64 protein-coding genes, 1 tRNA gene and 1 pseudogene (1 of these 66 cut by a window edge) are annotated in these 45,762 nt (G+C 55.8%); 57 read left to right on the top strand and 9 right to left on the bottom strand.

What is annotated here, in order from left to right:
- A partial coding sequence (locus tag B2X55_RS06140) for an RNA-guided endonuclease InsQ/TnpB family protein (RefSeq protein WP_286821337.1) occupies nt 1-757 on the bottom strand: 757 nt, incomplete at its 3' end.
- Nucleotides 696-971 (bottom strand): annotated as a pseudogene (locus B2X55_RS06135) (IS607 family transposase); the annotation flags it as partial. The gene B2X55_RS06140 and the pseudogene B2X55_RS06135, both read right to left, overlap by 62 nt.
- A gap of 148 nt (nt 972-1,119) precedes the next feature.
- On the opposite strand from B2X55_RS06135, the gene B2X55_RS06130 reads away from it, so the two are divergent.
- The 5 genes from B2X55_RS06130 to udk all read left to right on the top strand — a co-directional run bounded on the left by B2X55_RS06130 (nt 1,120) and on the right by udk (nt 5,081).
- On the top strand, nt 1,120-1,893 hold the full coding sequence (locus B2X55_RS06130) for an ABC transporter ATP-binding protein (RefSeq protein ID WP_286821336.1): 774 nt from the start codon (nt 1,120-1,122) through the stop codon (nt 1,891-1,893).
- Nucleotides 1,890-2,642: an ABC transporter permease gene (locus B2X55_RS06125; RefSeq protein ID WP_286821334.1), complete on the top strand. Its 753-nt coding sequence runs from the start codon at nt 1,890-1,892 to the stop codon at nt 2,640-2,642. The genes B2X55_RS06130 and B2X55_RS06125 overlap by 4 nt, the downstream gene beginning before the upstream one ends.
- A gap of 21 nt (nt 2,643-2,663) precedes the next feature.
- Nucleotides 2,664-3,521, top strand: a complete 858-nt coding sequence (locus B2X55_RS06120) for a metal ABC transporter ATP-binding protein (protein ID WP_286821333.1) — start codon at nt 2,664-2,666, stop codon at nt 3,519-3,521.
- Complete coding sequence (locus tag B2X55_RS06115; RefSeq protein ID WP_286821345.1) at nt 3,521-4,363, top strand: metal ABC transporter permease; 843 nt, start codon at nt 3,521-3,523, stop codon at nt 4,361-4,363. The genes B2X55_RS06120 and B2X55_RS06115 overlap by 1 nt, the downstream gene beginning before the upstream one ends.
- A 97-nt stretch (nt 4,364-4,460) precedes the next feature.
- Nucleotides 4,461-5,081 carry a uridine kinase gene (udk, locus tag B2X55_RS06110; protein ID WP_036373614.1) on the top strand — a complete coding sequence of 207 codons (621 nt, stop codon included), beginning with the start codon at nt 4,461-4,463 and terminating at the stop codon, nt 5,079-5,081.
- 75 nt (nt 5,082-5,156) lie between these two features.
- On the opposite strand, the gene B2X55_RS06105 is transcribed toward udk, so the two are convergent.
- The 3 genes from B2X55_RS06105 to B2X55_RS06095 all read right to left on the bottom strand — a co-directional run bounded on the left by B2X55_RS06105 (nt 5,157) and on the right by B2X55_RS06095 (nt 8,010).
- Nucleotides 5,157-6,668 carry a recombinase family protein gene (locus B2X55_RS06105; RefSeq protein WP_286821332.1) on the bottom strand — a complete coding sequence of 504 codons (1,512 nt, stop codon included), beginning with the start codon at nt 6,666-6,668 and terminating at the stop codon, nt 5,157-5,159.
- A 171-nt stretch (nt 6,669-6,839) separates the two neighbouring features.
- The gene (locus B2X55_RS06100) at nt 6,840-7,331 is read right to left on the bottom strand and encodes a helix-turn-helix domain-containing protein (protein WP_286821330.1); all 492 of its coding nucleotides are present in this window, start codon (nt 7,329-7,331) and stop codon (nt 6,840-6,842) included.
- 304 nt (nt 7,332-7,635) lie between these two features.
- Nucleotides 7,636-8,010 (bottom strand): hypothetical protein, encoded by a 375-nt coding sequence (locus B2X55_RS06095; protein ID WP_286821329.1) that lies wholly within the window; start codon nt 8,008-8,010, stop codon nt 7,636-7,638.
- Between the two features lie 89 nt (nt 8,011-8,099).
- On the opposite strand from B2X55_RS06095, the gene B2X55_RS06090 reads away from it, so the two are divergent.
- The 51 genes from B2X55_RS06090 to B2X55_RS05845 all read left to right on the top strand — a co-directional run bounded on the left by B2X55_RS06090 (nt 8,100) and on the right by B2X55_RS05845 (nt 41,987).
- The gene (locus tag B2X55_RS06090) at nt 8,100-8,570 is read left to right on the top strand and encodes a hypothetical protein (protein ID WP_286821328.1); all 471 of its coding nucleotides are present in this window, start codon (nt 8,100-8,102) and stop codon (nt 8,568-8,570) included.
- A gap of 26 nt (nt 8,571-8,596) precedes the next feature.
- A complete protein-coding gene (locus tag B2X55_RS06085) occupies nt 8,597-8,947 on the top strand; it encodes a hypothetical protein (protein WP_286821327.1) in 351 nt (116 codons plus the stop codon).
- Nucleotides 8,948-9,130: 183 nt separating this feature from the next.
- Nucleotides 9,131-9,382 carry a hypothetical protein gene (locus B2X55_RS06080; protein WP_286821326.1) on the top strand — a complete coding sequence of 84 codons (252 nt, stop codon included), beginning with the start codon at nt 9,131-9,133 and terminating at the stop codon, nt 9,380-9,382.
- Complete coding sequence (locus B2X55_RS06075; protein WP_286821324.1) at nt 9,379-9,672, top strand: hypothetical protein; 294 nt, start codon at nt 9,379-9,381, stop codon at nt 9,670-9,672. Before B2X55_RS06080 ends, B2X55_RS06075 begins: the two co-directional genes overlap by 4 nt.
- Nucleotides 9,669-9,995: a hypothetical protein gene (locus B2X55_RS06070; protein WP_286821323.1), complete on the top strand. Its 327-nt coding sequence runs from the start codon at nt 9,669-9,671 to the stop codon at nt 9,993-9,995. The genes B2X55_RS06075 and B2X55_RS06070 overlap by 4 nt, the downstream gene beginning before the upstream one ends.
- 94 nt (nt 9,996-10,089) lie before the next feature.
- A complete protein-coding gene (locus B2X55_RS06065; protein WP_286821322.1) occupies nt 10,090-10,404 on the top strand; it encodes a hypothetical protein in 315 nt (104 codons plus the stop codon).
- A complete protein-coding gene (locus B2X55_RS06060; RefSeq protein WP_226867757.1) occupies nt 10,397-10,561 on the top strand; it encodes a hypothetical protein in 165 nt (54 codons plus the stop codon). Before B2X55_RS06065 ends, B2X55_RS06060 begins: the two co-directional genes overlap by 8 nt.
- Nucleotides 10,558-10,704, top strand: coding sequence for a hypothetical protein (locus B2X55_RS06055; RefSeq protein ID WP_286821320.1), 147 nt, complete (start codon nt 10,558-10,560; stop codon nt 10,702-10,704). The genes B2X55_RS06060 and B2X55_RS06055 overlap by 4 nt, the downstream gene beginning before the upstream one ends.
- Before the next feature lie 231 nt (nt 10,705-10,935).
- Nucleotides 10,936-11,685 carry a rolling circle replication-associated protein gene (locus tag B2X55_RS06050; protein ID WP_286821319.1) on the top strand — a complete coding sequence of 250 codons (750 nt, stop codon included), beginning with the start codon at nt 10,936-10,938 and terminating at the stop codon, nt 11,683-11,685.
- Nucleotides 11,686-11,689: 4 nt separating this feature from the next.
- Nucleotides 11,690-11,827, top strand: a complete 138-nt coding sequence (locus B2X55_RS06045) for a hypothetical protein (RefSeq protein ID WP_286821318.1) — start codon at nt 11,690-11,692, stop codon at nt 11,825-11,827.
- Complete coding sequence (locus B2X55_RS06040) at nt 11,824-12,345, top strand: hypothetical protein (protein WP_286821317.1); 522 nt, start codon at nt 11,824-11,826, stop codon at nt 12,343-12,345. Before B2X55_RS06045 ends, B2X55_RS06040 begins: the two co-directional genes overlap by 4 nt.
- Nucleotides 12,342-13,127 (top strand): ParA family protein, encoded by a 786-nt coding sequence (locus B2X55_RS06035; RefSeq protein ID WP_286821316.1) that lies wholly within the window; start codon nt 12,342-12,344, stop codon nt 13,125-13,127. The genes B2X55_RS06040 and B2X55_RS06035 overlap by 4 nt, the downstream gene beginning before the upstream one ends.
- A complete protein-coding gene (locus tag B2X55_RS06030) occupies nt 13,124-14,290 on the top strand; it encodes a ParB/RepB/Spo0J family partition protein (protein ID WP_286821314.1) in 1,167 nt (388 codons plus the stop codon). The genes B2X55_RS06035 and B2X55_RS06030 overlap by 4 nt, the downstream gene beginning before the upstream one ends.
- Before the next feature lie 15 nt (nt 14,291-14,305).
- Complete coding sequence (locus B2X55_RS06025; RefSeq protein ID WP_286821313.1) at nt 14,306-14,569, top strand: hypothetical protein; 264 nt, start codon at nt 14,306-14,308, stop codon at nt 14,567-14,569.
- Nucleotides 14,570-14,580: 11 nt separating this feature from the next.
- Nucleotides 14,581-14,775 carry a hypothetical protein gene (locus tag B2X55_RS06020; RefSeq protein WP_226867765.1) on the top strand — a complete coding sequence of 65 codons (195 nt, stop codon included), beginning with the start codon at nt 14,581-14,583 and terminating at the stop codon, nt 14,773-14,775.
- Complete coding sequence (locus B2X55_RS06015; protein ID WP_286821312.1) at nt 14,772-15,047, top strand: hypothetical protein; 276 nt, start codon at nt 14,772-14,774, stop codon at nt 15,045-15,047. The genes B2X55_RS06020 and B2X55_RS06015 overlap by 4 nt, the downstream gene beginning before the upstream one ends.
- Nucleotides 15,047-15,220: a hypothetical protein gene (locus tag B2X55_RS06010; RefSeq protein ID WP_286821310.1), complete on the top strand. Its 174-nt coding sequence runs from the start codon at nt 15,047-15,049 to the stop codon at nt 15,218-15,220. Before B2X55_RS06015 ends, B2X55_RS06010 begins: the two co-directional genes overlap by 1 nt.
- 246 nt (nt 15,221-15,466) lie before the next feature.
- Nucleotides 15,467-15,931 carry a hypothetical protein gene (locus B2X55_RS06005; protein ID WP_286821309.1) on the top strand — a complete coding sequence of 155 codons (465 nt, stop codon included), beginning with the start codon at nt 15,467-15,469 and terminating at the stop codon, nt 15,929-15,931.
- 111 nt (nt 15,932-16,042) lie between these two features.
- On the top strand, nt 16,043-16,345 hold the full coding sequence (locus tag B2X55_RS06000) for an HNH endonuclease signature motif containing protein (protein WP_286821308.1): 303 nt from the start codon (nt 16,043-16,045) through the stop codon (nt 16,343-16,345).
- A gap of 176 nt (nt 16,346-16,521) precedes the next feature.
- Nucleotides 16,522-17,040, top strand: coding sequence for a hypothetical protein (locus B2X55_RS05995; RefSeq protein ID WP_226867770.1), 519 nt, complete (start codon nt 16,522-16,524; stop codon nt 17,038-17,040).
- Between the two features lie 22 nt (nt 17,041-17,062).
- Nucleotides 17,063-18,826 (top strand): phage terminase large subunit family protein, encoded by a 1,764-nt coding sequence (locus tag B2X55_RS05990; protein WP_286821306.1) that lies wholly within the window; start codon nt 17,063-17,065, stop codon nt 18,824-18,826.
- A gap of 18 nt (nt 18,827-18,844) precedes the next feature.
- Complete coding sequence (locus B2X55_RS05985; protein ID WP_286821305.1) at nt 18,845-19,048, top strand: hypothetical protein; 204 nt, start codon at nt 18,845-18,847, stop codon at nt 19,046-19,048.
- A complete protein-coding gene (locus B2X55_RS05980; RefSeq protein WP_286821303.1) occupies nt 19,045-20,577 on the top strand; it encodes a phage portal protein in 1,533 nt (510 codons plus the stop codon). The genes B2X55_RS05985 and B2X55_RS05980 overlap by 4 nt, the downstream gene beginning before the upstream one ends.
- Nucleotides 20,561-22,411 carry a prohead protease/major capsid protein fusion protein gene (locus tag B2X55_RS05975; protein WP_286821302.1) on the top strand — a complete coding sequence of 617 codons (1,851 nt, stop codon included), beginning with the start codon at nt 20,561-20,563 and terminating at the stop codon, nt 22,409-22,411. Before B2X55_RS05980 ends, B2X55_RS05975 begins: the two co-directional genes overlap by 17 nt.
- A 14-nt stretch (nt 22,412-22,425) precedes the next feature.
- A complete protein-coding gene (locus tag B2X55_RS05970; protein ID WP_286821301.1) occupies nt 22,426-22,752 on the top strand; it encodes a DUF2190 family protein in 327 nt (108 codons plus the stop codon).
- Nucleotides 22,753-22,754: 2 nt separating this feature from the next.
- A complete protein-coding gene (locus B2X55_RS05965; RefSeq protein WP_286821300.1) occupies nt 22,755-23,099 on the top strand; it encodes a hypothetical protein in 345 nt (114 codons plus the stop codon).
- Entirely contained in the window at nt 23,096-23,722 is a 627-nt protein-coding gene (locus tag B2X55_RS05960; RefSeq protein ID WP_286821299.1) for a hypothetical protein, read from the top strand. The genes B2X55_RS05965 and B2X55_RS05960 overlap by 4 nt, the downstream gene beginning before the upstream one ends.
- Nucleotides 23,719-24,198, top strand: coding sequence for a hypothetical protein (locus tag B2X55_RS05955; RefSeq protein WP_286821298.1), 480 nt, complete (start codon nt 23,719-23,721; stop codon nt 24,196-24,198). Before B2X55_RS05960 ends, B2X55_RS05955 begins: the two co-directional genes overlap by 4 nt.
- Nucleotides 24,195-24,503 carry a hypothetical protein gene (locus B2X55_RS05950; protein ID WP_226867778.1) on the top strand — a complete coding sequence of 103 codons (309 nt, stop codon included), beginning with the start codon at nt 24,195-24,197 and terminating at the stop codon, nt 24,501-24,503. The genes B2X55_RS05955 and B2X55_RS05950 overlap by 4 nt, the downstream gene beginning before the upstream one ends.
- A gap of 53 nt (nt 24,504-24,556) precedes the next feature.
- On the top strand, nt 24,557-25,948 hold the full coding sequence (locus B2X55_RS05945) for a phage tail sheath family protein (RefSeq protein WP_286821296.1): 1,392 nt from the start codon (nt 24,557-24,559) through the stop codon (nt 25,946-25,948).
- 39 nt (nt 25,949-25,987) lie between these two features.
- Nucleotides 25,988-26,515 carry a phage major tail tube protein gene (locus B2X55_RS05940; protein WP_286821295.1) on the top strand — a complete coding sequence of 176 codons (528 nt, stop codon included), beginning with the start codon at nt 25,988-25,990 and terminating at the stop codon, nt 26,513-26,515.
- 17 nt (nt 26,516-26,532) lie between these two features.
- Entirely contained in the window at nt 26,533-26,841 is a 309-nt protein-coding gene (locus tag B2X55_RS05935) for a hypothetical protein (RefSeq protein ID WP_226867781.1), read from the top strand.
- Between the two features lie 324 nt (nt 26,842-27,165).
- Nucleotides 27,166-30,441, top strand: coding sequence for a phage tail tape measure protein (locus tag B2X55_RS05930; RefSeq protein ID WP_286821292.1), 3,276 nt, complete (start codon nt 27,166-27,168; stop codon nt 30,439-30,441).
- Nucleotides 30,386-30,637, top strand: coding sequence for a tail protein X (locus B2X55_RS05925; RefSeq protein WP_349678236.1), 252 nt, complete (start codon nt 30,386-30,388; stop codon nt 30,635-30,637). Before B2X55_RS05930 ends, B2X55_RS05925 begins: the two co-directional genes overlap by 56 nt.
- Before the next feature lie 31 nt (nt 30,638-30,668).
- Nucleotides 30,669-31,646, top strand: a complete 978-nt coding sequence (locus B2X55_RS05920) for a phage late control D family protein (RefSeq protein ID WP_286821290.1) — start codon at nt 30,669-30,671, stop codon at nt 31,644-31,646.
- Nucleotides 31,636-32,049 carry a phage baseplate assembly protein V gene (locus B2X55_RS05915; protein ID WP_226867785.1) on the top strand — a complete coding sequence of 138 codons (414 nt, stop codon included), beginning with the start codon at nt 31,636-31,638 and terminating at the stop codon, nt 32,047-32,049. Before B2X55_RS05920 ends, B2X55_RS05915 begins: the two co-directional genes overlap by 11 nt.
- Nucleotides 32,050-32,082: 33 nt before the next feature.
- Nucleotides 32,083-32,403, top strand: a complete 321-nt coding sequence (locus tag B2X55_RS10870) for a PAAR domain-containing protein (RefSeq protein WP_226867786.1) — start codon at nt 32,083-32,085, stop codon at nt 32,401-32,403.
- A gap of 2 nt (nt 32,404-32,405) precedes the next feature.
- On the top strand, nt 32,406-32,945 hold the full coding sequence (locus tag B2X55_RS05910) for a phage tail protein (protein ID WP_226867787.1): 540 nt from the start codon (nt 32,406-32,408) through the stop codon (nt 32,943-32,945).
- Complete coding sequence (locus tag B2X55_RS05905) at nt 32,945-33,259, top strand: GPW/gp25 family protein (RefSeq protein WP_286821288.1); 315 nt, start codon at nt 32,945-32,947, stop codon at nt 33,257-33,259. Before B2X55_RS05910 ends, B2X55_RS05905 begins: the two co-directional genes overlap by 1 nt.
- Nucleotides 33,249-34,367, top strand: a complete 1,119-nt coding sequence (locus tag B2X55_RS05900) for a baseplate assembly protein (RefSeq protein WP_286821287.1) — start codon at nt 33,249-33,251, stop codon at nt 34,365-34,367. The genes B2X55_RS05905 and B2X55_RS05900 overlap by 11 nt, the downstream gene beginning before the upstream one ends.
- Nucleotides 34,360-35,088, top strand: a complete 729-nt coding sequence (locus B2X55_RS05895; RefSeq protein ID WP_286821286.1) for a phage tail protein I — start codon at nt 34,360-34,362, stop codon at nt 35,086-35,088. The genes B2X55_RS05900 and B2X55_RS05895 overlap by 8 nt, the downstream gene beginning before the upstream one ends.
- 14 nt (nt 35,089-35,102) lie before the next feature.
- Nucleotides 35,103-35,885, top strand: coding sequence for a phage tail protein (locus B2X55_RS05890; protein WP_286821285.1), 783 nt, complete (start codon nt 35,103-35,105; stop codon nt 35,883-35,885).
- Nucleotides 35,886-35,900: 15 nt separating this feature from the next.
- Nucleotides 35,901-37,121: a hypothetical protein gene (locus B2X55_RS05885; protein ID WP_286821284.1), complete on the top strand. Its 1,221-nt coding sequence runs from the start codon at nt 35,901-35,903 to the stop codon at nt 37,119-37,121.
- 373 nt (nt 37,122-37,494) lie between these two features.
- The gene (locus tag B2X55_RS05880) at nt 37,495-38,517 is read left to right on the top strand and encodes an RNA-directed DNA polymerase (RefSeq protein ID WP_286821283.1); all 1,023 of its coding nucleotides are present in this window, start codon (nt 37,495-37,497) and stop codon (nt 38,515-38,517) included.
- 283 nt (nt 38,518-38,800) lie between these two features.
- Entirely contained in the window at nt 38,801-39,391 is a 591-nt protein-coding gene (locus B2X55_RS05875; protein WP_286821281.1) for a hypothetical protein, read from the top strand.
- 311 nt (nt 39,392-39,702) lie between these two features.
- Complete coding sequence (locus B2X55_RS05870; protein WP_226867796.1) at nt 39,703-39,858, top strand: hypothetical protein; 156 nt, start codon at nt 39,703-39,705, stop codon at nt 39,856-39,858.
- Nucleotides 39,859-39,862: 4 nt separating this feature from the next.
- Entirely contained in the window at nt 39,863-40,201 is a 339-nt protein-coding gene (locus B2X55_RS05865) for a hypothetical protein (RefSeq protein WP_286821279.1), read from the top strand.
- Nucleotides 40,194-40,550: a YcbK family protein gene (locus B2X55_RS05860; RefSeq protein WP_286821278.1), complete on the top strand. Its 357-nt coding sequence runs from the start codon at nt 40,194-40,196 to the stop codon at nt 40,548-40,550. The genes B2X55_RS05865 and B2X55_RS05860 overlap by 8 nt, the downstream gene beginning before the upstream one ends.
- Before the next feature lie 2 nt (nt 40,551-40,552).
- Nucleotides 40,553-41,251, top strand: coding sequence for a hypothetical protein (locus B2X55_RS05855; RefSeq protein ID WP_286821276.1), 699 nt, complete (start codon nt 40,553-40,555; stop codon nt 41,249-41,251).
- A complete protein-coding gene (locus tag B2X55_RS05850) occupies nt 41,248-41,403 on the top strand; it encodes a hypothetical protein (protein ID WP_286821273.1) in 156 nt (51 codons plus the stop codon). The genes B2X55_RS05855 and B2X55_RS05850 overlap by 4 nt, the downstream gene beginning before the upstream one ends.
- 17 nt (nt 41,404-41,420) lie before the next feature.
- Complete coding sequence (locus B2X55_RS05845; RefSeq protein ID WP_286821272.1) at nt 41,421-41,987, top strand: hypothetical protein; 567 nt, start codon at nt 41,421-41,423, stop codon at nt 41,985-41,987.
- Between the two features lie 99 nt (nt 41,988-42,086).
- Here B2X55_RS05845 and B2X55_RS05840 read toward each other — a convergent pair.
- The 4 genes from B2X55_RS05840 to B2X55_RS05825 all read right to left on the bottom strand — a co-directional run bounded on the left by B2X55_RS05840 (nt 42,087) and on the right by B2X55_RS05825 (nt 44,345).
- Nucleotides 42,087-42,161, bottom strand: a tRNA-Arg gene (locus B2X55_RS05840).
- 71 nt (nt 42,162-42,232) lie between these two features.
- Nucleotides 42,233-42,469, bottom strand: coding sequence for a hypothetical protein (locus B2X55_RS05835; RefSeq protein WP_226867801.1), 237 nt, complete (start codon nt 42,467-42,469; stop codon nt 42,233-42,235).
- 212 nt (nt 42,470-42,681) lie between these two features.
- Nucleotides 42,682-43,869, bottom strand: a complete 1,188-nt coding sequence (locus tag B2X55_RS05830) for a pyridoxal phosphate-dependent aminotransferase (RefSeq protein ID WP_286821271.1) — start codon at nt 43,867-43,869, stop codon at nt 42,682-42,684.
- Complete coding sequence (locus B2X55_RS05825) at nt 43,866-44,345, bottom strand: Lrp/AsnC family transcriptional regulator (RefSeq protein WP_286821270.1); 480 nt, start codon at nt 44,343-44,345, stop codon at nt 43,866-43,868. The genes B2X55_RS05830 and B2X55_RS05825 overlap by 4 nt, the downstream gene beginning before the upstream one ends.
- Nucleotides 44,346-44,659: 314 nt before the next feature.
- On the opposite strand from B2X55_RS05825, the gene B2X55_RS05820 reads away from it, so the two are divergent.
- A protein-coding gene (locus B2X55_RS05820; RefSeq protein ID WP_286821269.1) for a phosphoribosylformylglycinamidine synthase crosses the window boundary here: on the top strand, nt 44,660-45,762 show its 5' portion. The gene runs 2,674 nt beyond the window's last position; 1,103 of the gene's 3,777 nt are visible here — the first part of the coding sequence; it begins with the start codon at nt 44,660-44,662; the stop codon falls past the right edge of the window.

Here is a 45,762-nt window from a genome sequence, read left to right as displayed (position 1 = left end):
TCTTCTTTCGCATCTCGTACTTGCGGCTGAGACGCCTCTGCTCTCTTCTCAGCCGTTTCTCGAGCCGTCTGGCTCGGGAAGACATATTGATATTCTCAAAAATCCTGCCATCGCTGACGATAGCAAGCGATTTGACACCAAGGTCCACACCGATGCCATCCGTCTGCGGATGGTACGATGCTTCCAAGTCGTTGTTATAGCGGCTCGTCTCCTCAATCTCAGCTGTGACCGAGACGTAGTAACGGCCCGCTTCATAGGAGACATGCCCATTCTTGATGGTCACGCCCTGCGGCAGGTAGCCCAATTCTTTCAGGCGTACCTTGCCGATGGTCGGGACCTGAATCTTGTGCCGCCAGATGGTCCAGTCGCCCTTATTGTTCTTCGGGAAGTAGAGCTTCACGTTCTGCTGGTTTTTCCGCTTGAAGCGCGGGAAGTGCGCCTGTCCTTTGAAGAAACGCCTGAACGCCTGCTCCGCATTGACGAGGACCTTCTTGCGCGCCTTGGACCCGCACTGGTCAATCCAAGGGAATTTCTTCTTCAGTACATGGTTGACGTACTTGTCGAAGTCATTGGCGGTGACGAAATGGCGCTGCTTCTCATCGAGGACGCCGCGCTGATACAGGCGGTACAGCCAGATGTTGCGGGCGATGTACTGATTTGCGAGGAAGCGGCAGATGCCGAGCGACCGCCGGACCTTATCCTTTTGCCGTTCGGTGAGACGGAGCTCTGTCTTGAATGCCTTCAGCAAGTTCCTCATCTCCTTCAATCTGCTTCTTGTACTTACGCAACCCATAAAGCCGACAAGAAAATACATGAAGTATACTGACGATATCCTGTACCAGCTCTTCCTGCGGAGACAGCTTCTCGTTCTTCACGACCACAATCTCCACGTTGAACTTCTTGCAGAATCGCTCAAACCAGTCGAAACCGAACCGGACAAAACGATCTCGATGCGATACGAGGATTATCCTCCTTGGCCGGGGGGGATTCCCAGTATATGAGAATGATTCGCCATAAAATAGCGAAATCCTCTCAGAATACCTTTTCATCTGCAAAAAAGTGTGAGAGAATAGGGAAGTATCATTGAGATTTGATTTAGTAGGAAGGATTTTCAGGGATATGATAGAAGTGCAGCATCTCGTGAAGAGATTCCCGCACAAGGACAAGGCGGGGCGGGCGGCCTTCAAGACGGCCGTCGCCGACCTGACGCTGCAGGTCGGCAGGGGAGAGATCTTCGGCCTGCTCGGCCCCAATGGCGCGGGCAAGACGACGACGATCCGCATGATGACCATGCAGACGCAGCCGACTTCTGGCACCATCCTCTACGATGGGCTCGACACGCGCCGTCAGGCGCGGCGCATCAAATCGCTTATCGGCGTCGTGCCACAGCACGTCAACTTCGACCAGGACCTCACGGTCGGCGAGAATCTGGAGCTGCACGCGCGGCTGCATCACATGGGAAAAGAAGAACGCCGCGCGCGCATCGAGGAGCTCCTGCGCTATGTCGAGCTTGCCGATGTCATAAACGACGGCGTCAGGCGCCTATCGGGCGGCATGAAGCGTCGCCTGCTCATCGTGCGGGCGCTCCTGCACCGGCCGCGCATCCTGTTCCTCGACGAGCCGACGGTGGCACTCGACCCGCAGGTACGCCGCCGCATCTGGGCGCTCGTCAAGGATATGGCCAAGGGTGGTGTGACGGTCTTTTTGACGACGCACTACATCGAGGAGGCAGAAGCGCTCTGCGACCGTGTTGCCATCCTCTCGAAGGGCCATCTCATCGACCTCGACACGCCGGCGAACCTGCGCCAGAAGACGAACTTGCCGAACCTCGAGGAAGTCTTCCTCGCGCTGACGGCGGAGGACGGTGCCGCTGGGAAGGGAGGGCGCGTATGAACATCAAGGAGAATCTCTTTGACATTGCGACGGTGTTCTGGCGCGACTGGGTCGTGCTCAAGCGGCGCATGGCGAAGTTCATCCTCTCGCGCATGGTCGCGCCGATGCTCTACCTCGTCGCGTTCGGCTGGGGCCTCGGGCGCAGCATCGAGGTCAGCTCTGGCACCTACCTCGATTTCCTCGTGCCGGGCATCCTCGCGCTCAATTCCATGAACATCAGCTTCAACAGCATCACACCGGTGCACGCGGAGCGCATCTACCACAAGAGCCTCGAGGAGTACATGATCGCGCCAATCTGGCCCGACGCCTTCCTAATCGGTAAGGTGGCGGCCGCTGTCGTGCGCGCACTCATATCGTCGGCCATCATCGTCATCCTCGCGCTGCTCTTCGGTGCGCATTTCCAGATGACACCGCTCTTCCTGCTCGTACTCGTGCTCAACTGCATCGTCTTTGCGGAGATCGGCTTCCTCGCGGCGATGAAGATCCGCACATATGAGGAGATGGCGCAGGTCAATACCTACATCCTGCTGCCGATGTCCTTCCTCTGCGGCACATTCTTTACGACGCAGTCGCTGCCGACGGCCGTGCGCTATTTCATCGAGCTGTTGCCGCTCACGCATACGAGCTACCTCCTGCGCGGCATCGGCAGCGGCGCGGAGGTATCGTATCTCTCCATCCTCGTACTGATCGCCTATGCGGCGGGCGGCTGGCTCTGGGGCAGCCGTGCCTTCCGCAGGCTGACCGAATAGATAAAAGAAAGGAACTGCATCTTGTTCAAGACCATACTCCATCATCACGCCTCGTCGTGCAGCGATTGTATGAAGCTCTGCTGCACGAAGATCGAGGATTTCTCGGTCAAGATCGGCCGCCTGACCATCTTCGACCATGTCAACATCCACATCCATTGCGGCCAGCTCACGGCACTCATCGGGCCGAATGGCGCGGGCAAGAGTACGCTGCTCAAAGCCATCCTCGGCGAGGTGCCGCATGGAGGGAGTCTCCATTACGTCGACGCGAAGGGCAAGCACACGGGCCATCCCGTCATCGGCTATGTGCCGCAGTACCTGCGCTTCGATGTGAGCTCGCCGACGAGCGTCATGGACATCTTCATGGCCTGCCTGACGCGGCGGCCCGTCTGGCTCTGCTCGGCCAAATCCCTGCGCCCGCGCGTCCTGAGGAGCCTCGAGCGCGTGCGCGCCGCGCACCTCATCGACCGCCGCCTCGGCGCGCTGTCGGGCGGCGAGCTGCAGCGCGTGCTCCTGGCGCTCGCGCTCGACCCGATGCCTGACCTCCTGCTTCTCGACGAGCCTGTCTCAGGCGTCGACCAGAACGGCCTCGAACTCTTCTATGAGATTGTTGCAGATTTGCGCGAGAAGGAGGACATGGCCATCATCTTGATCTCGCACGACCTCAACATGGTGGCCAAGCACGCCGACCAGGTCGTCCTGATGAATAAGGGCGTCGTCATGAGCGGCACGCCGGAAGAGGTCTTTGCCGACCAGCGCACCAAGAAGATCTTTGGCATGCTGGCTGGTGAATCCGCACAGGAAGCGGCGGCGGATATCCCTGCGGGCACGCAGGACACGGCTGGGGATACAGCAGATGAAGCGAGGGGGGCGGATGCATGATGGATGCGATTTACAGCTTGATGGATGCGGTCCTGCCGTTTGCATGGCTCGGCAGCAACTTCATGAAGAATGCCTTCCTGGCCGTGCTGCTCGTCACGCCGCTCTTCGGCCTGATCAGCACGATGGTCGTCTCGAACCGCATGGCGTTCTTCTCGGATTCACTCGGCCACGGCGCGTTTACCGGCATCGCCATCGGCGTGCTCCTGGGCTCCGTTTCGCCGCTCTTGTCGCTCGTCGTCTTCTCGGTCGTCTTCGCGCTCTTCATCACCTACATCAAGAACAAGAGCACGGCTTCGACGGACACGATCATCGGCGTGTTCTCAGCAACGGCCATCGCGCTCGGCCTCATGATCATGAGCCACGGCGGCGGCTTCAACAAGTTCTCCTCGTTCCTCATTGGCGACATCCTGTCGATCACGCCGGACGATCTCTCGGCGCTGGCCGTCGTCTTCGTGCTCGGCCTCATCGCCTGGGGGCTGCTCTTCAACCAGCTGCTCGTGCTCTCCATCAATTCGTCATTCGCGCGCAGCCGCGGCATTCCCGCCTTCTGGATCGAGAGCGCCTTTGCCTCGCTGCTCGCCGTCGTCGTCTCCATCAGCATCCAGTGGGTCGGCATCCTGATCATCAACGCGATGCTCGTTCTGCCGGCGGCCGGCGCGCGCAATATCGCCAACAACGTCAAGCAGTACCACCTCTTCTCGGTGCTCATCGCGATGTTCTCGGGCTTTCTCGGCCTGATGCTCGCCTACTACTTCGACATGGCCGCCGGTGCGACGATCGTCGTGATCTCCTCGGTGCTGTTCTTCCTGACGCTCCTGTTGAAGCCGTACTTCAGCTGCTGAAGGTGGATATTATCGGTCCGCTGGGGGCAGACAGGGAGCGGAATCTGTGATAGGATAATAGGTAATGTTCATACGATACAGGAAGGGGCTTTCAGAATTGAAGACGACGATTATCGGCATTGCGGGCGGCACGGGCTCGGGCAAGTCCACATTCACGAACCGGCTCAAGGCGCATTTCGGGGACCGCGTCACGGTCATCTATCACGATGATTACTACAGGGCACATGACGAGATTCCGTTTGAGCAGCGCCAGTACATCAACTACGACCACCCGGACTCTCTCGAGACGGACCTGCTCGTCGCGCATCTCAAGGCGCTGCGCGAGGGAAAGAGCATCGAGTGTCCCGTCTACGACTTCACACGCCACACGCGCTCTAAGGAGACGAAGGTCATCGAGCCGAGCCAGGTCATCATCGTCGAGGGCATCCTGATCTTCCAGGATGAGCGCCTGCGTAATCTCTTCGACATCAAGATCTTCGTCGAGGCCGATGCCGATGAGCGCATCCTGCGCCGCGTGCTGCGCGATATGAACGAGCGCGGCCGTGACCTCGAGAACATCATCAGCCAGTACTTGACGACGGTCAAGCCGATGCACTATCTCTACGTCGAGCCGACGAAGAATCTCGCCGACATCGTCATCAACAGCGGCCTCAACGATGTGGCCTTCGACATCATGAAGACGAAGATACAGGACATCCTCGAGAACGGGGAGTCTTGATACAAAAAGGCAGCCTGCCCGCGAGGGAGGCTGCTTTTTGCATCAAAAAGCCCGCTCGAACGAGCGGGCATGATTTCAAGTGGTGCGCTCGGATGAGTACCGGCAGGCCGCGAACCAATACTCCACGCGGATTTTGTCGCGGAAGACCGTGACGGTGTGGACGAAATACTGCAGGAGTTCGGTAAGGCCGGAGGCGGTGCGCTGGCGGATGGCGGGAAGGAAGCGGTCGCGGATGTAGTGGACGATCTCAGCGGAGGAGATGGTTTTGCCGGGCTGCTGTTCGAGCTTTTCACGCTGGGCGCGGATGTCGAGGATCTTTTGCTTGAGGTGCTTCATCTGTGCACGGTCGAAGTCGTCGAAGGTGTCGCCGTCTGCGATGACTTCATAGAGGCGTTCAAGGGACTTGCTGGCCTTCGCCTCCTGCTCCTGCAGGGCGGCAATCTGCACCCGTGCGTTACCGACAAGGGCGTCGTACTTCTCCTGGACTTTCTGGGCGAGCCGGAAGAGCAGGTTTTCGTTGTCGATGACTGCGGCAAGGCGCTCGATGATGAAGTTTTCGAGGGCGGGCGCGTAGATGTAGCGGTTCGGACATTTCGCGTCGCCGTGGTTGGACTTCTGACAGCAGCGGTAGTATTCACGGATCTCCTTCTTGCGCGTGCGGGTGCGCGTGCCGGACATGCTGGCACCGCATTCGCCGCAGTAGACGAGGCCGGAGAGCAGGTACGGATATTTCGCCGTGCGCCTGCCGCCACGCCGCCGGTTTTCCTGCATGCGCTCATGCACAGCCTGGAAGAGTTCGGGGCTGATGATGGCCGGGCAGCCGTTCGGCACGATGATCATGCCGTCATGGTCCGGGCGGTGGCTGTTGCGCCTGCCGTCAAGATACGGCTGATTCTTGCCGAGGATGCAGGTGCCGATGTAGCGCCGGTTGTTGAGCATGTCATGGAGCGTGGCCTTGCCGAACTCAGCCCCGCGCCGCGTGCGGTAGCCGCGGGCGTTGACCTCCCGCAGGATGTCGATGTAGGACGCCCCGGCGGCGTAGCGCTCGAAGATGTAGCGGACGGCCACGGCCTCCTCCTCATTGATGACGTACTTCTTGTTCTTGTCCACGCTGTACCCGAAGAGCGGGCGGCCGCCGGTGATCTTGCCCGCCAGCACGTTCTCCTTCAAGCCCTTCTTGACCTCACGCGAGAGGTTGCGCGAGTAGTACGCGGCGAGGCCGACGAGTTGGTTTTCCATCAATGCACCTTCGGGGCTCGTGCTGTCGAAGGCCTGCCCCGAGTATTCGACGCGGACGTTGTGCCGGGCAAGCTCCTGCTTGTTCTTGTAGTAGTCGAATTCATTGCGGCCGTTGCGGTCTACCTTATGGAAGATCACGACTTCAAAGAGCCCCGCCGCGGCATCGCGCAGCATCTCCCGATAGGCCGGGCGGTTGTCGTTCGTACCGGTATACGCTTCGTCGGCGTACTCTTTGATGATGTGGTAGCCTTTGCGGCGGCAGTATTCGCGGCCCGCGCGGATCTGCGCCACGATGCTTTCGGCCCGCTGGCTGTCGGACGAGTAGCGGGCGTAGAGTGCAGCAATCATAGAATAACCTCCTATATGGCTTGCAAGCCCTCCCCGCATGTTGTATCATGTAAATGGATTTCTTCACAGGGAAGGCCGCAAGGCTTTCAGCAAAGCTCCATCGGACAGGATGGGGCTTATTTTATTGTTGCCGCCAGTAGCGGCGGGGCGTCGCCTACGGGCGGCGCTTTTTTATTTTGCGGTAGTAGTAATAGTGGAAGGGGTAGACGTTGGAGAATCCCTTTTATCCCGAAACTCCTGCCGCACGGCGTCGAGCGTCGCCTGTTCGCGTTGACGGTCGCGCTCCTCTGGGCTTTTCTCGGCGGCCAGGCGGGCGGCAAACTTCTGCGCCATCGCGAGAAACGTCTGCCGTTCTTCGGCCGGAAAGCTGAAGTAAGTCTGCAGCAGGCGCATTTCAAGGTCCGTCAGGTCCATCTCCTCCTGCAGGCGCGCGAGCATCGTGCTGACATCATCACTCTCCATCGGCCCCGCACCCGTGCGCAGCCACTTCTCAGACACGTGGAACGTCTGGCAGATCAGCCGGATGTTTTGATCAATGACAGTATTGCCGTCTTGCTCGATTTTACTTATGCCAGCTTGTCCCATGCCAATCTTCTGCCCGAACTCACCTTGATTCATACCTAGAGACTTTCGTAATTTTTTTATACGCTGATTGATAGTCATATTTTCACCTCCTTAAACTCTATAATACAACTAAAGTTGTAAAAATGGCAATAAGTATATTGACAAATGCAATAGAGTAATATATTATGAGTATAGAAAACAACGCAGGAATATTTGAAGCAGATTTACCAATACTGGCCTTAACAGGCCGGTATTGCACACTCCATATGGAGTGTCGAAGGGAGGTGAAAGAATGATCATGGTAATAAAAAACGAGCCCTTCAGCAAAAGAAAGGCTCGCCGTCTGAAACACGACATTCAGACATGGAAGGTATTTAACTGGTTTTTGGTGCGCTGGAAGCACTCAAACAAACCGAACACCAAGGGAAGGAAGATACGTTTCCAAGCGCTGATAAAGGCTAGAGCGCTTGTCCTGCTGGCAGAGCGCGGGCGGAAGAAGATCCTCTAATAAGTCGCCGTGTTCCTGCTCTTCCTGTATGTGCTGCAATGCATAGAAGACGGCGACGAGTTCTAAGCGCGTCAGCGGCAGCTCGTTATCATCGGATTTAGGAAGATCAAGAGCACCTAACTTCGCATTTGCCGAAGATAGAGCGGAACGCACTCGGCCGGACGGACAAGGCGCGTCAAACTCAAAGACATCTTCTGCATAGTAGTCCAATGCGGCTGCAATCATTTCGCATTCGGACGCAGAAAACTTGATAATGGATTTTGCTTGCATATAAACACCCCCATATAAGAGTAATTCGACAAAAGATGCGAGTAAACCTGCCAACAGTCAGGTACTCAGAAGGGAAAGGAGGTGAAAGGATGATAAGAGATTACCAGCCTGGCACAATCACGCCAGAGGAAGAAAGGGAAGGCGATAGCTTCAAGGTCAATCATCGTGGAGATGATAAATGGTTGATCCCCTTGGCTGGATTCGTCAACAAATTCTGCCGCTGGGTGGCCAGCAAAAAAAGATTCCGGGTCATCATCGACTACGACCCGGAGTGGAGTATGAAAGTGACGTTTCGGCGCATGACGCAGGCCGAAGCAGAGCTAATGAAAGCTCACCGGCCTACAAAAGACGAACTGGACAAGATTCAGGAACGAATTGCTTCACACCGAAGCGACGAGGCCTACACATTTTCCAGCCATCGAAATCAAGACGGCATAAAAATGGACATAACCATAAGCACCGAAAAGCATATGGCTATGTCCGAACTGCTGACACGCTATGCGGCCCTGTCTCATGGCGTATACTTAGAGCTCGCCAAAGACATCAGCGCACATAAGTAGAGTGTAACCCGAAGGGAGGTGAGCAGATGGAGAAGCATGAGCCACTGGCACAGGTCAGGATTCGGACAGACGGCCCCATTGCGGAAGTCTTTATTGACGGGCACAAGGTACCGCGCGTCATGGCCTTCAAGGCAGAAATGAACGCCATGGAAAAAAGAATAGCCCAAGTTACACTGCGGGTACAGTGCAACTTGGACTTAGAAACAGGGATTATCCCCGAACTGCCAGCACCATGGTGCTGGTACTACAAACCGAAATACGAAAACTTCTGCGATCCTAGAGAGCAGACCGCATCAGGAAGTCCTGAACGACAGGGTTCTTCGACAATTTGCACTTGTCAAAGAACGGACACTTCAGGAAAAGGCAGTCTACAGTAAGGGAGCCGTCCGCATGGCAGGTAAGTACCAAAGGACGATTCGGGTTGCTGGTCTTGAGGCAATACACAATATCGCCGGACTGAACAGCCGCCATAGCAATCACCTCCTTTCGGCTCCATTGTACCAAAGGGAGGCAGGACATGAAAGTACACTCCATATAGAGTGTCGAAGGGAGGTGAGCAGATGATATATGAAGGTATGATAAACTACTACGATACCGACAAGATTACGAGGACGACCGGCAACGGAACACGGCAGGAGTGGTTTGGCGCCAAGGAAAAAGAAAAACACCTTGTATGTGCTGGATGCGACGGCACACGCAAGGCGAAGAGAGTCATGGCCATCCACGGAGCCAACTGCACAGAGATAGTGCGGCGCTGCGGATGCGGAAGATATATCGTTTCGATTACATACAGAGGGGAGGTGAGCAGATGATAAGTGATTACAACCCCGGTACGATTACGCCGGAGGAAGAGCGAAATGGCGACGGCTTCAAGATTAACCACAGAGGAGATAATAAATGGTTGATTCCCTTGGCTGGATTCGTCAACAAATTCTGCCGCTGGGCGGCCGGCAAAAAAAGATTCCGGGTCATCATCGACTACGACCCGGAATGGAGTATGAAGGTGACGTTTCGACGCATGACGCAGGCCGAAGCAGAGCTAATGAAAGCTCACCGGCCTACAAAAGACGAACTGGACAAGATTAAGGAGGTAGGGAAATGAGTAAGACCGGAGTCGAGAAATTTATGGAGGACTTGGAGAAAGACAAGCTGACACCGCCGGAACGGCGTCAGGTGCTGGCAAAGTGCATGCAGGTTGCCGCACAGGAAAGCAAGATTGTACACGGTAGCATCATCGCGCTGACAGACGGGGATAACGACAAGGGTCACATCCACCTAGACGGCGTGGCTCTCGCGGCAGAGGGAAAGACCGGAGTCCTCTTCGGATTGCTGGCCAACATTATCAGCGTTATAGCCTATCGCAGTGATATGAGCATAGATGACGCGCTGGACAAGATCCAGTTCTATCTGGATCAGAATCGATGAAAGGAGGGGCGGACATGGAACAGGCAAAGGAGGCCATCGGCCTGACGCTCATGGGGCTGTACATCGCGCACTTGCTTGCGGAAGTGTTCACGGGGTGAGCAAGATCCTGCGGGCGGTGAATTTCTACCGCGACGAGAAAGACCGGCTGAACGCCTATACCCTGCAGCTGATACAGGTCGACATCATCATCGAGAAGCAGACGAGCTTCTTCATCCAGATCATCACGCCGGAGCGCGGCAGGATGTTTGACAATCAGATTGCGTTCAAGGTCAGCAAGGCGGCCGCCGAGGAGAATTTCCACAAGGTACACATGGCCATGCGCTCCATGATACAGCCCGAGCGCGAGGTGTGGACATGCGGGAGGACAGCAGAATTTCCTACTATAGAGAAAGGAGCAAATCATGACTGAGAAAGAAAAGCAGGCACGTGAAGTGCTGGAAGTCATCCGTCAGGGCGACGTGAGTGACCGGGAGAGAATCAGCGTCTACATGCAGGGCGTGATGGCAGGCTACAATCTGGCCAAGCCAGACCGCGCCCCTGAGCCAAAGAAAGAAGGCGCAGCATGATGGACGCACAGGTGGAAGGGCGCCGCGTCATCGAAGAGGATGCGCGGGACCCAGAGAGGGCCGAGCGGTTCCTTGACGCGTTGGCGTCGATGATCGCCGAGGCCATACTTGACTCTCAGCCGGAACGGAACGTAGCACCATGATAACAAACGTTAGTTCGATAGAAGGGAAAAGAAAAGCGCCCGGCGGCAACCGGGCGCATGCTGGCTAAAAGCACAGCAATGTGGATTCATTGTATGCGTTCATTATACCACATTGCGAGCCAGAAAACACCCCACGCGCTGGGGATTGCAGGGCTTGTTAAACATATTGTTTGGAGAACCATTCATAGGATGGCAAGCCTTGAAAGAGAAAGGAAAGCGGGAGGGGATGAGATGGCTTACCAAGAGAAAGTGATTGACCTGGGCGATGTGGTAGAAGTGCAGAAATACACCAATGGGAGACTGGGGACGAAGGAGCAGCGGAAGAAGGCAGAAGCTCAGAGGGCGACGCCGGAGGAGCAGATTCGCTGGCAGAGCAAGGAAGCAACACGGAAAGTGTGGAGACTGCTGCGGGATCCGAAGAATTTTCATCCAGGGGATTTGTGGACGACGCTGACCTACCCGGCAAGGACAACACCGGACAGCGAGACGGTGAAGAAAGACATCAAGGAGTTTCTGAAGCGCATGCGCCGAGAGTACAAGAAAGCAGGCAAGGACTTCAAGTACATCTTTTCCGTCGGGCGCGGGCGGCGTGGAGCGATCCATCTGCACATGGTCATGACGAAGATTGACACGGAGATCATCGCGCGGCACTGGCAGAACATCGTCAACCGCGGCGAGTGGGTACACGTCCATACCGAGCATCTGGATAAGTCGCAGAATTGGCACAAATTGGCGGCCTACATCATCAAGAACGGGGAAGAAACCTTCCTGTCCGACGACCCCATCATCAAGAAGCGGTATTCGTCGTCCCGCAACCTGCATGTCAAGAAAGTTCGCGCCCGCACGGTAAAGGCCAAAGAATGGCGACGCCAGCCGCCGCCACGGAAAGGGTACTACATCGACAAGAATCTTTCGTATGCTGGCGTGAACCAGTTTGGCTACCCCGTCCAATACACCGTATACGTGAGACTTCGGAGGTAAGACCATGAACAAGAAGAAAGCCGGGAAGCTGCTGCAGAGATTCTGCATCGGGAAAACCCCGGAGAAATGCAAGCGCTGCCAGGTGAAGACCTGTGCGCAGAAAGTGAGGGACCCATGGAAGACGAAGAACTTGAGCCGGTGAATTGCGCGGTAGCCGTCCGCGCCATCAAAGACGCCGGCATCTTCATGCTGCTCGATCGTGACGGGTGTCATTACCTGGTCACGGAAGAATTCATCCTGCAGCTCAGGAAGAAGGACGCGTGGAAGATCCAGTGCAAGACGGAAACCGAGCGCCGGAACGTCTACTACGTCAAGAAGAAAGGGGGATGGGAAGAGTCACCGAAGATTGCAAACCCGGATGCTGTCCTAGTGCGGTACGAGTCTTATATCAGCCAGGCGGCAAACCGTGGCGAGCCATTGGCGGCGACGGGCATCACCATCACGAGCCACGAGGGAATCCAGATGGCTGGCGTCCTGTATGCTGGCGAAACGGGGTATGCGCTGGTGAACGGTGAACACTTGGCCATGCTGCTGGGGAAGATCTACCTGCAGCGCGTCGGCGATGCTGTAGTGGCCAACGGCACACAGGTCTTGTCGTTGATGCAGGATACCGCCTGGAAAGAGAACAGCTTCATCGTGCAAGAGGAGGGCAAGGAATGAGAACATTCGCGATCGTCAACATGAAGGGCGGCGTGGCCAAGACAACGACCGCCTGCAATATGGCTTATTTGCTGGCTCAGAACGGGAAACGCGTCCTGCTGATCGACAATGACATCCAAGGCAATGCGTCGGCGTTCTACGAGCAGAGAAAGATGGCGGGCACGGCAACCGTGGCGGATGTATTCCGTGGCGCGTCCATCCGCGACGCCATTCGCCCAACGCGCTACAAGAACCTGTCTGTCGTGATGGGGGATATGGACCTTGCGACGGTCAACATGGAGCTGATGGCAAGGCGCGACCCGCGGGTGGCTACGATCTTGCAGGAGGCCATGGAAGACATCCAGGAGGATTATGATTTTGTCATTATCGACTGCGCGCCAAACATGACGCCGAACGTCATCAACGCCTTTCTGGCGGCGACGGACATCATCGTGCCGCTAGAGATTGATGGATTCAGCATCGACGGACTGCGCGAAGTAGAGAGCCGCGTGCTGGAAGCGCGGGCAGCTGGCCATGATGTCCGGCTGACGGGCGTCCTGGTCACGAAGTTCAACAGCCGGACGAAGATGGACCGCGAGGGCCTGCAGTTCCTCCGGACAAAAACCAATTTCCCCGTTTTCCACAACGTTATCCACATGAGCATCAAGGTCAAGGAATCGGTATTCCAGCATAGACCTGTCGTAGAGTACGCCAGGAAGTGCCGCCCGGCACAGGATTACCGGGCTTTTGTTGCGGAACTTGTGCCCAACTTGGGCACGGAGCAGGAAGGAGCATTGGTATGAGCTTTTCCATGATGAACGCCATGGGGGACTACATGGCAGAGAAGCCGCGCGAGATCGTGAAAATCGACCTTGCAGATATCCTGGACGATGAAAACAACGACTTCGAAGTGGAGGGCAGTACTGACATCGAGATTAAGAACGCCCTCTTGAAAGACAGCATTGAGCAGTTCGGCCTTCTGGATCCGTTGACAGTACGCCCGGCGGGCGGCGGGAAATACAAGCTGATTTCTGGGCACCGCCGCAAGCTCGCACATGAACGCCTTGTTGCAGAGGGCAAGACCGAGTTCCAGAAAGTCGACTGCATCATCCGCGAAAGCGACGAGGTGGATGCAGAGCAGATGCTGATCGAAGCCAACATCCCGAACCGTGTTGTGTCGGACTGGGAAAAGATGCAGGCCGTGAAGCGCATGAACGACATTTTCGAGAAACGCCAGCAGGAAGGGCAGAAGATACCGGGACGCCGCCGTGAACATATCGCCGCGGCGCTCGGTATGAGCGTGTCGGCTGTCGGACGTTTGGAGAAAATCGAGAAGAACCTGACTCAGGAATACAAGGATGAACTCAAAGCGGGGAACATCGGCGTCAGCGTGGCCGACAAGATTGCCAGCCGCCCGCAGGAAGAGCAGAAAGACCTCCACGCAGAAAAGGGCGCGAAGGTGAAGCTCGTTGACCTGCAACAGGAAAAACAGTTGCCAGTAGAGACTCGTTCCCGCGTGCCGGGCATCCCGATGGACCGCGGCGAAATCATCCTGATCATCGGCGAGTATGGTGGCCAGTATTATGCTGGCGTGTGCGGGCGGGTTTACTTCCCTGATACACCGCCGCATGCGTTTGAGTATATCGACAAGCAGCAGAAATACATCTCGCGCGAAGCAGCTATGGACGGTGCCATGGAGATGATCAGTCGGGATGCTTTCGCGGCCGACCTGCTGAAGCTCAGAGCCGAAGAGACAAAGAAACCGCCGAAGCCCAAGAAAGAGCCAACAGAAGAGGCAGGAGAGAGTCAGGTCGCGGCAGGGAGAGGGACGCTGCTGCTGGTTGGCAGCTTGAACGAGGCATGGCGTAGACTTGCGGCCATGAAGGGCGAAGAGGATGAAGCCGCTCGCCAGTACGCAATGAACCGGCTGAACCAGATCATCCGGGAGGTTCAAGCCAAAGACTGAGGAGGGGGCGAGAAGATGGACCATCGTGTAGAATACCTCCACCGCGCGCATCGTGGACGCAAGGAAATCAGCGTGGCCCTGTGCGCTGTGTACGAAGGGCAGGACCACATGAAGCCGCCAGTTTTCTTGAAGCAGAAAGTTGCCACGCGTTGGCGGGCGGGAACCTGCAGGTTGTGCGGCGAGTGGTCAACGTATATCTCACAGGAACACGCCCGGCGGCATGGCTTTCACGACGCTGACGAGATGGCGAAAGCCGGTGTGATGGATTGGACAGAATAGGAGCAGGAGAAATGCTGATCTTGAAGACGAATATGACGAAGCAGGAAATCAACATGGCGGTGCTGGAGAACAGCCGCCGCCGTCGGGCGGCCGTAAAGGAGTACCGGGAAAAGAAGCGCAGCGCCAAGGACACAGTTGCCGTTCTGCGCGCCTGTGACCGTCTGGCTGTCGAGCTGGACCGGATGAGGAAGAAGGCGAAGGGATGAACGAACAGTATGAGCAGTATAGAAAGGCCACCATGCAGTTTGTGGATAAAATACGGGCTGTCCTAGCGAACATGACAAAAGAGATATTCAGACGGGTCTATGATACCTTGAAACAGATGCAGTGGACACTGGCCGAGCCTCAGTCTGACTACCACGGCACTGGAAGGGCATCGAGATACTGGCGACGTTATTGGGCGGTGGCGCTTGGGCTTTGCAAAGAGCGGGCGTGCAAGAAGAAGCGGCGTTTGCGTCGGGGAAGGAGAAAACCGTGATGATTGTGGCATTTGCGGCGGGCGCGTGCTTCGGCATGATCATCGCGTCCGTCTTTGCCGCCGCCGGGCGGTGCAGCTACGAGGAAGAAGTAAGAGCGTACTACGAGAGGAGGATGCAGCAGGATGGGCATCGCGATGTTGCTGGCGGCAGCCGTACTGATTTACGCAGCTGACCAGAAGAGGAAAAGCAAGGTCGAGAGGATACCGAACTGGAGGAGAAGGAAGCGTGAAGATCGTGGAATACATCAAAGCCCGGAGGATGTGGCAGAAGCGCCGCGCCACTACATGTGGTAAGAGAAAGCGGAAGGGGCGGAAGAAATGAACACCTATCGGGATCCGACGGCGTGGCTGGCCATCTGGAAGATAGAGGCCGGGGACAGGAGACAGCGCGCTAGAAGGCGAGAAGGGAGACGATGCAGATGGACAAGGCGAGGACGTGGTTCTGCCAGGAGTGTCAGACGATGATGGAGCACAGGGAGGGCTTCGACAAGTGCCCGGTGTGCGGGGCTGAGGCATGGCCATCAGGTGAGGCAAGCTACCAGCGCGAGCGACCGAAAGCAGCAGCCCTGGCGCAGAAGATACACGGCGTCTGGTACTGCCAGCGCTGCCGGGTGCCGATGCTTCCAGTCGACGGGGATTACTGCAAGTGCCCGGAATGCACAGCAGAAGTCTGGTATGGGACAGAGAAGAAACAGGAGAACATGAAGGAACTCATGGAGACAACGGAAGAGTTCCCCGTGTTCCATCGCGCCGGGGAATCTTGCCCCGCCGCGGGCGGCCGCCCCACCAAGGGGGGAGGATCACACAATGGACGAGGCAGGCGCAAGGTGGACATGCAGAAGCCAACAACAGAGGAACTGTACAGGAGATTGTGCAGCAGTTGACAGACATGTCAGACTGCGATACAATAGGAGTCGTAGAAGACTACATGGAAACATGGCCGTCCGCATTCCGCGGGCGGCCTTTTCTAGTGCCTGAAAACGGGAGGCGAGGCCGTGGAGTGCATCAAGCATAAGCGCGTGAAAGACCGCAAGATGATCAAGGCCATGCGCAAGGATTACTGTGAACGCTGCGGAGCGTATGCGAACATCGAACCACATCATGTGTTCACGGTCGGCAGCGGCGGCGGAGACATCGAGATGAACCTTGTCCAGCTCTGCACGTCGTGCCACATTGGCGCTCACGATGGCAGCATCAAGCGTGATGAATTGCTTGCGATTGTTGCGTGTCGCGAAGGCGTAACATACGAAGACGCATACCGGGTCAACCGCAGGGCAATGGGCTACATGGTCGATTGAGATTGTACCCAATTTGGGCACGCCGCGGCGCAGCGGCGTGGAGCAGCAGCACCCCCGGTGTGTGTGGGTCCTTCTGGAGCCAGGCGGCTGCTCGGGTCTGCGAGTCGCGGCGGTTCTGTCCGTGAAAAACGAAAAAATCGGTTGACAATCTGACAAAACGAGAGGAGGGAGCCCGGATGCCTGGGAAGTCGGGCGCGGGCGCGCGCGAAACAGAAGAAAGAAAATTCATTTTCTCTACGGCTGACGCCTGCCTGTTCTTCGGGATTTCGCGAGAAACGTTGTCACGATGGGAGAAGAAGGGCGCGCCGAAGGAAGCTAGAGGGAAATGGGACATCAAAGCCGTCATGGAGTGGCGATATGCAGGCCGCCACGCAGAAAGCCCCGAGACGCGAAAGCTCAAGGCAGAAGCGGACTTGAAAGAAGCCAAGGCGGCACAGGAAAAGATAAAACTGGGGCTCACAAAAGACGAGTTCATCCCAGCCGCCGCCATGCGGAGCGAGCTGACCCGCCTTTTCGCGAACATGAAGAAGTCCTTGCTGGCAATCAGCCACGATGTGGCGGCAGACATGGCCACTTTAGATGCAGAGGCGGCGGAAATTGCCAAAAGCAAGGTTGACAAGCGGGTGCATGACGCACTGCAGGAGCTGACGGAGGGGAGGAACTACCGTGCCAGGGCGAAGAAAAAAGCGAAATGAGCTGGGCTATCCGTGGTGGATCATGGACGCACTGGCCGTGCTGAAGCCGCCGGAGAAACTAACGGTATCCGAGTGGGCGGACAAATACCGGATCCTTTCCGAGCTGGACAGCGCCGCACCGGGGCGCTGGCGGACGAGCCGAACGCCGTATCTGAAAGCCGTCATGGACGCGTTTAACGAGGATTTCGTCCACGACATCACGTTTTGCGCCGGAACGCAGCTCGGCAAGACAAGCGCGGAGCAGAACATGATTGGCTACGCCGTCGCACAGGACCCGGGACCTATGCTGGTCGTCTACCCGTCTGAGAAACTGGCAAAATTCACGTCCGAAAAGCGCCTACAGCCGCTTATCATGCTGTCGCCTGCTCTGCGGGACAAGTTTGACGAGCGCGGCAGCAAGGACCTTGAACTGACCTTCGACACCATGTATATCGCTCTGGTGGGGGCAAATAGCCCGTCGGACCTTTCAAGCCGTCCTGCACGATATGTGTTCTTCGATGAGATCGATAAATTCCCGAAGTGGACCGGCTCGGAAGCGGGCCCACTGGAACTCGCGGCAGAGCGAACCAAGACGTTCTACAACCGCAAGATCGTGAAAGTGTCCACGCCGACGCTCAAGACCGGGAATATCTGGCAGGGGTGGTTGAACGCTGATGTCCAGTACCGCTTTTTCGTGCCGTGCCCGCATTGCGGTGCAATGCAGACGCTGGAATTCGGTCAAATCAAGTGGCCTCCAGGTGCGGACGAGACAGAAGCACGGGCGGCGGCCCATTATGAATGCAAATACTGTCATGAGATCATCGACGACCGGCAGAAACCGGCCATGCTGCGGGCGGGAGAGTGGCGTGGCGAGCGCAAGAAGAAGGGACGCGCGCACAAGGTGGCGTATCACCTGAACTCCATCTATTCGCCCTGGCTGACGTTCGGTGATGTGGCCGCGAAGTTCATGGCGAGTAAGGATGACCCGCCGTTGCTCATGAACTTCGTCAATTCGTGGCTCGCCGAGCCGTGGGAAGACAAGTCGAGCCGCATGAAATCCGACGTTGTGATGGAAAAGGCACTGCCGTATGAGCGCGGGCGCATGCCGGCCGCTGCCCAGCTCGTCACCTGCGGCATTGATGTACAGATTGATCACTTTTGGTATGCCGTGCGGGCGTGGGGCGCGCACATGACGAGCTGGCTGGTGGACTGGGGACGCGCCGAGACATGGGCAGACTTGGAAACCGTCGTAGAGCGCAACTATGCCGACGTGAATGGAGAAATCCACAACGTCAACTTGGCATGCATGGACTCCGGATACAACACGGATGACGTTTACAGCTTCTGCGCCCAGCACATGGGCATCATCGTGCCAACAAAAGGCGCAAGCAGAGCCCTGAAATCACGATATACCGTGTCTGTCCTGGACAAGCAGGCGGCAGGGTTTGGCTTGAGGCTTTACGAGATGGACACCAACCAGCTCAAGAACTATATCGCGTCACGCATGAGCATCGACCCGGGAGCCCGTGGCAGCTGGAACGTGTACGAAGGCATCGAGCGCGAGTACGCGGATCAGATTTGCTCGGAACAGCGCGTGGAGAAGAAAGACCGCAAGGGGCGCGTGTCCATTGTCTGGGACAAGATCAGCAGCCATGCAGCAAACCACCTGCTTGACTGTGAGACGAACAACGTTCTGGCGGCGGAAATCATGGGCGTGCGCTTCCTGACGGATCCAGAGCCGCCGGGCAAGAAGGAAGACGAGCCGGAGCAGGATGACTGGCTGGGAGTCAATGATGACTGGCTTTGACGAAAGGAGGTGAGACAGTTGGAAACACTAGAGATGCAGCTGGAACGTGTGCAGTCGGCCATTGCGGCCATCGAGAGCGGCGCGCAGTCGTACCAGATCGCGAATCGGCGCTTGACAAAGGCCGACCTGGCCACGCTGTACGCGCGTGAAACATCGCTCAAGGCGCAGATTGCCCGGGCGGAAGGCGGCGACCTCTATTTTGCCGAACTGGGGCGCTTATGATCAAGATCCTAGAGAAGGCCATCGCCGCAATATCGCCGCAGTGGGCCTGCAATCGCGCTTTTTATGCGGAGAATCTTCGGGCATATGAAGCAGGAGAGGTTACGCGCTTCAACGACGGATGGGTGCCGATTGACGGGGATACAGAGAACGAGGACAAGACACAGCGTGATTTGGTCAAGGCGCGTGCAAGGTATCTCGAAAACAACAGCGACATCGCAGGCGCTGCCGTGGGCGGCATTGTCCGCAACGTCGTCGGCACAGGCATCAAGCCGCAAGCCAGGACGGGGGACGAGCGACTGAACAAGGAAATCGAATCCCTGTGGAAGGAGTGGACGCGCCCGGAGAACTGCGACATCACCGGTCAGCAGACCTTTGAAGAGATGCAGGCGATGTTACTGCGACGGAAAATCGTGGACGGAGAAATCCTGGTCAAGAAAGTCATCGACAAGCGCGGGCGGTTCCCCCTGAAACTGCAGGTCATCAAGTCGGACTTGCTGAGTCAATACCTGCTGCGCGCACCGAAAACAAACAACGTCATCCGTTCTGGCATCGAGTTGGACGACCATCTGCGCCCCTTGGCGTACTGGATTGACAAGAAGACCCCTGACGGCTATACAGAGTATGACCCTACCCGTGTCCGGGCGGACGAGATTATACACTTGTGGACGCGCAGCCAGCCGGATCAGATACGCGGCATGTCAGACCTTACCCCCATCATCAAGCGCCTGAAGGACACGCAGGACTATCTGGATGCGGAAACCGTCGCTGCGAAAATTGCAGCGTGTTTCTCGGTTTTCATCACGACGCAGACCGGAGCGCCGGGAATGGTGGGGCGCATTGGCAGCACGAAAGACCCGGAGAAAAAGAAAATTCAGTCCATTCGGCCGGGCATGATTAAGTACCTGGCACCAGGCGAGAGCGTCACGACTGCCAACCCGTCGCGAGGTATCGCCAGTGCCAAAGACTACGTGTCAATCCAGGAGCGCTTGGCCGGAGCGGGGCTCGGACTCAGCTACGAGCTAATGAGCCGGGACTTCAACAGCTCGTCATTCTCGGCGGCGCGTCAGGGCATGCTCGAAGATCGCAAGACATTTGAGCCAATCCAGCAGTTTCTCTCTGCACACCTGTGTACGCCAATCTATCGGGAATGGCTGGATACATGCGTGTTGGCAGGAACCCTGGATATCCCGGATTATTTTGCCAACAGAGAAGCATACCAGGCCGTTGAGTGGGTAACGCCAGGCTGGTCGTGGATTGACCCGCAGAAGGAAGTAAACGCAGATATTTCGGCCATCCAGAACGGTGGTAAAACCTTGTCACAATGGTGCGCAGAGCGCGGCTATGACTGGCGGGAGCAGCTGGAACAAATGGCCTTGGAGAAGGAAACGGCCGAGTCGCTGGGGCTGAAACTTGCCGTACACACGCCGATATCCGTACAGGCGGCCATGAGCAACCATGTCGGCGGTGATAGCGCGCAGGACGATGATAAGACAGAAGGAGAGAAAGAGGACGATGAAAAAGAGGAGTAAGAACGAGCCGATGCGCCGCGACTTTTTTGTTGGCGCTATTCGGGCAGAAGGTGAAGGGTCTGCAGCGGAAGGCGAAGATTCGCGCAGAGTCGCCCTGTCGCTTTCGAGCGAAGAGCCGTGCCGCAGATGGTTTGGCAACGAGATTCTTTGCCACGATCCTGACGCGGTAGACCTTTCACGCTTGCAGGACATCGGTGTCGTGCTTTTCAACCACGACCGGGATGCAGTCATCGGCAGGGTCGACAGCGTAGAGCTGGATGAGCAGGAACACAAGCTCAGAGCCGAGGTTGTGTTCGATGACGACGAAGAGAGCGAGCGCGTCTACCAGAAGGTCAAGAGCGGAACCTTGAAAGGCGTATCGGTTGGCTACATGGTAGACGTGTGGGAAGAGGTAGAAGCGGGGGCCATGAGCAGCAACGGACGCTTTGCGGGGCCGTGTGACGTAGCCACGCGCTGGACGCCGTATGAATTATCAATCGTGTCTGTACCGGCTGACCCGACAGTCGGCGTAGGCAGAAGTTATGACGAGATGGGAGAGGACAACATGGGAAACGAGCAGACGAAGAAACCGCCGGTTGCAGATATTGGGCGATCGGGCGGCATTGAGCAGGAGCGCCAGCGCTGCCGCGATATCAACACAATTTGCCGCCAGTTCGGCATGGACGCAACGCCGTACATCGACGGCGGCCAGACCGTAGAGCAGACGCGGGCGGCAGTGCTTGACCATCTGGCACAGCAGCGCCGCCCGCAGAACGTCATGGTCAAGGTGGACGAGATGGACAAGTTTCGCGCGGCGGCGACGGATGGCCTGGCATTGCGTGCGGGTATCCGGGTGGAGCGCCCTGCAGATGGAGCGGGCGATTTCCGTGGCAAACGCATGCTGAGATTGGCGGCAGAGTGCTTGGAGCGCGAGACGGGAAGGAATACCCGCGGCATGTCGGACGAAGACCTTGTTCGCGATGCTCTGACGGGCACGGGAGCATTCCCAGGCATCCTGTCCAATGTTGCCAACAAGTCCATGGCACAGGCATACCAGACGGCACCGACGACTTACCAGCTCTGGACGGCGGCCGGCAGCAACTCGGACTTCAAACAGGCAACGCGCTACCGCCTGGGTGAGGCCGATGAACTGGTCAAGGTCAATGAAAACGGCGAGCTGAAAGAGGGCAGCGTAGTGGAAAGCGCGGTAACGACGAGCGTGGCTACGTATGGACGCACCTTCTCGCTTACGCGCCAGGCTATCATCAACGACGACATGGGGGCACTGAAGACGCTGCCGTCCATCTACGGCGCAGCAGCGCGACGCATGATCAACAAAATGGTCTATAAGATCATGCAAGACAACACGAAGATTGAAGGCACACCGCTTTTTGACGCAAAACACAATAACCTGCAGAGCGTAGCTCTTGATGTCTTGGGACTTGGCGAGATGAAGGCCGCCATGGCCAAGCAGAAGAACATTGGCGGCGAGGAAGTGCTGAACATCCAGCCAGCGTTCCTGATCGTACCGGCAGAGCTGGAAGTAAAGGCCGCGCAGCTGATTAATTCGGTTGTCGATCCGTCGAAAGCGAACGCCGCAGTCAACCCGTTCGCGAATAAGCTCACGGTGGTGTCGGAGCCGGAACTTGACGATGCGAATGCGTTCTACCTGGCAGCAGCGGCCGGTTATGCGCCGACAATCGAGGTGACGAGCCTGAACGGAAATATGATGCCGGTCATGGAGAGAGCCGAGCAGTTCAATACGCTGGGCATCAAATGGCGTATCTATCAGGATGTCGGCGTCAATCTGCTTGATTTCCGCGGTATCCAGAAGAGTACCGGCACGGGCAAGTAAGGGAGGATTAAGAAATGGCAACAGCAACGTTCGTCCAGAGGGGCGAGAATATTGACTACGTAGCAGCGGCCGACACGGCCTATATGGAAGTTGTACCGCTCGCCGCTAGAATTGGCGTGGCGCTGGAAGCTATCGCAAAGGGCGCAACCGGCACGGTGACGCTCACGGGCGTCTTCCGGCTCCCGGCAGCCACAGGAGCCCTTGCTGTAGGCGCAGAGGTATATTGGGACACGAAAGCTGGCAACGTTGTCGGCACAAAGGGAGATACCACGGTGTTCGCAGGCTACACGACGGAAGCAAAGACCGAATCGGGGGCCGCGGTCAACGTGCGTATTGGCTGATCATGAGCTTCAAGGATATGGCGGCAGCAGATGCGGGCGTATTCCTGAACCTGGACGAGTTCGCAGAGACGCATGAGCTGAACGGCGTGCCGTGCGTGTGTGTCTTGTCGAGAGATGAAACGGACGAGAAAGCAGCGGCGATGCCGGGCGGCCGCCGTACACCGGACGGGCTGCATGGCGATTTCTTGACCGTATGCGTCCGCAAGTCGGACTTGACCAGGATACCGAAGCAGGGAGAGAACTTCAAGGTCGACAAGAAGCGCTACACCGTTGACAGCTGTGCGGACGATATGGGAATCCTGACCATCACGCTCGGCGCGTATCGCATGGGAGGTGGCTTGCTGTGATTGAGATTGATGACAAAGACCTTGATCGGGCAGCGAAGATGCTGGAAGCCTTTCCGGGGGCTATCGACAAAGTGAGCAAGAAGGCCGTGCGGGCGGCAGTGAAAGGCGTAAAGCGGGAAGCCATCGACAAGATAACCGAACGCTACACCATCCAGAAAAGCCGCGTGGGCGGCACCATGCGCGTCAGTTATCAGGGCGCGGGAGCCGTTTTTTCATCGCGCGGCCCGGTCAACGACCTATCGTATTTCAAGCATAACCCGCGCAGTGTGCCGAAACACAGACCGCCGAAGGGGAAATACCTCTACAGTCAGGTCGTGAAAGGGCAGGGCGGCACCATCGCCCATGCCTTCCTCGCGCGTATGCGCAGCGGTCATGTGGGCGTCTTTGAGCGAACAGGGAAAAACGCGGATTCTGTGCCGTCGTACTGGAGACCGACATGGGGATGGGGAGCAAACAAAGGTAAAGGCGTAAAAGAGGGAATCAAGAAACTTTCTGGCCCCTCAACGCCGCAGATGTTGGGGAACCCAACCATCCAGAGCTACATGGAGAGGCGGTTGACAGAGCGTTTCGGCGAAGCACTGGATAAGGAAGTCACGACATTCCTGGGAGGGCTTAGACTATGACACCGGCGCTACTAGTAGAGGCTGTAGCAAAAGAAATCGAGGTCGCAACATCTACCTACAAGCTACAGGCAGAAAATCAGGCAGATAAGAAAATATCCGTCTATCGGCAGCATTTCCCGAACGAGGATTTCGAGGACGACTCTTACTATCCGCTCGTCATTGTCAGCTGGCAGGGTTGCGAGGACAAGGAGGACGGCTCGGAGGCGATGATAGGGCTCACCGTGGGCGTCTATGGACACGACAAGGCGGCATGGATGGACTTGCTTTCTGTGATGGAGCGCATTCGCCAGCGACTCTTGATCTTCAGGATATTGGCAAGGCGTTTCCGGCTGATTTTGCCGACGAAGTTCGAGACGATTGAGAGCCAGCCATACCCGTATTGGTTTGGATATGCGACACTCAAATACCAGATTGGCCAGCCGAATGAGCAGATGGCCGCAAACTGGGACAAGATCATGGAGGAGGATAACATATGACGGAGAAAGGCTCGTCTGTTGGCACTGCACCGACAGAGAAAAAGTCTACTGCCAAAATGGCGGCAGAGAGAAAGCAGGAAAATGTAGTGTATATCGGCCCGAACAGCCTGGCTGACGGCTTGAAGCGCTTTACTGTATATCGCGGCGAGCCAACGGCTTTGATTGAGCAGGCAAGCGCGAAATATAAGAACATCGCGCGCCTTTTTGTGCCGGTTGGCACGCTGAACGAAGCCATGGCGGCCGTTGAGAAGAAGGGAACGCCGGTACACCTGGCCTATACCGAAGTGATGGGGGCGAGAAAGTAATGGCATACAAGCACGGAGTTTATACAAGCGAACAGGCGACGAGCCTTGTACCAATGACGCAGACGGACAGCGGCCTGATCGTAGCCGTGGGTACCGCGCCGGTGCATCTGGCGACGGCACCGGTAGAAAGCAACACGCCGGTACTCTGCTACACTTACAGCGAGGCTGTGGCCGCGCTGGGATACTCGGATGACTTTGAGAAGTACACGCTTTGCGAAGCCATGAAAGTTCATTTTGCCCTATTCAACATGGCACCGATCGTCTTGATCAACGTCTTGGACAAGAAAAAGCATGTCGCCCAGCAGAAAAAGACGGTCGACATTGAGAACGGTGTAGCGACTCTGACAGACCCGGCATTACTGGACACGCTGACGGTAGCGCTGTCGGAGCAGGGCGAAGCACTGGCGAAAGACAAGGATTACACGGCGGCGTTTGATGATGATGGTCATGTTGTGGTCACGCCAGTGAGCGGCGGCAAGATCTCAGCCGAAGCGAGCAACTTGCACATGACTTACACGATGCTGGCACCAGAAGAAGTCGGGGCGGCCGATGTCATCGGCGGTGTGAATACATCGACAGGCAAATCCGAAGGCCTTGAACTTATCGACGAAGTATATCCGCGCTTTGGCATCGTGCCGGGCATCATCGTTGCGCCGAAGTGGTCGACGGACAGCAGCGTAGCAGCCGTCATGAGAGCGAAAGAGCATAATATCTGTGGCCATTTCAACGCCATTTCGCTCAGTGACATCCCGACCACAGAAGTCAAGACGTACACGCAGGCGTCGGAATGGAAGAACAAAAACAACTACGTCGATAAAGACGGATTCCTTGGCTGGCCACTCCTCAAGCTCGGGACGAGCAAGTACCATCTTTCGATGCAGCTGGCAAGCCTCATGAACTACGTAGACAGCCAGCACGATGATATCCCGTACTATTCGCCATCCAACAAGTCCCTGCAGGCCGACGGCGCCTGCCTTGCTGATGGCACGGAGGTCTTCCTAAACAACGCGCAGGCCGCATACCTGAACGGCCAGGGCATCATCACGGCCATCAACTTCATTGGCGGTTGGAAAGCATGGGGCAATCGTTCGACGGCCTACCCATCTAATACCGACGTGAAGGACACTTTCATTACGAACAGGAGGATGTTCAACTGGGTCGGGAATACGCTGATCACGACATTCTGGTCAAAAATTGACGACCCGACAAACAAGCGACTCATTGAGACTATCGTTGACAGCGCGAATATCTGGCTGAACGGTTTGACGGCGAAGGGTGCTTTGCTGGGCGGACGTGTCGAATACCGTGAGGATGAGAACACGACGACGGACGTTATGGATGGGAAGATTCGTTTCCATGTGTACATTACACCACCGGCTCCCGCGCGTGATATTGAATTCATTCAGGAATATGATCCGGATTACATTTCGACGTTATTTGCATGATTGTGTCCAACTTGGGCACGGTAGAAAGGCGGTATAGCAATGCCAACTGTGAACACGGTGCGCGACAAGCTCATTAACTTTGAGGTATTCAAGTCGGGCGCCCGCAAACTGGGAATGGCTGACGTCACACTCCCAAAAATCAAGAATAAGACGTCCACAATGTCCGGCGCGGGCATTGACGGCGAAATCGATATGCCGACGCCAGGTCAGACGGAGAGCATGGAGCTGGAGATCAACTGGCGCACACTGAATGAAGATGTGTCGGAGCTGTCTGAGATGAAAGCGCAGGATCTTGAAATCCGCGGCGCGTTCGAGAACTATGATGCTGGCACTGGTTTGATTACCACGCAGGCCGTCAAGGTCAACGCGAGGGGCCTGCCAAAAGAAACGGACATGGGCAGCTTGAAGCCAGCGGATCACACAGACTCGAAGAACACATTGGAACTTGTGTATTACAAAGTGACGATTGACGGCGTGCGCAAAATCGAGATTGATAAGCTGAACTACATCCACTTTATCAATGGCGTGGATTACTTGGAGAGCGTGCGCAGGGCCCTGGGCCTCTGAGAGAGTGAGGGAGTGAAATGATGGAAAAAGAAACTGTGACTGTGACAAAAGAAAAGCTGGACTTTTCGACATTGGAAGAGCGTCTGGCGGAACTTAATGCAACGGCATTTACGCGGGCGGAAAGAGAGTGCCGAATGGAGGCAGATCCCGCACCGGACATCACATACAGTTCGGCGTTCCGTGCGAAGCTGGCGGCGGAGGCCATGGGGGTGCCGCAGGCAGATATCAGCACTCTGCCCATCGCTGAATACGCGTCTGTTGTATCGCGGGTGCTTAATTTTTTACTGAGACCTTTGGCCGAAAAGGTAATCCGGCAAGAAAACTGAGGTCAATCACGTACGCGCTGCGCGATATTGGTCCGCTGGATTACTGGGAACGGCAATCGCTGCGCGAGCTGCGAGATTGGCTGCAGGTCATTGAGGAACAGAAGCAATAAAAAAGGCCCCGCGTAAAGCGGGGCAGATATCAAAGATCATGCCGGATAGAATGGATTATGCCGGAGAAAAAACCGGCAACCCCGGCAATGAGACAGAGCAAAGCGAGAATGGAACCGAAAATGATAGCTGCGTACAGCAGGAACGAAATCATAATAAGCGCCTCCATTCAGAAGTTTCTTTACTTATATTATATCAGAAAAATGAGGTGAGAGCATGGCAGCAGGAAAGATTTTTGCAATATCTTTCGCGATCAATGCAGCGCTTGGCGGAGGGTTTTCGGCCGCCATGAGTGGCGGAGCGAACGCCATGCGTCGCCTGAAAGAAGAATCAGGGCGCGTCAAGATGGAACAACGTCAGCTTGATGCTGCGTGGAGAGCATCGCAAGCGTCCATAGCGGCATATAGATCGAGAGTGTCGGCCTTGACAGCCCAGTATCAAGCAGGACGTATTTCAGAGAGCCAGTTCCGCTCAGGTGTGCGCATTGCGGCGCAGGCCATGCAGAGTGCGAGCATGAGCGCGTCAGAGTACCGCGCCAATCTCCAGAGGCTCCAAGGGGAGATGCAGAGAACCCAGGCGGCCATGCAGCAGATGAACGCCGCGCGGGCGGCTAGGGCGTCGGCAAGCACACGCCTGAGCGATGCAAAGGCAGGCATGATGGACACGGTTTCGACGGCGGCCATGTTTGCGGCCCCGCTGATCGGTGCGGTGGAGACGGCAGCCAACTTCGAGGCGGCAATGTCGAAAGTTCAGGCAATCACGCGCTCCAACAGCAGCGAGATGCAAGCGCTGACAGAGAACGCGCGCATGCTCGGCGAAACGACGCAGTTTTCTGCGACGCAGGCAGCTGACGCAATGAGCTACTTGGGTATGGCTGGCTGGAACGCCAACCAGATTATTGCGGGCATGCCCGGCCTCTTGGCTTTGGCTGCGGCGGGCGGCACAGACCTTGCCCGTACAGCGGATATCGTTTCGGATGACCTGACCGCCTTCGGGCTTTCTGCCGATCAAGCGGGCCACATGGCCGATGTCTTCGCCGTGACCGTTACACGCACGAATACCAATGTGGAAATGCTCGGTGAAACAATGAAGTACGCCGCGCCGGTTGCAAAAGCGTTTGGCGCGTCGATGGAAGAGACGGCAGCACTTGCCGGTTTGATGGCGAACAGCGGCATTAAAGCAAGCCAGGCCGGTACGGCATTACGCTCGGGCTTCCTGCGCTTGGCTGGGCCGCCAAAGCAGGCCACAAAGGCCATGCAGGAACTCGGCATGTCCATGTCGGACATCACGGCACAGCAGCAGGAAACCAAAGCAGCCCTGGAATCGCTGGGAATCAGCATGTCGGATACGAACGGCCCGCGTAAGATGTCCGCAATCCTGACGGAACTGAGGGACAAGACAGCAGACCTGGGACAAGAGGAAAAACTGGCTACACTCAAGATGATATTCGGCACGGAAGCCGCCACAGGGTGGCTGGCCGTCTTGGATGCAGGCCCGGAGACTTTTAATGATCTGGTCGACCAGATGGAAAACTGTGATGGCGAAGCCCAAAAGATGGCTGAAACCATGATGAACAACGCAAAGGGCGCGCTCATCCAGCTAAAGTCGGCCATGGAAGGGCTTGGCATATCTGTCGGCAATGTCTTTTTACCAGCGCTGACGACGGCCCTGAAAGGCATGTCGTCAATGGCCGCTGCAGCGTCCAGCTGGGTAAAGGCACACGAAGGGATTGTGGCCGGGCTTGGCTCGATTGGAGCAGCCGCAGCAGGGGTTATGATTGGCGCGAGAGGCGTGCAGATACTTGCCGCTGTATATGGATATGCACGGGCGGAAGCCATGGGGCTGTATCTGGCGATGAAGAACAATGTCATCGTACAGGGCCTCTTCAAGGCGGCGACAGAAGGAGCGGGACGAGCATTGACCGCGCTCAGGCCGCTGCTGAATGGTGAGATGTACCGGGCGTTTGGTGCAAGAGCCATGGCGGTATTCACTCAGCTGCGAGCCATTACGTGGGCAGAGGTCGGGCAGGCAATCAATACAGGTATTCGAGGTGGTGTGTCATCTGCGATGTCGGCATTGGTGAGCTTCAGGGCTGGGTGTATATCCGTCATGAAGGCGGCGGCAGCGGCCGTAGTCAGCAATGCTCGCATGATTGCCAGCGGCGCGGGGAACGCGGCCCGTGCCGTCCTGGCGATGGTGCGCAGTTTCAGCCTGGCAGGGGCGCTGCAAACCGCAGGAGCGGCGTTCAGGGTGCTGGGGACAGCAATCCTGTCAGTAGGACGCGCGTCTGTGGCGGCGATGTTCTCACCGCTCGGCATTGCTTTGATTGCCATAGCGGGGGCAGCCTACTTGATTTACTCGAACTGGTCGATGGTAGGGCCTTTTTTCATGGGCCTCTGGAATCAGATCACAGCGGCATTCTCGAATGCATGGATGATGATACAACCAGCTTTGACGAACCTGCAGATGGTATTCGGCCAGCTGGTAGCAGTGCTGGGGCCGCAGCTGGCGGCTCTGGGAGCAACTATCATGTCGGCGTTTGCGACAATCGGCGCAGCCGTGGCCGCAAACAGCGGGGCGTTCAACACCTTGCTGTCAGCCATTGGAGCTGTGGCCCAGGTCCTGGGCGGCGTCCTGATTGGGGCGTTCATTGTGTTTGCCGAGGTCGCTGTTGGGGCGGTAACGATGGCGGTGAACGTCATCGCGTCTATCATCACGGGACTGATCGGTATCATTGCCGGGGTTGTAGAGGCAATCACGGGCGTCTTGGCCGGTGACTGGAGTGCGGCGTGGGACGGCGCAAGCAACGCTGTTTCTGCCGCATTCAACGCCATGGCCGGTATTGCGTCGGCCGTGGGCGGCGCAATTGTCGGCACCATCCAAAACATCGTTTCAGCTGTTAGGTCGGCCGCGAGTGCCATTTCTGGCCTGGGCAGCGGTGGTGGCGGCGGTGGAGAAGAAGTCGAGGTGGACAGCAATGCCCGCGGCGGCATCTACCGCAAGGGCGCATTCCTTACGACATTTGCCGAAGAGAGCGACGAGGCAGCCATACCGTTGGACGGCTCTGCGAGGGCGATAGGATTATGGCGCATGGCAGGCAGAATACTGGGGGTCGGTGGCGACAAGGATGAGAATGTAGGCTACCAGGCAGTCCCATCGTATGCAAGGACCGTGAACCAGATCCGGCCACAAGCGCCAAAGGCCGTGACGAGGACGGCCGTGGAAGAATACCGCCCGGCAGAGCCGCCGCCTGTGGAGGCCATACGCGAAAGCGGGCAGCGGACAATAATCCGGCCAGATGAAGGGCGAGAGCGAGGCAACGCTGGAACGATAGAGCCGCCTCCCATCAACATTACGCTGAACTTTTACGGGCAGGAAGAGCCGCACAGGGTGCGCCAGGCCGTTTTAGACGCTGGACGCAAGGTGCAGAAGTCCTTTGCCGAGCAGATGGAAGCCTACAAGCGAGAAAGGGGGCGGCTGGCTTTTGAGTGAGTACACGACCAAGAGCGGTGATACATGGGATTTGATTGCTTACGAGCAAATGGGCTCCTGCGACTATGTGGCAAAGCTGATGAACGCCAACCGTGCCTATGTAAACGTGGCGATATTTTCGGCGGGGGTAGTCTTGACAGTTCCGGAGATACCGGCAGGAGAGACGATATCCACCTTGCCACCATGGAGGCGATAGGATGAAAGCGAGGACAGCAGCTGTCTACTGCATGTACGACGGGAAAGACATCTCGGCAGATCTGGCGGGCTTCCTAAAGTCTTTTTCAGTGCGGGAGGTACTGAGCGGCGAGGCAGACAGCGCAGAAATAACCCTGGAGGATCGAGAGGAACTCTGGCAGGGCGGCTGGATGCCGGACCGCGGGGCAATCATGACTGTCACGCTTGGCGTAGGCGATTGGGAAGCGTCCGGCGATAACCGCACGCTCCCGCTTGGGAAATTCGAGGTTGACGAAATCACGAATACTGGCCCGCCGAACGAGGCGAAGATCAAGCTAATATCCATACCGAATTCGTCCAACCTGCGCAGCGTCGAGAAAACGCGGGCATGGGAAAAGGTGAAGCTGTCGCAGATTATCAAGGATGTGGCCGATGGCGCCGGGATGGAAAGCTATTACGATGCGGATGACGATCCCATCCAGGAGCGTGCCGAGCAGTCGGAGCAAACGGACCTGTCTTTTCTCCAGAAGCTTTGCAAAGATGCCGGCCTGGCGCTAAAAGTTACGGACGAGAAGATCGTAGTCTTCGACATTGCGAAGTACGAGCAAGCGGATCCCGTCATGGAGATATGGAAGAACCAAGTATTGTCCTTCGACTGCCGCACAACCATCCATGACATCTACAAAGCGTGCCATGTCAAGTACAAGCACTCGCAAAAAGACGAGTTGATCGAATACACATTCACGGATCCGAACCGGAAAGAGGGGCAGACGCTTCAGGTGAACGAGAAAGTGGATTCGCTGGAAGCAGCAGAGAAATTGGCGAAGAAGAAGCTCCACGAAAAGAATCTGGAAGAGGTTTCTGTGTCACTGACCATGATGGGGAATTTTGCCCTACTCGCCAGCAACACCGTCCAGCTCCATGGATGGCACAACTACGATGGCAAGTACCTGATCACGCGCAGCACGCATGATATCGGGAATGGCTATACCACAAAGATTGAACTGAGGAGGGTTATTGATGGCTACTGACGTAGAACGGGCCTTGCGCGGTATGGTGCGGACAGGAACTGTTTCAGCGGTGTATCCTGAACGTGATACAGCACGCGTGACGTTTGACGACAAGGACAGCACGAGCAGCCCGGAACTCCACATCATGCATCGGTTCAGCGGGAAAAATAAAGACTACTGGGTGCCGGACATCGGCGACCAAGCGGTTTGCCTTTTTGCCAACAACGACAAGAATTTTTCAACCGGCTGGATACTTGGGTCATATTTTACCGACAAGCAGCCGCCACAGGCCGCCAGCGCGGACGTGATGCGGCTGGACTTTGCAGATGGATCGTATATCGAGTACGACCGTGGAAGCTCCACGCTGACGGTAAATGTGACGGGTGCCATCATTATCAAGGGAGCAACCATCAATTTGAACTGATTGTGCCCAACTTGGGTACGGGAGGTGGAAGCAATGCCGGCGGCAGCAAGAAAAGGAGATCAAGAAACCGGAACGTGTGATTTGGGCTTACCGGACTGCCCGCATAGCCGAACGGGGACAAATGCCGTGGTGTCCGGAGATGTGTTCATCAACGGATTGGGAGCGCATCGGAAAGGCGATACGGGCCCATGCAACTGCCCGCATGGTGGCACGTTTGCTACCACAGGCGGCTCGGGGACGGTATTCGTCAACGGGCGGGCGGCTGTTCGCATTGGTGACGCCACAACATGCCAGAGCTGCGGTAAAGGTGGAACGCACACGACAGGGAGCGGAAATGTGTTCATAGGAGGGTGATCATGTCATTTCTATCGGGGATATCAGGGAGCTACCAGAAGAAGCTGGCAGCCGGACTATCCATGTTGCCGGGGGATTGGCGCGGGAAGCTGTCATCTTGGGGATTGTCGGCACCAATCGGCTCTCTGGGCAGTATTGTTTTCGAGGTGTCGAGTCGCAAAGTACGCACATTCCGCGACCTGAAGCGGACACACAAAGCCAGGTTCGCGACGCATAACTTGATTGGGAATAAGCCGATGCTGGAGTATATAGGCCCGGATGTGGCAGAAATCACCTTCACGATGCAGCTATCAGCGTCTTTAGGTATCAATCCGACGGCGGAGGCTGACCGAGTAAGGAACTTATGCGAGTCAGGCGAAGCCATGTATTTTGTGCTGTGCAATCAGACTGTAGGACAATATCCGTGGGTCGTCGAGAGTGTAGGGGAGTCAGTCGATACGATTGACAATAACGGTCGCGTCATCATGACACAGATTGATGTCACGCTGAAAGAATACGTTCCGTCATCACCGGCAGCAGGGGCAGTGCAAGGAGGGGTATGATGCAGCTGGACATTACCACAGAACAGCAAAATATCAATTTTGCGCCGAAAAGTACAATGGAAGAAGTAGCCCAGAATGTACGCATGGTGCTGACTACGTTGAAAAAGACCGTCCCGATGGACCGGGAGTTTGGCGTAGATGGAGAGTTGATTGATTTGCCGGTGGCCGCTGCCCAGGCGCGTATGACGGCCGAAATTGTCGATGCGGTACATCGGTATGAGCCTCGCGCGCGGGTGGTGTCTGTCGGATATGAGGGCAGCGAGCAGGATGGAGAGCTGCAGGCGAAAGTGAGGATTGAGGTTGATGGAACTTAAAAACCTGCCAGATATCATATTTGCAGAATCAGACCCACAGACGATCGAGGGAAACATCATAACGACCGTCGAGGGGCTGCTTGGGCGCAAACTGGCCCGCGCAGACCCGCTACGACTCTTCCTTCGGGGCATTGAAGCACTCATAATCCAGCAAAGGATATTGATCGACGCGACAGCCAAGCAGAACCTCTTGGCTTTTGCCACTGGCGAATACCTTGATCATATCGGTGCGCTTACCGGCACATATCGCCTGCAGCCGTCGGCAGCTACAGCAACGATTCGCCTGCAAGTATCATCGGCCAGAGGAGCAGCCACCCTGATACCACAAGGAACACGTGTGACGGCAGGAGATGGCACCCTGTTTGCCTTGGACGATGCGGCGGTCATAAAATCCGGCGAAATGTCAGTGGATGCAAGAGCTACATGTACGGAAACGGGGGCGAAAGGGAACGGATACTTGGCCGGAGAGCTAAACAGACTGGCTGATCCGGTGCCGTTTGTCGCAACGGTAAAAAATACGACTGCCAGCGCGGGCGGCGCGGATGAAGAGGATGATGAGAGCTTCCGGAAGCGAATCCACGAAGCGCCGGAACGGTATTCGACTGCTGGCCCTGTTGGAGCCTACGAATACTTTACGAAAGAGTCGAGCGCTTTAGTAACAGATGTATCAGTAGATAGCCCAGCACCGACGGAAGTGGTTGTATACCCTTTGCTGACGGGGGGAGAAGTGCCTGGGAGCGAGCTGCTGGAAACAATCAGCGCGGCGCTGAATAACAGGACGGTACGCCCGCTGACGGATAAAGTGACCGTAAAGCCTCCGACGAAGGTGACGTATAACGTAACAGTGTCTTACTGGATTGACAGAAGCGATGCAACCGAGGCGGCGAACATCCAGCGGGCGGCGCAACAGGCTGTAGCAGATTATGTGCTGTGGCAGAAGTCGAAGCTGGGGCGGGATGTAAACCCTACGGAACTTTACTACCGACTGCGCAGCGCTGGCGTCAAGCGGGCGGAAATCACAGAGCCGGAATACATGGCCATCACACGTGCGCAGGTAGCTGTAGCGGGCACGATAGGCGCAAGATTCGAGGGCTTGGAAGATGATTAAAGACTTAACAAGCATCAGCCTGCTTGACATTCTGCCAAGCAATCTGCTGGAGGATCCGCAAGTGTCAGCGGCGGCCAGAGCCTTAGATGTGGAGCTGCAAGCGGTGACGAGGGCAACGGCAGAGACGCTGCATTTACCGCGCCTGGATGAGCTGCCGGAGACAGTGGTAGACCTGCTGGCTTGGCAATGGCATGTAGATTTTTATGAGCCGCTAGGGCTGGATATTGCAACAAAAAGGCGGCTGGTTAAAGAATCGATTGCCTGGCATCGAACTAAAGGAACACCGGCGGCGGTCGAGAAGATGCTTAAAGCAGTCTGGGGAAGTGCCCATATTGAAGAGTGGTTCGAGTATGGCGGCTCACCGGGATGTTTCCGCGTCGACATTGCGACGACAGAAACGATACGAGAAGCAGATATACCAGTTGTCGCGAAGGCCATTGACACGAATAAGAACGCGAGGTCTTGGCTGGATGTTGTTAATTTTCGACGAGAGACAGAAGGAACGGCTTTTTTCGGTCAAGTATTATCACAAGAAAGTGCCTACGAAATCATCCCGCAGCCCATCCAGAACGCGCAAACTTCCACGGCTATCTACATTGGCGCAGGACTCACCATGGTGAAGTCGGAAGAAGTTGCGCCGAAGATCGCAAGCGACAGCACGGTGAATGTGCCAATAGGGATGACATCTATCCCTTATGTATGCAAGACTAATGAAATTTAGAAGGAGGAAAGGATATGGCGAACTGGAGCGGCGGCGTACTGACCGCAGCAGGCCGCGCCCTGCAGCTGAAAGTAGAATCTGGCACCAAGCTCGAACTGACAAAGATAAAGCTGGGCGACGGGAATGAGACGAGCGCGGAAGTAGACAATCTGACCGATCTCGTAAGCGCGAGGGCGGAATTGGCAATCAGCGCAGTAAAAGTGTCGAACGGACTCTGCAAAGTGACGGGCGTCATCCTTACAACAAATGTTGAAACGGGATTTTACTCGCGCGAATGGGGGCTTTTTGCAAAAGACCCGGATGCTGGCGAAATCCTGTACATGATCAGCCTGGATAGCAATCCAGACTACATCCCGCCGAAGAGCGCAGAACTGAAAGCGTCGGCGACGTATGCGATGAACATCGCGGTGCAGAATGCCAGCACCATCAAGGTAACGATAGATCCGGCCGGACTGGTGACGAATGCGATCCTGGCGGACAGCTTGGGCATTGTGCTGCGGAACACGGCCTACAAAGCCGGGGACTTGCTCTATGACACGCAGTTGCTACAGCACAACTTCAGGCTTGAGTGCGTGACAGCTGGCACGACCGGAGCAACATTGCTTGACTTATCGGCGGCAAAGCTGGGAGATCACATCAAAGACGGCTCGGCTGAATGGGTCGTGAACCGCCTTTACACATCGGACGGCGAATTTTTTGACATAAATGACACTGGAGACATCGAGCCGGCAGATGATCCGATTTACTCCGTGAATTTTGAGCTTGATGATAGCGGCGATATTATGCCGAGAGCATAAGAAAGAAGGAATAGCATGACAACGAGAAATTTTGTCCCGCGGGCGGCTGGAGAAGGCAGCTTGGGCACAGAAGCAAAACCATGGGGGAATGTATATACGAAGAAGCTGGTCACACCGGACGGCGACATCAACAAGAACATTGATGTACGATCAAGCATCATCACGGCAACGTCACCGGCATTTTACGAGCGTGCGTCTCTGCCAAAACCGGCACAGACAAAGATAACGATTGCGCCGACTTGGATTAACATTAATGGCGCGGGTTGCGTCTCTGCTGCTGACTGCGTACTGGACTTAAATTCTGCGACAGCTTGGGATAACGGCACATATGCAACGGCGGCCAGCCGCGCGGGTAAAGATTTCTATATTTATGCAGCAAAGCCACAATCTGGCAACGTACCCGCTTTTGTACTGTCGGCAAACGCCACCTGCCCGACTGGGTATACTGCAGGCAATGTCCGCCAGATTGGCGGCTTCCACTGCCTTTGTAAGTCCGTGGGCACGATCAGCGGCCACGCTCTTTCGGGGTACGTGACCGGCGACATCTTGCCGGCATCCGTGTGGGACCTCAAGTGGAGGGCAATCGCATCGAATGCCGGAATGGTGTGGTGTGGCACAGCTTGGGTGGACATCTACCTTGCAGGATGGGATGGCTCGAAGCTTGTATCACAGTACGGCGCTACAATCCAGGATGGCTATTCGCCGGTGCCGTGGCATGGCGAAAAATTCGTAGAATACTTCCACAAGCTCGGGAAGCGACTTATCTGGCGCGATGAATTTGTCGATTTTGCAAAAGGCTCGAATGAGAAAACCAACATTGCGGGCTCGGCTGATCCGGGCACGACCGGAGGCCATGTAGATACCGCAGGCCGACGTATGATTTCTAACTACGGCGTAGAAGATTGCGTAGGCGTGCAGTGGCAGTGGTGTGGCGACATCTCAATGGTGCCAGCGAAGGCCGGAGCATCAAATCTCGTGGCAAATGATACAAGCTATTATCTCGAAAATTATACGTGGGATCCAGGAAACAGAGTAGGAGACGCGGAAGTAGATGGCGACAAAACAAAGTATGGCAATACATGGGGCGTTGGACCTGTTCGCTTGCTCGTCGGTGCGGACTGGGTTGACGGGTCGTCTTGTGGCTCGCGGTCGGTCCATGGTCTTAGCCTGTCGGCTCGCCGGATTGTCAGCAACGCTGGTCGGGGCGCGTCTGAGCTGAGGTCGGCGGCTCTCTGATCGCTGGCCTCTGGCCGCCTGGACGACAAGCCGAACCGCACGTAGTGCGGTCGCAAGTCGCTCGCGCAAAAATTTCATAGGCTTCTGTGCTATCGCTTGCTCGTCGGTGCGAACTGGAATGACAGGTCGTCTTGTGGCTCGCGGTCGGTCAATGGTAATAACCTGTCGGCTAACCGGAATGACAACAACGCTGGTCGGGGCGCGTCTGATATGGGGACCTATTTATATAGGCTATATCCGTCTAGCCAAAACTCCTCAGCTGAGTACAGAGGCCTTGCTGGATGATTTTTGAAGGCAGAACACACAACGGAGATTGCCCGCGGGCTAGTGTAGAGAAATCGAACGTCAGCGGGATTAAAAAATGGAGAATCAAATGAAACGCTATGGGAATTTATACGACAAGATAACCGATATGGACAACTTGCGAGTTGCTTTTTATAAAGCAGCGCAGGGAAAACATTATCAGGATAAAGTCAAAATTGTGGAAGAAAACTGCGATGAATACCTTATGCGCTTGAAAGAGATGCTGGAGAACGGAACCTATCATACATCTCAATACGCTACCAAGCAGATCTATGAGCCAAAAGAGCGGACAATTTATATTTTACCGTTTTACCCGGACAGGATTGCGCACCATGCGATCATGAACGTTTTGGCACCAATCATGGACAGCTTTATGATTTACGACAGCTATGCTTGTCGCAAAGAAAAGGGACAGCATGCAGGAAGTAAAAGATGTATGCAGATGGTGCGCCGGAATCTGTACTGTCTCAAGTGTGATATATCGAAGTTCTACCCATCAATCGACCACGATGTCCTGAAAAGTATCTTGGAGCATAAGTTTAAGGACAAGCGTCTCATAGCACTGCTGAATGAGATTATTGATAGTACGAATACACAGACAAATGTCCCGATCGGGAATTACTTGAGTCAGTGGTTCGGGAACCTGTATCTCAATGAATTGGATACGAAAGTGAAATATGAACTTTGCGTAAAGGATTATATCCGCTACTGCGACGACTTTTGTTTCTTCTCACTCGATAAAGAAGAGCTGCGAAGGATTCGCGCATGGCTGCCGAAATATCTGCAGGACACACTGAAATTGAAGCTGAGTAAGTGCGAGCTGTTTCCGGTATCTCATGGTGTCGATTTTCTCGGCTATCGCCACTTCCCACGCTACATACTTGTGAGGAAACGGACGGCGAAAGGCATCAAGAAGCACCTGAAAGAAACAATGTACCTTTTGAAGCATGGGAGAATCAGCAAAGACCAGGCACTTGCTAAAATTGCATCGGCAAAGGGATGGATCAAGCACGCAAATAGTCACCATTACACGATGGCGACTCATATTGACGACTTGTGGAAGGAAGTGAAGCGCTATAAAGAAGTTCAGTGATTTTGCAAAAGAGGAAACTGGCCTTGATGGAGATAAAATCCATATCTCTGAATTGTTCAACCGCGAGATTATCGTTAAGGCGTGGCGAAAATTTGATAGCCGAGCCGTCCAAGGAAAGCACTGTGTGGAATTGCAGATTGAAATCGATGGACGCACATACGTAGTATTCACCAATTCTATCATCCTAGAACGCCAGATTGAGCAATATTCTGATCAGCTTCTTTTCGTAACAACAATCAAGAAAGTAAACAGTTATTACACATTTTCATAAGGAGTGATATTCATGGGAAATTTACCAGCATCAAGCTACCCGACAGAACTGAAGACAAGAGAAGACTATGATTTTGTCCGCCAGAACTTTGATTTCTCACTGTGGAAAAAAGATTGGCGTGCGCTGCTCTTTTGCAAGACCTGGCACACGTTGAAGACGTCGGATAGCCTGGACGGGCTTATGCAAGACAGCACGCACCGCGTCATCAAGAGCCAGTCGCCAGCCGGGGCGTCATATGTAGAGCAGGAATATGTAGATGATCCAAGCGCGAAAATCAACCTTTTCGGCCTGACACAGGACGAAGTGAAACAGATCCTTATTGATGCCGGGGATAGCGTGGACGAGCTGAACGAACTCATGAAGAAAGATGGGTATGCGGATGCGGTTACGTCGGAGATCGTAAAAAATGATACCAGCGAAGAGGCAGCAGCGAAACAAGCAGAGCTTGATGCAAAGTATGCCGCGAGCAAAGCAGAGCTGTACAATCAGTACGTAGACGCCGCCATCCATGCCGATACGGAAACCCAGGAAAGCATCAAAAAGCTTATGACTCAAATCGACGCCCAGTATGACGCCGAATATGCCGCAACCAAAGAAAAGTGATGAAGGGAGATTATAGAAATGGCCATCAAGATGATTTACCGTTGTATCAGGTGCCGCAAGCCGCTGCGTGATGACGGAACGTGTCAAAACGATAAGTGTGTCAGGTATACACCGGAAGACGATAAAACCGAGGCTTCGGCTGATTCGGGTACTACGGCTACAGATGCCGCCAGTACTGAGAAGAAGTGAATATTCTTGGGAGGTAGTGATGGGTGGACGATAGGGAATTTTGGATTACCCTTTCAACGAAAATTGCACGAATTGACGAACGGACAAAAAGGATTGAAGACGAGCTGAAGGGACTGCCGGAAATGAGGGACCGACTCACGGCGGTGGAGCAGCGTGCAAAGTCAAACACGCACCGCCTAGACAGTCTGAAGGCCACGGCTGCGCTGCTCGCCACGGCCGCAAGCATCCTCATCAATCTGGTCGTTGCGATTATGGAATACGCGATGAAGGGAGGGTGACGCCATGAAAGAAGATTTCGCGAAATTCACGGCGTGGGCGCAGGAAAATTGGTTGGCGGTTATCATTTTCTTGAGTGTCATCATGATGCTTTTCCTTTGTGCTGTCATGGCGTCCTGGCTGTACGGCTATTGGAGCAATGCCCTGCGCGGGACAAAGTTTGATCTTGGCAGTTGCTGGCAGGGGATCACGGTCGTCGCTACCGGCCTTGCCGGTATTGTCGGGCTTGGGAAGGCAGCTTGGACAAAGTACGCGACGGACAGCCAGTACAACAGCACGCCGGGGCAGCCGATTGATCGCCGCGCTTTGGTGGAGCAACTGAGAAAGGAAGTAAAAAATGGCTAAATATTTTTCGGTTGAGGAAATGGAATGCAAGTGCTGCGGACAGCTGCCGGCAGATGGAATTGATGAACGTCTGCAGAATGTACTGGATGCCATGAGGGAAAGCGTAGGCGGCCCATTGGTGCTGTCTTGTTGCTATCGTTGCCCATCTCATAACGCCGAAGTCGGCGGCGTGCCGGGAAGCCAGCACGTCTATGGCCGTGCCGCGGATGTTATTTGTCCGGATGGCATGAGCGTGGACGAACTGGCAAACATCGCCGAAGAATGCGGGGCGGATGGCATCGGACGCTATTACAGTGCCGGTTTTGTGCATGTAGACACCCGTGGTTATGCAGCACGCTGGGAGGGCTGACAATGGAAAAGACAGACCTGGTAAGAAAATACGAAGCAGGCGGCGACCCCGGTTGTGTATCATCTGGGACGGGCGACCTTGGCGGCAGATCATACGGCATCTATCAGCTTTCCAGCAATATGGGGGCCGTGAACGCCTTCCGCGAATGGGCTTGTGATTACCCAGACGATGACCTGGCAAATTACGGCAGGCTGCTTTGTGAGTTTGAAATTAATTCGCCGCAATTTGTGCGCTTGTGGCAGAAAATCGGCGAGAACGACCCGGAAGGATTCGCGAAACTGCAGGACGATTATGCCGTATCTGTCTATTACAATCCGGCCGCGGCTGTTTTGCGGGAAGCAGGATACGAGATCGAAACAAAAACGGCAGCCATGCAGGCGGTGCTTATGTCCGGGGCTGTGCAGTACGGTGCCGGCAACATGACGGAACTGTACACAGAAGCGGTACACAGTATGTTCAACGCAGAAAAGAAGGATTATAGCGGCTGGCCGAACCTGACGTATGTCAACGACAAAGCTTTTGATTATGACATGATTGCGGCAATCTATGATTTCCTGATTGGTGAAGCCGACAATGCTGTATGGACAGGAAAAGGCATGCATAGCCCGAAAGACTGGGTGAACGGCAGCCCGGACGTCGTGGCGGGGCTGAGAAATCGATTCGTGCATGAAAAAGCGGACGCACTGGAGGCGATGACATGACGAGTCTGCAATTCATCTTAATGTTGGAAGCATTTGAGGATTTTAAGGGCAAGGCGGAGGCGGCAGAGTTTCACGACGATAGGATCGAAGGGCTAGAGGACCATATCTATCAAGAAAATCCAATCCCGCAGCCGAAGAAAATGGAAGTATAGGAAGGGTGGAATCATGGATGCAAAACAAAAAGTCATTCTTGCTTGCCTTGTTGGCCTGCTTTGCGCTGGCGTGGCCTGGTATCTCTTCAGCGTCCCCGGCACAGGCCCAACAGACAGTTACCATGTCGAGGACGGATTTGATCGAACTGCAAGAGAACAACAGAAAGCAACAGATAGCATTGATGCAGTCAGCCGAGGCCTTGAAGAAAGCACAGGATGCGCTACAGACATCGGCACAAGCATTGAAGCAGACCAGAGAAGAGCTGACTCAATCCAAAGCCGAAACGCAGAACTTGAAACAGGCATTGACAGCATCACAGAGCGAAACCGCGCTGCTCTTGAGCGACTTGGAGAAGCAGAAGCAAGAAACGCAGACGCTGCAGCAGCAGTTGCAGACGCTGCAGCAGCAGTCACAAGCGGCCGGGAGCTCACTCGCCGAAGCGCAGAAATACTTGGACGATACCAGGGCGGAGTTCCTAAAGAACGAGAAAGCTCACGAGAAGACAGAGCGGGGGCTGAAGAATAGGATTAAAGCATGGCAGGCAGTAGCCGCGATTCTGTGCGGAGTTGCTATCACAAGATGAAGAAAGCCCCTTGATCAATAAAGACCAAGGGGCTTTCTCTCTATTATGCAACAATCAGCTCTCGCGGATATTCGCGCACGATGCTGATTCGCGTCTTGCTGGTGCGCTCGGGCAGAGTCGAACTGCCGCTTTCGGCTCCGGAGGCCAACGTCCTATCCACTGGACTACGAGCGCGATTCGTTCACTGGGAACAAAAAATAGTATATCATGAAACGCACCAGCTTGTCAATTTGAGATGCGCATCGTCAGGGGTCTGTGCGCATGCTGCGGCCTCTGCTGCGGCCGTTCTCGATGAAGTCGCAGACGTGATCGGTCAGCGCGGCGAGCACGAAGTAGAAGAGGACGCAGATGACGAAAATTGCGAGCGGTGCGGCTGCGACCATGATGGCGATCTCGAGGATGTGGTAATCCACGCGCAGGCGGATGTACTCGCAGAGGAATGCAGCGAGTGTGATGAGCAGGTAGCCTTTTGCCCAGTCCATGCTAGTCTCCTTTCTGTTGGTCTGTCGGCCCGTCGGCCGACACTTGCATAAAACATCGTGTCTGTCTTTTGAAAACGTTTTCATTATAGCACGGAGTTTCCCGATGGCAAGGACAAAATAGCGATTTTGGGGCAGTGCGATGAAGAAAATCCAAGTAAGAAAAAACCGCCCTGTCAGTACGCGCGATACTGAGGGGCGGTCTTGCTGCGCGGTCAGCGCTTGTGGTTCTTGAGGAAGTTCTCGATGCGCGCAAGCGCCTCGGAGATCTTGTCGATGGATGTCGCGTACGAGCAGCGTACATGGCCCTCGCCGCAGGCACCGAAGGCGGAGCCCGGGATCAGGGCGACGTGCTCGGCCTTGAGGAGTTCTTCGGCGAACTCGTCGGAGGTGTAGCCCGTGCTCGTGATGTCGGGGAAGATGTAGAAGGCGCCCTTCGGCTCGAAGCACGGCAGGCCCATCTTCGTGAAGCCGTCGTAGATCAGGTGGCGGCGGCGGTCGTACTCAGCGACCATTTTCTTCATGTACTTCTCGCCGTGGCGCAGCGCCTCGATGGCCGCAATCTGGGCTGTGATCGGCGCGCAGAGCATCGTGTACTGGTGGATCTTCGTCATGGCGCTGATGAAGGCCTTGTTGCCGAGCGCATAGCCGATGCGCCAGCCCGTCATCGCGTAGGCCTTCGAGAAGCCGTTGAGGAGGATCGTGCGCTCCTGCATGCCGGGCAGGGAGGAGAAGCAGACGTGCTTCTCGCCGCCGTACGTCAGGTCGCCGTAGATCTCGTCGGAGATGACGATGAGGTCGTGCTTCTCGGCAAAGTTTGCGATGGCCAGGAGATCCTTGCGCGTCATGATGGCGCCTGTCGGGTTGTTCGGGTAGCCGATGAGCAGGGCTTTCGTCTTGGGCGTCACGTGTTCTTCGAGCTCATCCGGCGTGATGCGGAACTCATTCTCGATCTTGGCCGGCACGGCGACGGGCTTGCCGCCCGCGAGGATCGTGCAGGCCTGGTAGGAGACGTAGCACGGCTCAGGGATGAGGACCTCGTCGCCTGGCGCGAGAATGGCGCGCATGACGAGGTCGAGCGCTTCGCTGACACCGACTGTCACGAGGATGTCGGTGTCGGCATCACACGAGCAGCCGTACTCGTCGGCGTAGTGGCGGGCAATCTCCTCGCGCAGCTCGGGCAGGCCGCGGTTGGCCGTATACGAGGTGTATCCCTGCTCGAGGCCGTAGACGCAGCTCTCGCGGATGGACCAGGGCGTGACGAAGTCTGGCTCGCCGACGCCGAGTGAGATGACGTCTTCCATCTGCGCGGCGATGTCGAAGAACTTGCGGATGCCCGACGGGGCGATGGCATTGACGCGCGGCGAGAGGCGCTCCTGCCAGTCGTTTCTCTTCTCGATCATGGTGTCACCACCAGTCTGCGGTCGCGCTCTTCGTCGTTGATGATGACGCCGTCCTTCTTGTAGGGCTTGAGCATGAAGTGGCTGCGCGTCTGCGTGACGCCCTCAATGGTGGCGAGGCGCGTCGCGACGAAGTTGGCGACATCCTTGAGGGATTTGCCCTCGATGATGACGAGCAGGTCGAAGCTGCCGCTCATGAGGTAGACGGTGCGGACCTCATCGAAGCGGTAGATGCGTTCTGCAATGGCGTCGAAGCCGACCTCGCGCTGCGGCGTCAGGTTGATCTCGATGACGGCCGTCACAGTGTCCGTGCCGAACTTCTCCCAGTTGATCAGCGTGTTGTAGGACAGGATGATCTTGTCCTTCTCCAGCTTCTTGATCTCCTGCTCGACTTCGTACTCGCTGCGGTGCAGCATCGAGGCCAGCTCGTTGACAGGACGGCGCGCGTCGTGCTCGAGGAGCTCCAGCAATTCTTTCATGTAAAATCCCCCTTGCTATCTGGAACCTGAGTGAAACATCGTGTGAAATCAATTCGTAGAAATCAGAATAATTATATCATATCTGTACCATGAGGGAAAGCAAGAATGAATCATGAGACAATCCTTTCCACTCGATAGAGACAAATGGAGAATGGCATGCGGTCAAGCGTCTCTTTGCGAAAAGATTAGGAAGCCTTCTTGCAATGGCCGTTCACTTTCGGTACAATAAACCGTAGAAGGGGTCCCATCCGCGAGGTGGCGATCCTTGGACGAAGTGTTCCCGATCTGTTTTGCGTTTGGAGGAAAAAGCACTCATGACGGTAAGAAGAATTTTCGTAGAAAAAAGACAGGGATTCGACATCCCGGCTCAGCAGCTCTGCGACGATCTGAAGGAGACGTTCCATCTCGATGGCCTCGAGGCGGTCCGCATCATCAACCGCTACGACATCGAGGGCCTCAGCGATGAGGAGTACGAGAAGGTCAAGTTTGTCGTCTTTGCGGAAGCACCTGTTGACAAAGTCTATGAAGAGACGCTGCCAGCATTCAAGGATTCCCGCATGTTTGCCGTCGAGTACCTGCCGGGCCAGTACGACCAGACGGCAGACTCTGCGGCGCAGTGCGTCCAGCTCGTCACGCAGAAGGAGCGTCCGCAGATCGCCACGGCACGCGTCATCGTGCTGACGGGAACGGTCGATGACAAGGCGCTGCAGGAGATCAAGGATTACTGCATCAATGCCGTCGAGAGCCGCGAGGCGTCGCTCGAAAAGCCGGAGTCGCTCGACATGGTCACGGAAGAGCCGGCCGATGTCGAGGTGCTGACTTCGTTCAACGCGATGAGCGAAGACGAGCTCCATGCGTTCATGGATGCGCGCGGCTTTGCCATGAGCTTTGAGGACCTCAAGTTCTGCCAGGAGTACTTCCGCGACACGGAACACCGCGCGCCGACGATCACGGAGCTGCGCGTCATCGACACGTACTGGTCGGATCACTGCCGCCACACGACGTTCACGACGGCCATCGACGATATTACGATCGAGGACGGCTACTTCTCTCCGGCACTGATGGCAGCTTACCGCAAGTACAAGGAAGACAGAGACACGCTCTACGGCGAGGATACAGACCGCGCGGTCACGCTCATGGACATCGCCGTCATTGGCGCCAAGGCGCTGCGCAAGGAAGGCCTGCTCGATGACCTCGACAAGTCCGAGGAAATCAACGCCTGCAGCATCGTCGTCAAGGCCGACATCGGCGGCAAGCAGGAAGACTGGCTCGTCATGTTCAAGAACGAGACGCACAACCATCCGACGGAGATCGAGCCGTTCGGCGGCGCGGCGACGTGCCTCGGCGGCGCTATCCGCGATCCGCTCTCGGGCCGTTCGTACGTCTATCAGGCCATGCGCGTGACGGGTGCTGCCGA

The sequence above is a fragment of the Mitsuokella sp. UBA4253 genome, assembly GCF_002395285.1.
Taxonomy (GTDB): Bacteria; Bacillota; Negativicutes; order Selenomonadales; family Selenomonadaceae; genus Mitsuokella; species Mitsuokella jalaludinii.
This window is presented reverse-complemented; position numbering and strand designations above follow the sequence as displayed.

What these genes read in the sequence shown, in the direction of transcription:
- B2X55_RS06130 (WP_286821336.1), top strand. Translation starts at nt 1,120, where the DNA reads ATGATAGAAGTGCAGCATCTCGTGAAGAGATTCCCGCACAAGGACAAG.
- B2X55_RS06125 (WP_286821334.1), top strand. Translation starts at nt 1,890, where the DNA reads ATGAACATCAAGGAGAATCTCTTTGACATTGCGACGGTGTTCTGGCGC.
- B2X55_RS06115 (WP_286821345.1), top strand. Translation starts at nt 3,521, where the DNA reads ATGGATGCGATTTACAGCTTGATGGATGCGGTCCTGCCGTTTGCATGG.
- B2X55_RS06105 (WP_286821332.1), bottom strand. Translation starts at nt 6,668, where the DNA reads ATGATTGCTGCACTCTACGCCCGCTACTCGTCCGACAGCCAGCGGGCC.
- B2X55_RS06100 (WP_286821330.1), bottom strand. Translation starts at nt 7,331, where the DNA reads ATGACTATCAATCAGCGTATAAAAAAATTACGAAAGTCTCTAGGTATG.
- B2X55_RS06095 (WP_286821329.1), bottom strand. Translation starts at nt 8,010, where the DNA reads ATGCAAGCAAAATCCATTATCAAGTTTTCTGCGTCCGAATGCGAAATG.
- B2X55_RS06090 (WP_286821328.1), top strand. Translation starts at nt 8,100, where the DNA reads ATGATAAGAGATTACCAGCCTGGCACAATCACGCCAGAGGAAGAAAGG.
- B2X55_RS06085 (WP_286821327.1), top strand. Translation starts at nt 8,597, where the DNA reads ATGGAGAAGCATGAGCCACTGGCACAGGTCAGGATTCGGACAGACGGC.
- B2X55_RS06080 (WP_286821326.1), top strand. Translation starts at nt 9,131, where the DNA reads ATGATATATGAAGGTATGATAAACTACTACGATACCGACAAGATTACG.
- B2X55_RS06075 (WP_286821324.1), top strand. Translation starts at nt 9,379, where the DNA reads ATGATAAGTGATTACAACCCCGGTACGATTACGCCGGAGGAAGAGCGA.
- B2X55_RS06070 (WP_286821323.1), top strand. Translation starts at nt 9,669, where the DNA reads ATGAGTAAGACCGGAGTCGAGAAATTTATGGAGGACTTGGAGAAAGAC.
- B2X55_RS06060 (WP_226867757.1), top strand. Translation starts at nt 10,397, where the DNA reads ATGACTGAGAAAGAAAAGCAGGCACGTGAAGTGCTGGAAGTCATCCGT.
- B2X55_RS06055 (WP_286821320.1), top strand. Translation starts at nt 10,558, where the DNA reads ATGATGGACGCACAGGTGGAAGGGCGCCGCGTCATCGAAGAGGATGCG.
- B2X55_RS06050 (WP_286821319.1), top strand. Translation starts at nt 10,936, where the DNA reads ATGGCTTACCAAGAGAAAGTGATTGACCTGGGCGATGTGGTAGAAGTG.
- B2X55_RS06045 (WP_286821318.1), top strand. Translation starts at nt 11,690, where the DNA reads ATGAACAAGAAGAAAGCCGGGAAGCTGCTGCAGAGATTCTGCATCGGG.
- B2X55_RS06035 (WP_286821316.1), top strand. Translation starts at nt 12,342, where the DNA reads ATGAGAACATTCGCGATCGTCAACATGAAGGGCGGCGTGGCCAAGACA.
- B2X55_RS06030 (WP_286821314.1), top strand. Translation starts at nt 13,124, where the DNA reads ATGAGCTTTTCCATGATGAACGCCATGGGGGACTACATGGCAGAGAAG.
- B2X55_RS06025 (WP_286821313.1), top strand. Translation starts at nt 14,306, where the DNA reads ATGGACCATCGTGTAGAATACCTCCACCGCGCGCATCGTGGACGCAAG.
- B2X55_RS06020 (WP_226867765.1), top strand. Translation starts at nt 14,581, where the DNA reads ATGCTGATCTTGAAGACGAATATGACGAAGCAGGAAATCAACATGGCG.
- B2X55_RS06015 (WP_286821312.1), top strand. Translation starts at nt 14,772, where the DNA reads ATGAACGAACAGTATGAGCAGTATAGAAAGGCCACCATGCAGTTTGTG.
- B2X55_RS06010 (WP_286821310.1), top strand. Translation starts at nt 15,047, where the DNA reads ATGATTGTGGCATTTGCGGCGGGCGCGTGCTTCGGCATGATCATCGCG.
- B2X55_RS06005 (WP_286821309.1), top strand. Translation starts at nt 15,467, where the DNA reads ATGGACAAGGCGAGGACGTGGTTCTGCCAGGAGTGTCAGACGATGATG.
- B2X55_RS05995 (WP_226867770.1), top strand. Translation starts at nt 16,522, where the DNA reads ATGCCTGGGAAGTCGGGCGCGGGCGCGCGCGAAACAGAAGAAAGAAAA.
- B2X55_RS05990 (WP_286821306.1), top strand. Translation starts at nt 17,063, where the DNA reads ATGGACGCACTGGCCGTGCTGAAGCCGCCGGAGAAACTAACGGTATCC.
- B2X55_RS05980 (WP_286821303.1), top strand. Translation starts at nt 19,045, where the DNA reads ATGATCAAGATCCTAGAGAAGGCCATCGCCGCAATATCGCCGCAGTGG.
- B2X55_RS05975 (WP_286821302.1), top strand. Translation starts at nt 20,561, where the DNA reads ATGAAAAAGAGGAGTAAGAACGAGCCGATGCGCCGCGACTTTTTTGTT.
- B2X55_RS05970 (WP_286821301.1), top strand. Translation starts at nt 22,426, where the DNA reads ATGGCAACAGCAACGTTCGTCCAGAGGGGCGAGAATATTGACTACGTA.
- B2X55_RS05965 (WP_286821300.1), top strand. Translation starts at nt 22,755, where the DNA reads ATGAGCTTCAAGGATATGGCGGCAGCAGATGCGGGCGTATTCCTGAAC.
- B2X55_RS05955 (WP_286821298.1), top strand. Translation starts at nt 23,719, where the DNA reads ATGACACCGGCGCTACTAGTAGAGGCTGTAGCAAAAGAAATCGAGGTC.
- B2X55_RS05950 (WP_226867778.1), top strand. Translation starts at nt 24,195, where the DNA reads ATGACGGAGAAAGGCTCGTCTGTTGGCACTGCACCGACAGAGAAAAAG.
- B2X55_RS05945 (WP_286821296.1), top strand. Translation starts at nt 24,557, where the DNA reads ATGACGCAGACGGACAGCGGCCTGATCGTAGCCGTGGGTACCGCGCCG.
- B2X55_RS05940 (WP_286821295.1), top strand. Translation starts at nt 25,988, where the DNA reads ATGCCAACTGTGAACACGGTGCGCGACAAGCTCATTAACTTTGAGGTA.
- B2X55_RS05935 (WP_226867781.1), top strand. Translation starts at nt 26,533, where the DNA reads ATGATGGAAAAAGAAACTGTGACTGTGACAAAAGAAAAGCTGGACTTT.
- B2X55_RS05930 (WP_286821292.1), top strand. Translation starts at nt 27,166, where the DNA reads ATGGCAGCAGGAAAGATTTTTGCAATATCTTTCGCGATCAATGCAGCG.
- B2X55_RS05920 (WP_286821290.1), top strand. Translation starts at nt 30,669, where the DNA reads ATGTACGACGGGAAAGACATCTCGGCAGATCTGGCGGGCTTCCTAAAG.
- B2X55_RS05915 (WP_226867785.1), top strand. Translation starts at nt 31,636, where the DNA reads ATGGCTACTGACGTAGAACGGGCCTTGCGCGGTATGGTGCGGACAGGA.
- B2X55_RS10870 (WP_226867786.1), top strand. Translation starts at nt 32,083, where the DNA reads ATGCCGGCGGCAGCAAGAAAAGGAGATCAAGAAACCGGAACGTGTGAT.
- B2X55_RS05910 (WP_226867787.1), top strand. Translation starts at nt 32,406, where the DNA reads ATGTCATTTCTATCGGGGATATCAGGGAGCTACCAGAAGAAGCTGGCA.
- B2X55_RS05905 (WP_286821288.1), top strand. Translation starts at nt 32,945, where the DNA reads ATGCAGCTGGACATTACCACAGAACAGCAAAATATCAATTTTGCGCCG.
- B2X55_RS05900 (WP_286821287.1), top strand. Translation starts at nt 33,249, where the DNA reads ATGGAACTTAAAAACCTGCCAGATATCATATTTGCAGAATCAGACCCA.
- B2X55_RS05895 (WP_286821286.1), top strand. Translation starts at nt 34,360, where the DNA reads ATGATTAAAGACTTAACAAGCATCAGCCTGCTTGACATTCTGCCAAGC.
- B2X55_RS05890 (WP_286821285.1), top strand. Translation starts at nt 35,103, where the DNA reads ATGGCGAACTGGAGCGGCGGCGTACTGACCGCAGCAGGCCGCGCCCTG.
- B2X55_RS05885 (WP_286821284.1), top strand. Translation starts at nt 35,901, where the DNA reads ATGACAACGAGAAATTTTGTCCCGCGGGCGGCTGGAGAAGGCAGCTTG.
- B2X55_RS05880 (WP_286821283.1), top strand. Translation starts at nt 37,495, where the DNA reads ATGAAACGCTATGGGAATTTATACGACAAGATAACCGATATGGACAAC.
- B2X55_RS05875 (WP_286821281.1), top strand. Translation starts at nt 38,801, where the DNA reads ATGGGAAATTTACCAGCATCAAGCTACCCGACAGAACTGAAGACAAGA.
- B2X55_RS05870 (WP_226867796.1), top strand. Translation starts at nt 39,703, where the DNA reads ATGAGGGACCGACTCACGGCGGTGGAGCAGCGTGCAAAGTCAAACACG.
- B2X55_RS05865 (WP_286821279.1), top strand. Translation starts at nt 39,863, where the DNA reads ATGAAAGAAGATTTCGCGAAATTCACGGCGTGGGCGCAGGAAAATTGG.
- B2X55_RS05860 (WP_286821278.1), top strand. Translation starts at nt 40,194, where the DNA reads ATGGCTAAATATTTTTCGGTTGAGGAAATGGAATGCAAGTGCTGCGGA.
- B2X55_RS05855 (WP_286821276.1), top strand. Translation starts at nt 40,553, where the DNA reads ATGGAAAAGACAGACCTGGTAAGAAAATACGAAGCAGGCGGCGACCCC.
- B2X55_RS05850 (WP_286821273.1), top strand. Translation starts at nt 41,248, where the DNA reads ATGACGAGTCTGCAATTCATCTTAATGTTGGAAGCATTTGAGGATTTT.
- B2X55_RS05845 (WP_286821272.1), top strand. Translation starts at nt 41,421, where the DNA reads ATGCAAAACAAAAAGTCATTCTTGCTTGCCTTGTTGGCCTGCTTTGCG.
- B2X55_RS05835 (WP_226867801.1), bottom strand. Translation starts at nt 42,469, where the DNA reads ATGGACTGGGCAAAAGGCTACCTGCTCATCACACTCGCTGCATTCCTC.
- B2X55_RS05830 (WP_286821271.1), bottom strand. Translation starts at nt 43,869, where the DNA reads ATGATCGAGAAGAGAAACGACTGGCAGGAGCGCCTCTCGCCGCGCGTC.
- B2X55_RS05825 (WP_286821270.1), bottom strand. Translation starts at nt 44,345, where the DNA reads ATGAAAGAATTGCTGGAGCTCCTCGAGCACGACGCGCGCCGTCCTGTC.